General features: G+C 32.8%; 50 protein-coding genes and 1 pseudogene (1 of these 51 running past the window's edge). 25 read left to right on the top strand and 26 right to left on the bottom strand.

What is annotated here, in order from left to right; all coding sequences use genetic code 11:
- On the top strand, positions 1-221 hold the final stretch of the coding sequence (locus ACRBBL_RS06015) for an isocitrate lyase/PEP mutase family protein (RefSeq protein ID WP_431368120.1). It extends 535 nt beyond the left edge of the window; only the last 221 of its 756 coding nucleotides appear in the window; its start codon lies beyond the left edge, outside the window; the stop codon is at positions 219-221.
- Positions 222-1,280, top strand: coding sequence for a bifunctional transcriptional activator/DNA repair enzyme AdaA (locus ACRBBL_RS06010; RefSeq protein WP_431368119.1), 1,059 nt, complete (start codon positions 222-224; stop codon positions 1,278-1,280). It abuts the gene before it with no gap.
- A gap of 211 nt (positions 1,281-1,491) precedes the next feature.
- Here the strand turns inward: ACRBBL_RS06010 and ACRBBL_RS06005 are convergent, their stop codons facing one another.
- On the bottom strand, positions 1,492-2,385 hold the full coding sequence (locus tag ACRBBL_RS06005) for a TraB/GumN family protein (RefSeq protein WP_431368118.1): 894 nt from the start codon (positions 2,383-2,385) through the stop codon (positions 1,492-1,494).
- A 262-nt stretch (positions 2,386-2,647) separates the two neighbouring features.
- On the opposite strand from ACRBBL_RS06005, the gene ACRBBL_RS06000 reads away from it, so the two are divergent.
- The 6 genes and pseudogenes from ACRBBL_RS06000 to ACRBBL_RS05975 form a co-directional block, all read left to right on the top strand.
- A complete protein-coding gene (locus ACRBBL_RS06000) occupies positions 2,648-2,830 on the top strand; it encodes a CAL67264 family membrane protein (protein WP_431368117.1) in 183 nt (60 codons plus the stop codon).
- A gap of 138 nt (positions 2,831-2,968) precedes the next feature.
- Positions 2,969-3,499: an RNA polymerase sigma factor gene (locus tag ACRBBL_RS05995; RefSeq protein WP_431368116.1), complete on the top strand. Its 531-nt coding sequence runs from the start codon at positions 2,969-2,971 to the stop codon at positions 3,497-3,499.
- Entirely contained in the window at positions 3,500-4,312 is an 813-nt protein-coding gene (locus ACRBBL_RS05990; RefSeq protein WP_431368115.1) for an anti-sigma factor, read from the top strand.
- Positions 4,313-4,406: 94 nt separating this feature from the next.
- The gene (locus ACRBBL_RS05985; RefSeq protein ID WP_431368114.1) at positions 4,407-5,252 is read left to right on the top strand and encodes a helix-turn-helix domain-containing protein; all 846 of its coding nucleotides are present in this window, start codon (positions 4,407-4,409) and stop codon (positions 5,250-5,252) included.
- A gap of 84 nt (positions 5,253-5,336) precedes the next feature.
- Positions 5,337-5,981, top strand: a complete 645-nt coding sequence (locus ACRBBL_RS05980) for a class I SAM-dependent methyltransferase (protein WP_431368113.1) — start codon at positions 5,337-5,339, stop codon at positions 5,979-5,981.
- Between the two features lie 53 nt (positions 5,982-6,034).
- A pseudogene (locus ACRBBL_RS05975) lies at positions 6,035-6,151 on the top strand (anti-sigma factor); the annotation flags it as partial.
- A 505-nt stretch (positions 6,152-6,656) separates the two neighbouring features.
- On the opposite strand, the gene ACRBBL_RS05970 reads toward ACRBBL_RS05975, so the two are convergent.
- Positions 6,657-6,821 (bottom strand): hypothetical protein, encoded by a 165-nt coding sequence (locus ACRBBL_RS05970; protein ID WP_431368112.1) that lies wholly within the window; start codon positions 6,819-6,821, stop codon positions 6,657-6,659.
- A gap of 142 nt (positions 6,822-6,963) precedes the next feature.
- Between ACRBBL_RS05970 and ACRBBL_RS05965 the strand changes: the two genes are divergently transcribed.
- Positions 6,964-7,665 carry a hypothetical protein gene (locus ACRBBL_RS05965; RefSeq protein ID WP_431368111.1) on the top strand — a complete coding sequence of 234 codons (702 nt, stop codon included), beginning with the start codon at positions 6,964-6,966 and terminating at the stop codon, positions 7,663-7,665.
- Positions 7,666-7,720: 55 nt separating this feature from the next.
- Here the strand turns inward: ACRBBL_RS05965 and ACRBBL_RS05960 are convergent, their stop codons facing one another.
- The 4 genes from ACRBBL_RS05960 to ACRBBL_RS05945 all read right to left on the bottom strand — a co-directional run bounded on the left by ACRBBL_RS05960 (position 7,721) and on the right by ACRBBL_RS05945 (position 10,909).
- The gene (locus tag ACRBBL_RS05960; RefSeq protein WP_431368110.1) at positions 7,721-7,882 is read right to left on the bottom strand and encodes a hypothetical protein; all 162 of its coding nucleotides are present in this window, start codon (positions 7,880-7,882) and stop codon (positions 7,721-7,723) included.
- 221 nt (positions 7,883-8,103) lie between these two features.
- Positions 8,104-9,399: a tetratricopeptide repeat protein gene (locus ACRBBL_RS05955; protein WP_431368109.1), complete on the bottom strand. Its 1,296-nt coding sequence runs from the start codon at positions 9,397-9,399 to the stop codon at positions 8,104-8,106.
- A 270-nt stretch (positions 9,400-9,669) separates the two neighbouring features.
- Entirely contained in the window at positions 9,670-10,227 is a 558-nt protein-coding gene (locus ACRBBL_RS05950) for a DUF4331 family protein (protein WP_431368108.1), read from the bottom strand.
- 31 nt (positions 10,228-10,258) lie between these two features.
- Positions 10,259-10,909 carry a DUF4331 family protein gene (locus ACRBBL_RS05945; RefSeq protein ID WP_431368107.1) on the bottom strand — a complete coding sequence of 217 codons (651 nt, stop codon included), beginning with the start codon at positions 10,907-10,909 and terminating at the stop codon, positions 10,259-10,261.
- Between the two features lie 315 nt (positions 10,910-11,224).
- Between ACRBBL_RS05945 and ettA the strand changes: the two genes are divergently transcribed.
- Complete coding sequence (gene ettA, locus ACRBBL_RS05940; protein ID WP_431368106.1) at positions 11,225-12,916, top strand: energy-dependent translational throttle protein EttA; 1,692 nt, start codon at positions 11,225-11,227, stop codon at positions 12,914-12,916.
- Positions 12,917-13,145: 229 nt separating this feature from the next.
- Here ettA and ACRBBL_RS05935 read toward each other — a convergent pair whose 3' ends face one another.
- The 4 genes from ACRBBL_RS05935 to ACRBBL_RS05920 form a co-directional block, all read right to left on the bottom strand.
- Positions 13,146-14,783, bottom strand: coding sequence for an SH3 domain-containing protein (locus tag ACRBBL_RS05935; protein ID WP_431368105.1), 1,638 nt, complete (start codon positions 14,781-14,783; stop codon positions 13,146-13,148).
- 424 nt (positions 14,784-15,207) lie between these two features.
- Entirely contained in the window at positions 15,208-15,699 is a 492-nt protein-coding gene (locus ACRBBL_RS05930) for a hypothetical protein (RefSeq protein ID WP_431368104.1), read from the bottom strand.
- Between the two features lie 243 nt (positions 15,700-15,942).
- Positions 15,943-16,482: an aspartyl/asparaginyl beta-hydroxylase domain-containing protein gene (locus ACRBBL_RS05925; protein ID WP_431368103.1), complete on the bottom strand. Its 540-nt coding sequence runs from the start codon at positions 16,480-16,482 to the stop codon at positions 15,943-15,945.
- A gap of 16 nt (positions 16,483-16,498) precedes the next feature.
- Complete coding sequence (locus tag ACRBBL_RS05920; protein ID WP_431368102.1) at positions 16,499-16,912, bottom strand: VOC family protein; 414 nt, start codon at positions 16,910-16,912, stop codon at positions 16,499-16,501.
- Positions 16,913-17,129: 217 nt separating this feature from the next.
- On the opposite strand from ACRBBL_RS05920, the gene ACRBBL_RS05915 reads away from it, so the two are divergent.
- Positions 17,130-19,328 carry a response regulator gene (locus ACRBBL_RS05915; protein WP_431368101.1) on the top strand — a complete coding sequence of 733 codons (2,199 nt, stop codon included), beginning with the start codon at positions 17,130-17,132 and terminating at the stop codon, positions 19,326-19,328.
- Here ACRBBL_RS05915 and ACRBBL_RS05910 read toward each other — a convergent pair.
- The 7 genes from ACRBBL_RS05910 to hutI form a co-directional block, all read right to left on the bottom strand.
- Complete coding sequence (locus tag ACRBBL_RS05910; protein ID WP_431368100.1) at positions 19,321-19,878, bottom strand: VTT domain-containing protein; 558 nt, start codon at positions 19,876-19,878, stop codon at positions 19,321-19,323. The genes ACRBBL_RS05915 and ACRBBL_RS05910 overlap by 8 nt on opposite strands.
- A 235-nt stretch (positions 19,879-20,113) precedes the next feature.
- Positions 20,114-21,061 carry a bifunctional helix-turn-helix transcriptional regulator/GNAT family N-acetyltransferase gene (locus tag ACRBBL_RS05905; RefSeq protein ID WP_431368099.1) on the bottom strand — a complete coding sequence of 316 codons (948 nt, stop codon included), beginning with the start codon at positions 21,059-21,061 and terminating at the stop codon, positions 20,114-20,116.
- A gap of 70 nt (positions 21,062-21,131) precedes the next feature.
- Positions 21,132-22,148, bottom strand: a complete 1,017-nt coding sequence (locus ACRBBL_RS05900) for a formimidoylglutamase (RefSeq protein WP_431368098.1) — start codon at positions 22,146-22,148, stop codon at positions 21,132-21,134.
- 24 nt (positions 22,149-22,172) lie between these two features.
- On the bottom strand, positions 22,173-23,273 hold the full coding sequence (locus ACRBBL_RS05895) for a glycoside hydrolase family 99 protein (RefSeq protein ID WP_431368097.1): 1,101 nt from the start codon (positions 23,271-23,273) through the stop codon (positions 22,173-22,175).
- 269 nt (positions 23,274-23,542) lie between these two features.
- On the bottom strand, positions 23,543-26,899 hold the full coding sequence (locus tag ACRBBL_RS05890; RefSeq protein ID WP_431368096.1) for a COR domain-containing protein: 3,357 nt from the start codon (positions 26,897-26,899) through the stop codon (positions 23,543-23,545).
- Between the two features lie 295 nt (positions 26,900-27,194).
- Positions 27,195-27,755 carry a hypothetical protein gene (locus ACRBBL_RS05885; protein ID WP_431368095.1) on the bottom strand — a complete coding sequence of 187 codons (561 nt, stop codon included), beginning with the start codon at positions 27,753-27,755 and terminating at the stop codon, positions 27,195-27,197.
- Between the two features lie 234 nt (positions 27,756-27,989).
- Positions 27,990-29,225 (bottom strand): imidazolonepropionase, encoded by a 1,236-nt coding sequence (gene hutI, locus ACRBBL_RS05880; protein WP_431368094.1) that lies wholly within the window; start codon positions 29,223-29,225, stop codon positions 27,990-27,992.
- 77 nt (positions 29,226-29,302) lie between these two features.
- Between hutI and ACRBBL_RS05875 the strand changes: the two genes are divergently transcribed.
- Entirely contained in the window at positions 29,303-29,992 is a 690-nt protein-coding gene (locus tag ACRBBL_RS05875; protein WP_431368093.1) for an aspartate/glutamate racemase family protein, read from the top strand.
- Positions 29,993-30,124: 132 nt separating this feature from the next.
- Here ACRBBL_RS05875 and ACRBBL_RS05870 read toward each other — a convergent pair whose 3' ends face one another.
- The 5 genes from ACRBBL_RS05870 to ACRBBL_RS05850 all read right to left on the bottom strand — a co-directional run bounded on the left by ACRBBL_RS05870 (position 30,125) and on the right by ACRBBL_RS05850 (position 36,843).
- Positions 30,125-31,234, bottom strand: a complete 1,110-nt coding sequence (locus ACRBBL_RS05870; RefSeq protein WP_431368092.1) for a T9SS type A sorting domain-containing protein — start codon at positions 31,232-31,234, stop codon at positions 30,125-30,127.
- 86 nt (positions 31,235-31,320) lie between these two features.
- Entirely contained in the window at positions 31,321-32,439 is a 1,119-nt protein-coding gene (locus ACRBBL_RS05865; protein ID WP_431368091.1) for a T9SS type A sorting domain-containing protein, read from the bottom strand.
- An 87-nt stretch (positions 32,440-32,526) separates the two neighbouring features.
- On the bottom strand, positions 32,527-33,654 hold the full coding sequence (locus ACRBBL_RS05860) for a T9SS type A sorting domain-containing protein (protein ID WP_431368090.1): 1,128 nt from the start codon (positions 33,652-33,654) through the stop codon (positions 32,527-32,529).
- Between the two features lie 86 nt (positions 33,655-33,740).
- Complete coding sequence (locus ACRBBL_RS05855; RefSeq protein WP_431368089.1) at positions 33,741-35,606, bottom strand: endonuclease; 1,866 nt, start codon at positions 35,604-35,606, stop codon at positions 33,741-33,743.
- A gap of 31 nt (positions 35,607-35,637) precedes the next feature.
- Positions 35,638-36,843 (bottom strand): RsmB/NOP family class I SAM-dependent RNA methyltransferase, encoded by a 1,206-nt coding sequence (locus ACRBBL_RS05850; RefSeq protein WP_431368088.1) that lies wholly within the window; start codon positions 36,841-36,843, stop codon positions 35,638-35,640.
- 76 nt (positions 36,844-36,919) lie between these two features.
- Between ACRBBL_RS05850 and ACRBBL_RS05845 the strand changes: the two genes are divergently transcribed.
- The 8 genes from ACRBBL_RS05845 (at position 36,920) to ACRBBL_RS05810 (ending at position 42,775) form a co-directional block, all read left to right on the top strand.
- Positions 36,920-37,498, top strand: coding sequence for an RNA polymerase sigma factor (locus ACRBBL_RS05845; protein ID WP_431368087.1), 579 nt, complete (start codon positions 36,920-36,922; stop codon positions 37,496-37,498).
- A gap of 38 nt (positions 37,499-37,536) precedes the next feature.
- Entirely contained in the window at positions 37,537-37,851 is a 315-nt protein-coding gene (locus ACRBBL_RS05840) for a hypothetical protein (RefSeq protein WP_431368086.1), read from the top strand.
- Between the two features lie 14 nt (positions 37,852-37,865).
- A complete protein-coding gene (locus ACRBBL_RS05835) occupies positions 37,866-38,321 on the top strand; it encodes a Spy/CpxP family protein refolding chaperone (protein ID WP_431368085.1) in 456 nt (151 codons plus the stop codon).
- Between the two features lie 48 nt (positions 38,322-38,369).
- On the top strand, positions 38,370-39,311 hold the full coding sequence (locus ACRBBL_RS05830) for a hypothetical protein (protein WP_431368084.1): 942 nt from the start codon (positions 38,370-38,372) through the stop codon (positions 39,309-39,311).
- 111 nt (positions 39,312-39,422) lie between these two features.
- Positions 39,423-40,607: a YHYH protein gene (locus ACRBBL_RS05825; protein ID WP_431368083.1), complete on the top strand. Its 1,185-nt coding sequence runs from the start codon at positions 39,423-39,425 to the stop codon at positions 40,605-40,607.
- Positions 40,608-40,718: 111 nt separating this feature from the next.
- A complete protein-coding gene (locus ACRBBL_RS05820) occupies positions 40,719-41,531 on the top strand; it encodes a YHYH protein (protein ID WP_431368082.1) in 813 nt (270 codons plus the stop codon).
- Positions 41,473-42,126, top strand: coding sequence for a toxin-antitoxin system YwqK family antitoxin (locus ACRBBL_RS05815; RefSeq protein WP_431368081.1), 654 nt, complete (start codon positions 41,473-41,475; stop codon positions 42,124-42,126). The genes ACRBBL_RS05820 and ACRBBL_RS05815 overlap by 59 nt, the downstream gene beginning before the upstream one ends.
- Positions 42,104-42,775 carry an SCO family protein gene (locus ACRBBL_RS05810; protein ID WP_431368080.1) on the top strand — a complete coding sequence of 224 codons (672 nt, stop codon included), beginning with the start codon at positions 42,104-42,106 and terminating at the stop codon, positions 42,773-42,775. Before ACRBBL_RS05815 ends, ACRBBL_RS05810 begins: the two co-directional genes overlap by 23 nt.
- Before the next feature lie 72 nt (positions 42,776-42,847).
- Here the strand turns inward: ACRBBL_RS05810 and ACRBBL_RS05805 are convergent.
- Both ACRBBL_RS05805 and ACRBBL_RS05800 read right to left on the bottom strand, forming a co-directional pair.
- A partial coding sequence (locus ACRBBL_RS05805; protein WP_431368079.1) for a class I SAM-dependent methyltransferase occupies positions 42,848-43,611 on the bottom strand: 764 nt, incomplete at its 3' end.
- Positions 43,612-43,622: 11 nt separating this feature from the next.
- Entirely contained in the window at positions 43,623-46,676 is a 3,054-nt protein-coding gene (locus ACRBBL_RS05800) for a protein O-mannosyl-transferase family (RefSeq protein WP_431368078.1), read from the bottom strand.
- Between the two features lie 213 nt (positions 46,677-46,889).
- Here ACRBBL_RS05800 and ACRBBL_RS05795 point away from each other — a divergent pair, with 213 nt between their 5' ends.
- From ACRBBL_RS05795 to ACRBBL_RS05775, 5 genes are all read left to right on the top strand, one after another.
- On the top strand, positions 46,890-49,664 hold the full coding sequence (locus ACRBBL_RS05795) for a T9SS type A sorting domain-containing protein (RefSeq protein WP_431368077.1): 2,775 nt from the start codon (positions 46,890-46,892) through the stop codon (positions 49,662-49,664).
- 166 nt (positions 49,665-49,830) lie between these two features.
- Entirely contained in the window at positions 49,831-50,844 is a 1,014-nt protein-coding gene (locus tag ACRBBL_RS05790; RefSeq protein WP_431368076.1) for a hypothetical protein, read from the top strand.
- Between the two features lie 2 nt (positions 50,845-50,846).
- Positions 50,847-51,911 carry a WD40/YVTN/BNR-like repeat-containing protein gene (locus ACRBBL_RS05785; RefSeq protein WP_431368075.1) on the top strand — a complete coding sequence of 355 codons (1,065 nt, stop codon included), beginning with the start codon at positions 50,847-50,849 and terminating at the stop codon, positions 51,909-51,911.
- Between the two features lie 70 nt (positions 51,912-51,981).
- Entirely contained in the window at positions 51,982-52,911 is a 930-nt protein-coding gene (locus ACRBBL_RS05780) for a hypothetical protein (RefSeq protein WP_431368074.1), read from the top strand.
- Between the two features lie 87 nt (positions 52,912-52,998).
- Positions 52,999-53,715 (top strand): hypothetical protein, encoded by a 717-nt coding sequence (locus ACRBBL_RS05775; protein ID WP_431368073.1) that lies wholly within the window; start codon positions 52,999-53,001, stop codon positions 53,713-53,715.
- A gap of 386 nt (positions 53,716-54,101) precedes the next feature.
- Here ACRBBL_RS05775 and ACRBBL_RS05770 read toward each other — a convergent pair whose 3' ends face one another.
- Positions 54,102-54,770 carry a T9SS type A sorting domain-containing protein gene (locus tag ACRBBL_RS05770; RefSeq protein WP_431368072.1) on the bottom strand — a complete coding sequence of 223 codons (669 nt, stop codon included), beginning with the start codon at positions 54,768-54,770 and terminating at the stop codon, positions 54,102-54,104.
- A 210-nt stretch (positions 54,771-54,980) separates the two neighbouring features.
- On the bottom strand, positions 54,981-57,671 hold a 2,691-nt coding region (locus ACRBBL_RS05765), incomplete at its 5' end, for a hypothetical protein (protein WP_431368071.1).

The following is a 57,671-nucleotide window of genomic DNA, read 5'->3' as shown; positions in this document are numbered from 1 at the left end:
CTTGCATTGAAAAGGAAAATGATATAAAAACTATTGTCGATTCAACAAATTTGCCCATTAATGTAATGTGTATGCCAAATCTTTCAAATTTTGAAACGTTAGCAAAATTAGGTGTAAAGCGAATAAGTATGGGGAATTTTCTTTTCGACAAGATGTATAGTAACTTTGAAGAAACAGTAAAGAACGTTTTGAGTCAAAACTCTTTTAAATCTATTTTTTAAATGTTGATTACGGATAACAATAAAATCGAAACGTACTATCAAGCACTATTAGACAGAAAACAGAGCTTTGTTGGTATTTTCTTTGTTGGAGTAAAAACGACTTCTATTTTTTGTATTGCAACTTGTAGAGCAAGAAAACCAAAACTAAAGAACGTTGAATTTTATACATCATTTAAAGAAGCTTTGGATAATGGATACAGACCTTGTAAAATTTGTAAACCGACAGAAAATGCCAATCAAGCACCTGAACAAGTTGAGAAAGCGATTCTATTGGTAAAGGAACATCCTAAAGATAAAATAACTGACTTCCAGTTGAGAGAAAAAGGAATTAGTCCGGAAGTAGTGCGGAGATGGTTTAAAAATAATTATGGTATGACTTTTCAAGCATATCAACGAATGTATAGAATAAACAATGCTTTTCAAGAATTAAAACACGGAAAGAATGCGACACATACTGCTTTTGATTCTGGCTATGAATCGTTAAGTGGATTTAATTACACTTTTAAGAAACTAGTAGGTAAATCGCCAAAAAATAGTAAAGACAAAAACATAATCCTCATAAACAGACTCACAACACCTTTAGGTCCCATGTTTGTTTGTGCTACTGATAATGGAGTTTGTTTACTGGAATTTGTTGATAGACAACTGCTTGAAACAGAATTTAAAGACTTACAAAAGTTGTTGAACGCAACTATTATTTTGGGCGAGAATGTACACATTAAACAAGCCAAGAAAGAAATTAACGAATACTTTGAAGGCAGGAGAAAAGTTTTTGATCTAAAACTAGAAACACCAGGAACAGATTTTCAAAATTCTGTATGGAGTTGTATAAAAGAAATTGAATATGGTAAAACGATAACATATCAACAGCAAGCAGAAAAGATAAACAATCCAAAAGCTGTAAGAGCAGTAGCTTCTGCAAATGGTTGTAATCGAATTGCGATCATTATACCTTGTCATAGAGTAATTGGAAAAGATGGAAAAATGACTGGATATAGTGGTGGAATTGAACGAAAGAAGTGGCTTATAGAACACGAACGAAATAATGGCAACTCATAATAATGCACAAAAAGCATAAAAAATCCGCAATATTCATATGAACATTGCGGGTTTTTTATGTTATCTAAAAGTTTCCGCTTCTGCGGGAACAAGTCTAAAAGCGTTCACACTGAGCTTGTCGAAGTGAAGCAATCTAAGAGATTCCTATTTACATGAGAGCGAGTCTAAAAGCAAAGCGGTCTAAGAGATTCCTGCCTCCGCAGGAACGTGTCTAATCAAACACTGGTTCAACCGTATATCCTTGTTTTCTCAATAAATTAATAACACCTTGTTCTCCTGGTAAATGCAGTGCGCCAACACCAATAAAAGCTGGTGCTTCTTTTGCAATTTCTTCAATTAATGGAATCCAGTTTCGGTTACGTTGATCTACCAAACTTTCTTGGAAATCAGCTTCCATGCCTTGTTCAGTCATTACAGTTAATAAACCTTCTAAGTCCTCTGCATTGTAAAATTTGGTCATTTCATCAAAGCTCTTCTTGCTTTCGTCCATTCCGCTTGTTGCCATTTCTACCAATGATTTCAACTGTTCTTCGTACGGAATGTTATCAAAAACTTTCATTTGATCTTCAATCGTTTCCAAGCCAATTACATCTTCTTTTTGCTCTTTAGCAACTTTCATAAACTCAGTTTCGTATGCAGTTCCATTATCACAAATCGCCATTTTTGAAGTCAATGTTGCGGTAATTGCAAACGGTTTCATCGTATTGAACATCTTTAAACTCATTCCGACTTGTTCTTTGAAAAAATCAGATAATTTTTTATAATCTTCATCATTCATTAAGCCTTGAATGGTTTTGCCATCTTCCATAAAAATAAGCTTCATCATATTGGCTTGTAACTTCGGATCGGACATATCAATTTCTAAGACCAAACGATCCGTTTCGGCAAACGCTTTTTTAAGTTTATCAGTATAATTATAATCGCAAGTTAAATGGATAGTTCCGTATAAATAGGAAGGTTTTTCAATACCATTTCCTGAAACTTTCCAAAGTAATGATTTCTCTAATTTTGGAGCTGCAGCACTTTTTGAAGTTGATTTGCTAGTAGTACAACTAATAAATAATGCTAGTACAGATAGTACTAATAGGGACAATTTTTTATTCATGAATGAAATTTAATTTGATGCTAATTTTTGATAAAGATACTAAAAATATGAGCGTGTTATTTGAAACTATACTGAAGCTAATTTGAAATGAACGTATTAATTTTTTGGTTTTAGATTAAAAACTCGATATTTGTAGCTTACTAAAGCACAAAGGATAGAGACATTTGTTGAAGCTCCTCGAAGAGAGCGACTGTCGAAAGCCTGACAGCATAAACACTGAACGGAGTAGAAGTGTGTTGCAGATGTGCCAAAATATCAAACTATGGGAATGAACAAAAACACAGTATTAGGTTGGGCTACGTTGATAATGATACTAGTCGGCATTGGTTTAATTGCTTTAGGAGCTTTTAGATACGACGATGTTGCAGGTTATGGATTTGCCGCTGTTGGTGTAGGATTCTTTGCAATAGCATGGGTTTTTAACGCATTAAAAGGTAGAGTATAACTCAAAAACAACCAATACAATACAAAATAAGGCTTCCAAAATTTGGGAGCTTTTTTTTTGCTGTAAAAATGAAAAATTGTAGCTTTAACTCGCTAAATATTAAGATATTTCTTTCTGTTTATAAAGCAATATGGTTTCATGGAGTTAGAAACACTCATCATTAAATTTCAACAAAAAGACGCGAAAGCCTTTGAATCGTTGTACGAAATGTACAGTGAAAGCATTTTTGGTGTCATTAATACAATTGTTAAAAATGATGATATTGCTACAGAAGTACTGCAAGATGTGTTTATAAAAGCATGGAATAAATCTGATTCGTACACTCCCAAAAAAGGACGTTTTTTTACGTGGCTACTCAATATTGCTAGAAATGCCGCAATAGACAAAGTCCGTTCAAAATCGTACAAAAACACACAGCAAAACCAAGATATTGATTTTTTCGTACATAATATTGAGAGCAATGATAATTTAGATCAAAAAATCAATGCGATAGGTATTAAAAAATATATTGGCAAACTTGCCGAAAAGTGCAAGCAAATTATTGATTTCATTTATTTTAAAGGATACACACAAAAAGAAACAGCAGAAACACTCGAAATCCCATTAGGAACTGTAAAAACTAGAAATAGAAACTGTATTAGCGAACTTAGAAAAATACTAAACGTATAGATGGATAGCAAGGAATACATAGCATCTGGAATATTGGAACTGTATGTAGCAGGCGCGCTTTCTGAAAAAGAAAACGAGGAAGTGCATGCAATGATGCAAAAGTACCCTGAAGTGACACAAGAAGTCCTTTCTATTGAAGCTGCTATTGTAAGTTTGACAGCTGCAACTGCCAAAAAAGATACTACAGCTACTTTTGATGCGATTAAAGATCGATTACAACTTTCGGATAATGCAGTTGATGAAACGCCTGTAATTCCGCTTAAAAAAGGAAATTCTATCTTCCGTTATGCAGGTTGGGCAGCCGCCGTTGTGTTTGCAACTGGTTTGGTGTTTACAATGATGCTGAAAAACAATTTGGAATCTGAGATAGAAGTGGTACGATCGGAGCGAGAAGCCTTGAAAAAACAGATATATCAAGCCAATAGCGATTTAACAGCCGCGAGCGAATTGCTAGATGTGTTGCGAACTAAAGATATCATCTCGGTGTCACTTGGCGGACAAGCCGTTTCACCAGAATCGTATGCAAAAGTATATTGGGATAAAAAAGCGAATAATGTGTACCTAGATTTACAAGGATTGCCAGAACCGCCACCAGGAAAAGTATACCAAATTTGGTCGTTAAAATTAGATCCATTAACACCAACAAGTTTAGGAATTATAGCAGATTTTACGACAGACAACGACAAAGTGTTTGATTTACAAAACACAAACGAATCTGAAGCCTTTGGAATTACTTTAGAACCAGCAGGCGGAAGTGAATCGCCAACAATGGAACAACTGTATACACTTGGAGTTGTGGCTTCGAATCCTTAGTATCACTTTTAGGAAAGACATATTGTACATGGTTATGTTCCAATTACGAAAAATTAACCCAAAAGAAAATCATTGAAAATTAAGGGTAGGCTGTATGACAAATAAAGTTAATCAAATCTTGCTATTTGAAAAACCGTTATTCTCATGGTATAAATTATCTACTCCAATAGAGAGCGGAATGAGTTTACCTTCTGAATCTTGTTTTGCCTATATTATAGAAGGCGAAAATCAGGACTTAACAGGACAGGGTTTTTTAGCTGAAAAAGGAACCGTAATTCTTTCGTTATGTGGAAAAACAGTTGGTAATTTTCTTTCAAAAAAAGAGATAGGAAACTTAAATGCCATTGTAGTGCATTTTGATAGAAATACATTAAAGAAAGTATTCAATAATGAAAAGCCAAAATTTTGGAAAGAGTTAAATCATCCATTAAAAAAGGACACTGTACAACAAGATGCTTCTGCTTTAGTCAGTTCTTATTTTTTGAGTGTCTCTAATTTTTTTCATCACAAAAACGCTCTTAATGAAGATATCCTATCAGTTAAATTAATTGAGATTGTTTTATTGCTTTTGCAAACTCAGGAATCTTCAGATTTGAATTCTATTGCTAGGAGTTTATTTTCAGACAGAGCTTTTTCATTTGAGGAGGTCATTGAAGCTAATTTGTATGAACCTTTAAATCTTAAACGTTTAGCAGCTATGACAAATAATAGTCTAGCTTCTTTTAAAAGAAAGTTTAATAGCATATACAATAACTCTCCTGCGAATTATATACGGCAAAAAAAAATAGAAAGAGGGAAAAAATTACTTACTAATTCTCAAAACTCAATAAGTGAAATTTGTTATATGTGTGGTTTTTCTAATCCTTCTAGTTTTGCAAGAATATTTAAAGCGGAACACAATATTTCGCCATCAAAATATAGATTGAGCCATAAAGCATAATAATTGAGCTTCTTTGTATGGTGTTGATTAGAAATACTTCGCAATTTTGTGGGTGTATTTGATTCAACGAAAAAATTACAAAAAATGAATAAATCGAAAGAGTTTTGGGATAAGGCTTCAAAAAATTATGATAAAACGGAAGAGCGTTTTGAATATATCCATAGAAGGTCAAGAGAAAATACTAAAAAGTATCTCAAGGGTAGCGATATTGTTTTGGATTATGGATGTGGAACAGGCACAACATCTTGTGAATTTGCCAATCAAGTGAAAGAGATTCATGCTGTTGATATATCATCTAAAATGATTGAAATAGCAAAAGAAAAAGCAGCTGTTAGTAAAGTTGAAAATGTAAATTTTGTACAAACAGACATTTTTGATAAACGATATGAAAAAGAATCGTTTGATACAATTCTGGTTTTCAATATGTTGCATACAATACCCAACCCTCAAGATGTTACGCGAAGAATATATGAACTATTAAAACCTGATGGAGTATTTATTTCTGTAACACCTTGCTTACGAGGTAAAATGTCATTTTTAGTTAATATTCAGATTAAGCTTGTCCAAATATTGTGTAAAATTGGAATAATTCCCATTCCTATAAGAAGACTTAAAAGCTCGGATTTAGATGATTTAATGACAAGGGGAAATTTTCAGACTATCGACGCTGAAGAAATATATAAAGGAGCATCTAGTTATTTTATAGTAGTAAAAAAGAAGAATACCTAATAAGAAATGAATGGCGAAGCATAGTAATGGAAACCATTGAACAAGCTAATAATTTACAAAACACAAACGAATCTGAAGCCTTTGGAATTAGATTAGAACCAGCAGGCGGAAGTGAATCGCCAACAATGGAACAACTGTACACACTTGGAGTTGTGGCTTCAAATCCTTAATACATCACTTTTTAGAGACAAAAGAAAAGCGAACCACATTTTGACAAGTGCAATGATATAGTCCGCTTTTGTATTATTTTCTTTTTCACTAGATTATTCTCTTCATTAACAATAGTCTGTTTCACATAAAAAATCGGTATGACATTCCGGAACATCAGAAATATGACAGTCACGTTGTTCTGTATACGGATGGCATACATGCGGCGCCAGCGAATGACAATCTATTACACTCGGAGGGCAGCCCCATGTAAAATTTGGGTCTGTTCCACCGTAAACCTTCTTTCCATTCAATTTAGAAATCGTTAGTTTTTTTAAACGCAGACTTTTAAAATTCGTTTTCATGATTTAAAATTTTTAGTTGGACAATACTTTAAAGTATAAAAACTAATTGTAAATGTTTTACGGGAAAGCCGTAATTGTCAGTTTAACAGCTTGTTAGATTTGTTTTTTTAATAAAAAAGCGAACTTCAATAGTTCGCTTTCAATTAGGTGTTTATGCATTTCTTTAACAAACCCAAGGGCAACTATTAAAGAATGATACACAATAATCATTTCTACATTCGGTGAGTCGATCACTTGCGCCTCGACCACCAATTTTTGTGTCTTTTGTAGCTAAACTTGAAATTGCGTTTTTGTGTAGTACTAACGATTTTAAATTTCTTTTTTTCATGGTATAATTTTTGGTGAAACAATGCATGTAAAGTACTGAAAAGTGTACTGATACTGTTACGTGATCACCGTAAAATAAGGTTCAACTACTTTTTTTAGTGTCACTTTTAACAATCAATCCATAACCAAATTGCATGCATTTGATGAAAAAAATGAATTTTTTATATGTACTCTCTTTTCTATTTCTTTTCATTGGATGTTCTCCAAAGCAAGCTAAAAAGGAAATCAGCAATTCAAAATACTGCGCAAACGAACTCAGTTTGTTGTCAGTTTCAGATTCGCTCAAAAAAATTAAAATAGACTATTCGCTAGAAGAAGAACCATTGCTAAACTCTATTGCTAAAAAAATAGATACAGAATTGTGTTTGAAAACGATACATTTCGGAGTGATTTTAGCGAATGAAGACGTTGCAAATATGTATGTACAGAGAGAATGCGACAAAAACATTGTAAGTTGTTATAATAGAGGTACAGAAACCTATATTTTATTAAATAAAAATGGACATTTATTAATGAAAGATGGAGTTATTACGATAGATTCAGTAAAATATTGGATGCGTAAAAATTTCTCAAGTAAAGATGATGATCATTATAAAAGAGTTTCGATACGATGGGATACAAAAACACCAAAAGACAGTATTGAAAAGACGTTCACAAATGTTATGAATGGATATTTGTTAACCTATGAAGATTTGTCACAACAGCTTTTTTCTAAAAAAGTATGTGATTTAGAAACTTCTCAAGTAAATATTTTAAAAAAGAAATTACCATTTAAACTACGATTACAATTTGGAGAGCAATTCTTGACGCCGCCGCCGCCGCCAATTGATGTTATTGAAGAATAATTATTAATTGAAAGTTTAAAAGCCGCTTCAAGATGTCTAGAAACGGCTTTTGTTTCTATGATGGATAACAACCTTCATGATATGTTATTTTACAAAGAATTTGTCCATTTGGAAGTGGATAAGATGTAAACACAGAACCGCCTTTTGGTGAGCTTGGATCAAAATTTGAAACCTCTGTTTTGTTTAACTGTAATGTTTTAAGACTCTTTTTTTTCATGGTAGTATATTTTTGATTAGACTTAAATATATTGAAAATCAACGGTTTCATTTTACGGTATCACCATAAAATAAAGAAGACACTTCATCACAAAGTGTCTTCTTTCAATAAAAACCAATCACCTAACAAAAGTTAGTTCTTCAATAAATTGTATATGTTTTCATAGAATCTCGATTGCGCTCGATCTGACAAACCTTTATCAATTCAATATTTTATGAGTACTACAATCGTCGTATTTTTTCGGTCATAATTGGACCCACTTCAAAACTACTTTCTAGTAATTCAGCTTTGATCTCCGAAACCGTTTCTGTATTTCCGTTTGCTTTTAATATTTCTGCCACATGATACATTGCGACAGGTTCAGAAGTTTTATCTATGACATGTTTTTCTATAATTTCTTGCGCTTTCGCGGAATTGCCTTGTAGATGATACGTCCAAGCTAATAAATCATACGCCTGTGGTGTAGGACGTAGTTTGACTTCTTGTTGCGCAATTTCCAATGCTTTCTTTGTATCATGTAATTCTTCTGATAGTACAGAAACCGTGTATGAAGTATACATGACACCATATTTTTCATCTTGAATGGCTTTCATAAACGCTTGAATGTTTTGTTCTTTTTCCACATTTTCCCCCATAAATTCAGCAATCTCTGCTTTCAATAAATAATAATCTGGCGCTTTGTGTTGTGACATGATCGTATTTAAAATTCGTAAAGCTTCTTTTGGATTCTTCTCATGCGAAAACACAATCCAAGCAATTCCTTTTTTAGCATACGCATCGTTTGGGTCTAATTTCAAAGCTTTTAAATAATGTGTGTATGCATCTTTAATTCTTCCGGCGTGACCGTAAAAATCAGCCAAATTCGTATACGACCATTGTTTTAAAAAGTTATTGTTTGCGTCTTCAGCTTTTAACATTGCTTTTTCCATCATTTTAATGGCAGCTAGTAGTTTCCCTTCGTGATCGTACCATTTTGACAATCGAATCATCGCATTAAAACTATGTTCATTCTTAAAAATGTTGAGGTACTTTTCGGCTTCCGCTACATTTCCGAGTTCTAAATGCACATCAAATAACATCTTTTGTGTCGCTTGACGATTCTCTCCTAAAACTTCAGCTTTTTTCAACAAAGTCAAGGCTTCTTGAAAACGATGTTGTGAAATATAATTGCGAACCAAACTTCTTATATATCCTGCATTTTGATACTTTGTACGATCATTTAAAAGTTCCAAGTGCGAAGCCGCTTCCATTAAATGAGAGATTTCGCCAGTTGCCTTAAACAGCTGAGAATGTGCACTTGCAACTTTTGCATGATACGGATATTGATTTGGAGTTTTTTCTAGTTTTTCTGACCAAAATTTGTGGATTTCAGTAACAGATTGAATCGTTGTGTTTTCAGCTACATCTAAATATTGATCGTACGACTCGGCAGCTGTAATTTTTTGCGATGACTTAGAAGTGCAGCTCATAATAAGCATGCAAACTCCAAGTATTTGAAAGGCGATTTTGGTGTTCATAATTGTGTTTTTTAATTCAATATTTTAATTCTTTAAAGTAGAGAGCATCTAGCGAGATCGTTCAACTAATAACAGGTTAAATTGCTATATACTAAATGCTCTCAATAGCAAATCAGATTAGTGATACACTACGTTGAGAAGTCTGTAAGACGCGCTCAACGCAGTTAGTAGAGCTAATCCCGCTGTAGAGCGGGATCTAAGCTATTTACTAAATTTAATAAGTATTTATATCGTGCAATTTTTCTTCATGGAAATAAATACTTGTTTACACTACCACGGTGAGGCTAAGTATGGAAATGAGGACAAAAAAGGTTTGTCATTGGCGTCCACATGATCATCAGAAAGATTTGGGTTTTCTGTGAAGTCTTCGCCTCCAAAAATTAATAAAAGCTCTACGGTAATTACATCATCCGCTAGAGCACGACCTGTGAGTACGTTTGTTCCATCGTAAAAAGTAGTAGTTCCATCCAAAGAAACATTTAAAACATCTGTAGCTAACAAACCTGTAAAAGCTGCTGCATCTTGTCCCAACGCGTTTTGATCTCCAGGATTTGCATACGCTGGACTCAATCCTGTTAAGTTGGTTTGAAACATACTTTGAAAAGCCGCATTTTGTTGCGATGGAATGGTTACATTGAAATTGTCTTTACTCGCTTGTGATACAAAAACAGTATTCACCGCAGGTCTTCCCATTTGGTCTTGCTGCGCGAATGTACCTGAGAAATCAGGTGTAGGATCAATTATAATTGTATTATCGTCAGAAGAGCAACTTGCTAAGGTGAATAAGCTTATGATTGCAATTCCGAATATAGATTGTATAGTTTTCATTTTAATAGTTTTATATGTGAATGTTGATTGCTTATTGTTTTCCTTTTGCTTCTGCCCAAACATTGATTGTACCTGAACCGCCAATTTCTGATTTTGGCACTTCTACTACAATTGAAAGTACATTGGAACCTGCAAACGTATCTGTTCCAGGATCGTTAAAACTTGTTGCGTTTCCTGTGATGATTTCACCGTATTGCGCAAAATCCATAAAGAAAGGATCGTCTCTTGGACCTGCAAAGAATTTCATTCCGTTATTCGTTGCTGTAATTGCGTTGCTTCCGTATGGAGTAATATCTACTGACGAAGCTGTTTCAACAGCTTCGATAACGCTGTTCAATCCTGTAGCACTTGGTGCAACTGGTCCGAAGAAATACATTTTTCCATCTCTTGGAATGGCTTGAATTACTAAGTCTTCCACACTATCTCCGGAAGTATCAATATTAATTTCGATCAGTGTATTTTCGTTAAAAGAAGCATTTCCTGTTGCAGCAGGACTCAATAATCCTTGTGTATTTACAACAAAGGCAATACTATTTGTATCTTCTCCTTGAAAGGCGTAGAAATCGGTAATGTCGGCAGTTGTTCCTTGAATTGCTGGCGCATCAATATGATCTGCCGCGATTAAAAAGAAACTTCCCACCAAAACAATACTGATTCCTAAAATGGTTGTTACTCGTTTCATAATTTTTAAGTTTAATTAGATTTTTATTGTATTCTAATTTTATATACGAGCAAAATGGGAAGGCGGTTTTTTAAAAGTGAAGAAAAGTTTGTAAGTGTATATGTTTATAAGTTTAAATGTTTGTTTATCAGTGTTTTTTAAGTGGATATATTTTCTTAAAAAGAAGTTTTTTTTAGGAATGATGAAGTAATTTTTTAATATTAATTGAATCTTTCAACCATTCAATTATTTAATATTTCAATCCTAAAATTATATGTGCGAATGCTACGACAATTATGTATATTTGTGACGAAGTAATAAAATCAACGCATAATTATGTCAGACGATAAGAAAGTTATCTTTTCAATGAATAGGGTTTCTAAAACCTATCAAAGTACAAACAAACAAGTTTTAAAAGATATATACCTAAGTTTTTTCTACGGAGCTAAAATCGGGATTCTCGGTTTAAATGGTTCTGGTAAATCTACTTTACTGAAAATCATTGCAGGCGTAGAGAAAAACTATCAAGGAGACGTTACGTTTTCGCCAGGTTATAAAGTAGGGTATTTAGAACAAGAACCACAACTAGACGAAACAAAAACCGTAATGGAAGTTGTAAAAGAAGGTGTTGCAGAAACTGTAGCAATTCTTGACGAATACAATAAAATTAACGACATGTTTGGTTTGGAAGAAGTATATTCTGATGCAGACAAAATGGACAAGTTGATGGCGCAACAGGCAGATTTGCAAGACAAAATTGATGCTAGTAACGCTTGGGAATTAGATACAAAATTAGAAATTGCCATGGATGCGTTGCGTACGCCAGAGCCAGACAAATTGATTGGTGTACTTTCTGGAGGAGAACGTCGTCGTGTTGCCTTATGTCGTTTGTTATTACAAGAACCAGAAATTTTACTATTAGATGAGCCTACCAACCACTTGGATGCAGAATCTGTACATTGGTTAGAGCATCATTTAGCACAATATAAAGGAACCGTAATTGCGGTGACGCACGATAGATATTTCTTAGATAATGTTGCAGGTTGGATTTTAGAATTGGATAGAGGAGAAGGGATTCCTTGGAAAGGAAACTATTCTTCTTGGTTAGATCAGAAATCGACGCGTATGGCACAAGAAAGCAAAACCGCTTCGAAACGTCAGAAGACATTAGAACGAGAATTGGAATGGGTTCGTCAAGGAGCAAAAGGACGTCAAACAAAGCAAAAAGCACGTTTGAAGAACTATGACAAATTGATGAGTCAAGATCAAAAACAAATGGACGCGAAGTTGGAAATTTACATTCCAAATGGTCCACGTTTAGGAACTAATGTGATTGAAGCTACAGGCGTTTCGAAAGCTTTTGGCGATAAGTTATTATATGAAGATTTAAACTTCAATTTACCACAAGCAGGAATTGTGGGTGTAATTGGTCCGAATGGAGCGGGAAAAACAACCATTTTCAAAATGATTATGGGAGAAGAAGCGCCAGATAAAGGAACGTTTACGGTAGGAGAAACGGCAAAAATCGCGTATGTAGATCAGTCGCACTCTAATATTGATCCGAATAAATCAATTTGGGCAAATTTCTCTGATGAGCAGGAATTAGTGATGATGGGTGGAAAGCAAGTGAATTCTAGAGCGTACTTAAGTCGATTCAACTTTGCTGGAAGCGAGCAAAACAAAAAAGTAGATACACTTTCTGGAGGGGAACGCAACCGATTGCATTTAGCTATGACGCTAAAAGAAGAAGGAAACGTGTTATTACTGGATGAGCCAACAAACGACTTGGATGTAAACACTTTACGAGCGTTGGAAGAAGGTTTGGAGAACTTTGCAGGTTGTGCGGTAGTCATTTCGCATGATAGATGGTTTTTAGATCGTATTTGTACACATATCTTAGCCTTTGAAGGTGACTCGCAAGTCTATTTCTTTGAAGGAAGCTTCTCAGATTATGAAGAAAACAAAAAGAAACGTTTAGGTGGCGACTTGATGCCGAAGCGTATTAAATATAAGAAGTTGATTAGATAACTAATTGATTTTGATAGATAAATGTCATTTCGAGCGCAGTCGAGAAACTTTTGAAGTTATAGAGACATTTCGAAACTTCGTTTTGTATTTTCAATCAAAATATATTTTGATTTAATAATGCTCGATGTGACACAATAGAAAATTAAAACCCTTGCTAATTGCGAGGGTTTTTTATGTTTTGAAATGATCATACATTTAAGGATATTTTTATAGTACTAAAATACAAAAACTAGTGCTTTTCAATATATTCAAATTGAGACCTAGCTTCGTTATACCTCAATTCATGAATGTCCCATTTTTGGTCGTCAGAACTAGCTTCAAGCTTTTGAGCTATATATACTTTATCACCATTAGTTCTTACGGTTATCATGCCATACACTGCAACGTTCCTATCTTTTCTTTTTTCAAGCCTCTTTCTTATCTTTTTCTTTTCTCTTTTACTAGGTTCATTAGCAATATCGTTCTTGAGTTGCGATATTTCTTCGAAATACTTCTCCACATGTGTGAATTCTGCTGTACTTCTACCTATTTCTGTACTAAAAATCAATGGTCTTTCACCTCGTCCATATTTACCAAACGCACCCAGAGCATCGGGTCTAGGATGTGCATAACTGTCATTATCTCCACTTGATATTACTGTTACTATTGAATTCAAACATTTTAAAAATGATTCAGAAAAATGATGACTTCCGTGATGGCATGCTTTAGTAATATCAGATTCAAAATGCCCTCTACCTTTTATGATTATACTTTCTAACTCTGTTTGAAGCTCTAAGAGTTTTTGTTTATTTTTTTTAGAAATAGTAATGCCTTTTGATACTAATTTTGATATTGAATTCTCTAGTTTAGAGACGTCTTTTTCAGTGTTGGTATAATGTTTTAATAAATAATCTTCAGATTGTGTATTTAAATCTCCTCCTAAGAGTACTCTTAATTTATCTATATGGAGTTTTAAGACTATAGAATGTCCATTTTTAGTTTTCCCTTCATCTTTCAGTCGAATAAGACAATCCTTAGATTTATTGAGATGTTTCACTTTTTCTGTAACTGGACCAAGAATTTTTATAGGTATAGATGAATCAGAATTAAATTTATCTAAGTATTTATCTCTTATACTTAAGGTGGTGAATTTTACATCTGGATTGTTTGATATCAAGGCATTTAAGGTTTTTAAATAATCTTTATTAGACGATTTATAACGCTTGATTAGTGTATGCATTTCAGCATTAGTATTAACGGTATCCCATAAAAACTTCTTACTATCTAAGGTTACATATCCTCCTAAATCTTCACTTGAATAGTAATGTAAATTTGGATCTTCGTTAGCTGAATCTTTTGGTCTTTCAAATATTCCATTGTGGAATACTTTTTTATAAGCAAATTTCTTATTCTCAAATAAGTCCTTAAATCCATAATAATGATCCTTATCTGGATGTGAAATAATCACGTAATCAATTATTTTCGGATCTTTTGCCCAATCTGCATCAATTGGAACATCATCTACACCTTTTACTTGCCTGTCTCTAATATTATATCGCCAATTAATAAATCTAGACATATTATCAGTTTTACCAGCATCAATAAGAATAATATCATCATTTGGAGTTACTATGTGGCAACCGTCGCCAATACCGATATCTACAAAATTGATTTCTAGGACACGTTCTTCTTGAATCGTTGTTATAGGAATCCAACCTTCTTTTCCTCTAGAACGAATTTTTGCCCAACCATTATCTGTTTCACCTAAGAACTTCATCCAATCTCCGTAAATTAGATGGTTGAGTCCAGTTGATTTTTTTGAAGGATTTTTACGTAATACAACATCTCTAGTAGAGACAAAGTAACTTTTATTTTGAATAAGGCTCATACATAAATGATTTAATGTTTTTACAGATTATACATTTGAAAAATAAATTATTTATCTTACTTATTTGGGTAAGATAAATATACGAATAAAATGTAACATATTGAAAATATGGTAATTGTGTTTTGAGTAAGCTTTGGTGAGAACTTTCTTTTTATAATGATTTATACTCTTAGCTAGTATGTGAAAATAAACTTGATACGTATAGGTATCTGCCCAATTTATTGTAAGTTGAGCTTATAAAATATAAACTACTTTTGCTATGAAATTTATAATTTCTGCTCATATACTAAAATATAAAAAGCTATTCGGAATTATTCTCGGAATAGCTTTTTATATTTTATTGCTTACTTGTAGTCGCCACTAGCTATAAGCTAGCGGGAGCGGAGGTTTTACAATTTTTTATGATTCAAAAATAGTTCATCAACTAATCTGTAGCATTACCTAAATAAACATCTAACTCACAAAGTATTCTATTTTTCCCTTCTATGATTGTGATATGAGCTTTAGAATTTGAATTATAGGATATACCATATTTAGGAAAATCAATCATTTCTTCATGACCTTCAAACTTAACTGATATTCCTTTTTGAGAAAGATGAATTGGGTACGTCATATGTAGGCTGACTTGATCTTCATTTATGATATGATACCCTATTGGTAACATACCATACATTTTAAAATATTTGTTTTTAGATACCCAAAACTCCAAATCTTCACATTGGTTACTATTTGTAGTGAATGAAATTTTTGGATTATCAGTTATCAGTACTCCTAAATCTTTTGCCTCTTCTTTATTAACAGGAGATACATACTGTAATTTAACAAAACTACTAGTAGGAGATAAGAATATACTAACTAATACATATGCAGTAATTATAAGTATTGGAATGAAGATTATTTTAATTTTCTTCTTCACTTTTTAATCGTTTTAATTTTTATTGTTTACTTGTAATTGCCACTAGCTATAAGCTATTGAGAATAAGGGCATCATAATTTAAGTTTTTTTTGAATAGTATAAGCTACATTTAGACCTTCAGTTGATGCTTCGATAAAAATTCTATTCACTTCTTTCTAATTAAAAAATTCAGAATAATAATAAAACAAAGATTATAATTGCACAATGCGGTTTCCTGTAATTTAGAAAAGAATTCTATTAAATTTAAGCAGAAACTTGTCCAAAAACATCCGTTAACCAATCGTTTACAATACAATCTAAAATGATATGTGCGCGTGGTTGATCACTATTATTTTTAACCTCATGAAAGATATTGAAGTTACAATACCAACATTCGCCTTCTTTCATTTTTACAGGTTCATCATTCAATAATAATTCTACTTTATCATTTGTGTAGACAGGAATATGTAGTCGAACTTTTCCTTGTTCAAAACTATAGCCAGAATCGATATGTTTTTTAATTTTTGCACCAGCATCCAACGTATGAATACGAAATGTTTCTACACGACATTTAAATGTTTCAAATATAGAAAGCATGTATGGACATTTTTTTAATGCATCATTTGGGTGAAAAGTAGGAATTTCGTCAGGTGTGCCAATAGGAATAATAAATTCCTTTAACCATAATGTTTCTAAAGCTACGGAAGGATTGTAAACATCTCTATAGTCAGTTTTAGAAAATTGAGCCAACTCTTCTTTTATAATACTAGCATCAAACTCGAAAGGTAATTTTAGTGCATTCATACTTGAAAGTTATTAATTATTTTGCAAAAACTTCATTTTCATCAGAAAAAGCCTTGAATTCCAATGGATTTCCACTAAAATCAAAAACAAACATTGTTCGTTGTTCTCCTGCTTGACCTGCATAACGCGTTTGTGGTTTTACAACGAATTTTATAGTATTGATTTCAAATTTTTGCTGCAAAGTTTCAAATTGAGAAATGGTAAGTATACAACCAAAATGAGGAATAGGCACACGTACACCATCTACTTTTCCACAATAATCCAATTCAGGAATAGCATCACTTATATGTCCTGATAATTGATGCCCAAAAAAATCGAAATCTATCCAATTTTCGGTAGACCGACCTTCTTTACAACCTAAAATATCAACATAAAACTTACGAGTAGAATTGATATCCTTTATTTTAAAAGCGTAGTGAAAAGCATTCATATCGATTAACTATTTATTCAACTTATGGAGTTGCCGTAAGATACTAATTTTTAAGAGTGTTTCCTTTTATTCAATAGAAAGAAAAGAGAAATGTTTATGACGCTATTTTATATTAAAAACACTTAGGAGCTGCGTCATTAAAAATTAAGAGTTTGAACAAAACACTTACTACATTATTTTTTTGTATTTTGAGGTATTATAAAAAAGCTCAATCTTTTTGAAAAAAATATTCCCTACCATATTAAGCCTATTTTTAAGTTTTTCGCTTTGGAGTCAAGCGGATTTGGAAAAAGAGCAAATCAACGATTCAATTGAAAAATACCTTAATGTTTCTATTGATTATTCTTCAGAATATCAATACAAAGAAGCTATTGAAGCTTGTAAACACGGAATCATTTACGCAAATCAAATTAAGGATTATTTCAACTTGGCAGTGTTTTATAATGAGCTTGGATTGGCGTATGATGGAATTTCAGAATTTTCAAGAGCGAAAATAAACTATCTCAAATCATTGGATTATGCTATAAAAGTTAATGACGATAGGCTTCAAGGTTGGATATACAATAATATAGGAAATGTACATACTGAGGGTTTTAAAAATACAGATTCTGCCGTTTATTATTATAAAAAATCACTGGATTTAGCAAAAAAACTAAAAGATACAGCCGAAATTTTTACACCAATTTTAAATATTGGATGGACATATGTAGATCAAGGTGATTACGATATAGCATATCCATATCTAGTAAAATCTGAAAAAATGATTTTCACAAAATATGGAGACGATTCAGCGAAATCTCAAATTAATTTTTTGTTAGGTCGTTATTATATGTTCAAAGACAAACTAGTTTTGGCTAATAATTATTTTAAAACATCTATTGATTACGCAAAAAAAGAGAATCTGTTAGATGAGTTGACAGATACGTATAAGCAATACTCTATTTTGGCAGACAAGCAAGGCAATTATGAACTTGCGTACGATCGATTACAAACACACCTAAAATACAGAGATTCTTTATTTAATGAGGCTAAAATAAAAGAGAATCAAATAGCATTGGCTAAATTTTCAGTTGATGATTTTAAGCAAGATTTAGAGCGTGTAAAAAAAGAGCAAAAATCGCAAGAAACCATCATGCGTAAGTCACAACAAATTTCTTATATATTGATGATTGCAGGTTTTATCTTGATTTTACTCTTAATTAATATGTTTAAGAATTATAAATTTAGAAACAAGGCTTTAGAAAAGCTTCGCATGAAAAATAGTGAATTGCGAGAAGCAAAAGAAGAAGCTGAAGCACAAGCAAGTCTAAAATCTCAGTTCTTTTCAACGGTAAGTCACGAATTGCGTACACCTTTATATGGCGTAGTTGGTTTGACTTCGTTACTATCAGAAGATTTCCCGAACTTAAAAAAGAATGAAAATTTTAAATCGCTCAAATTTTCGAGTAAGTATTTGTTATCCTTGATTAATAATGTGTTACAAATCAACAAAATTGAATCGCAAGGAGTTAAGTTGGCAAGTATACCATTTAATGTAAAAAATTTGTTAAGCGAAGTTGTAAACTCTTTTAGTTTTGCAGTAAGTCAGAATAAAAATAAAGTACATCAAGTTATTGACCCTAAGATTCCGAAAATCTTATTAGGAGACTCTGTGCGATTGTCACAAATTTTAATGAATCTTATTGGGAATGCTATTAAATTTACTGAAGGAGGAAATATTTGGATTCGATTAGAATCACAAGGAACAGAAGGAAAAACACACACAATTAAGTTTACGATTCAAGATGATGGAATTGGCATTCCGAAAGAAAAACAACAAGCTGTTTTTGATAAGTTTGTACAGTTGCGTCCTATTGAAAAAAACTATCAAGGTACTGGTTTAGGATTATCAATTGTAAAACGATTGTTATTACTTTTTGATAGTGATATAATATTAAAAAGTGAAGAAAATAACGGTACTGAATTTACATTTGCAATAGCATTTGAAGAAAGTAACGAACTTTCTATAAAAGATGTTTCTATACCAATTGAAACCATTAATACGATTGAAAAAAGTATTTTGATTGTAGATGATAATAAAATTAACCGTGTCGTAACAAAGCGAATTTTACAGAATAAAGGATATCAATGTGATGTTGCTGAAGACGGATTGGAAGCATTAGATATTTTAAAAGTCAATACGTACGATCTGATTTTAATGGACATTAATATGCCACGAATTGATGGTATAGAAACAACAAAACGCATAAGGGAAACTAATAAAAAAACACCGATAATAGCATTAACTGCCGTTGAAGAAGATCAAGTAAAAGATCGAATTCAGGAAGCTGGTATGAACGATTTTATTATCAAACCGTACGATTTGGCAGAATTTCATCAAATTGTATTGAAAAATTTATACGTACATATTATATAAAATACGCACTTCCGTAGATATATACACTGCATAAAATCAGCTCTCCAATAAAAAGACTCACTGCAAATACAATTGGATTTATTTTCATCGCGCCAGCTGTATAACAAATCAAATCAGTTGGAACAAACGGGAAAAATGCCCAAAACATAATGAATAATGGTCCATATTTTCCAGAAAGTTTCTCTTTCACCAAATTTGAAGCTTTTGTATTCTTATCAAACAGTTTGGCAAAACCGAGTTTATCTGAAAAGTAATAAACAATCATGGAAGAAATTACAATTCCAATGACCGAAATAATTAATACAAGAAATAAATCATTTGGAAATAAAAATACACCTGCAAAAATAAGCGCTGTACTTGGTAGCATAACGAACCCACGAATTAAATGACACAGCGCAAAAATTGCCCAACCATAGTTTCCATACGACTGAATGCTGTTTACAATATTGTCTCTAGAAAATGTTTCAGGAAAAATAATATTGTAGAGGATAAAACCAATAATGACAACTATCCAAAAGCGCCTAAAAAACGTAATATAACTATCTTTCATTAATTTATAGTTCGATTCTTTTACAAGATGCCAAAGCTACACAATTGTTACGAGAAGATATTATTTTATTTTAAATGTTGAATTTTAAATGGAAAAGCTCGTAATAATATAGTAGAGATTTAAAAATTAACAAACGCCTTTGTGAGACATAGGCGAAGCAATCTGTATCAAAGAAAATTTGGACTTTTATTAGAAATGGACTACCACGTCGCAAATTCCTCGTAGTGACGTAAGATCAGAAAATCAGTTCCATTTTAATATCACTACGTTGGTATGGACTTCCTTCTTCAACAGGAATTTCTTTAAAAGCATACTTTTCGTAAATATAAATTGCATTTTCAAGCTTTCTATTCGAATATAAAATGAACTTTTTAAAGTTTTGTTCTTTTGCAAAATCAATACAATGCTGCATTAACTTTTGACCAATTTTTTTACCTCTAAATTGTGGAGAGACTGCCATTTTGCTCAATTCATATATGCCATCTTCTATTTTTATGAGTGCAACAGTTCCTGCAATTTGAGCTGCATCTTTCGCAAAAAAGATATGTCCGCCTTTATCAATAATATACGTTTTAGCATTGCCCAAGACTTCTTTGTCGTGCGGTTCTACATAAAAAAAAGTTTCTAGCCATTCCATGTTCAAATTATAAAAAGTAGCAGCATATTTTTCGTCAAAAGGAACAATTGTTAATTCTGAAAGCTTCATAGATTTTATGCTTTCTATGACACGTGCACTCATGCTTTTTTCAGAAAAAGCATCTTCTAGTTGACTTAAATGAGCAACTAAACTTTCTGAAGAAAAAGTAGATAAGTTTTCTATAGTTTCATGAATAACATTCCAGATTGGAATCATTTTAATCAATAGTTTTTCACCTTTTAAAGAAAGACAGATATTCTTTTTGCGTTTATCAATTTCGTCACTATCTATTGTAATTAAATCTTTTTTCAATAGTTTGTTTAAAGTCTGTGTAATAGCAGGTTGAGTGACATCTAAAACCTCTTTAATTTCTGTATTTGTGGTTCTTTTTTTTAAGGAAATAATCTTAAAAACAGGAAACAAATACGGATCAAAATCAATTCCGTAGTAATCATATACTTTTTGAGTTTCTTTCATCATCATTTCACTCAAACGATTCAATCTTGAGCCTAAACCAATCTCTCTAAATTCACGTAATGCATCCATTCTATAATTGTTTATATAAGTGCTTATGTAAAAGTAAATAAGATTTGACTATTTTCCAAATGGAAGTGTATTATTTGCGCATAAAATCTGTGATTAAATAACTTAGTAATTTACCAACGAGATACATTTCTTGTGGATCATCTGCATTTGGAGCAGCCTCACACAAATGTAAATAGGCAGCATTTTTTTGTTTTCCGAAGAATGTAGCAAACATACGTGCTTCATTGGCTGTAAACGCACTTGTAGTCATAGCGCTACTTGGTACGTTTTCAATGGAATCGCAGTCAATTTCTACACCAAAAGGACGATTGTCGATAAAGTTTAATGCCGTATGTAATTGAGATGAAAATTCTTGTTCTTGACGAATTTTAATTTCTTCAAAAGTATTGTATCGGATGCGATCTGGATAGCTGTCAATAGTTTTAAAGACTTTTTTGGAAGTGTAGTTTTCATGCAATCCAAACATAAAGTAATTGTTCAAAAAGTTCTTTTTAAACGCATAACTAAAACCGTTTCCACTGTGTCTACCTTCCAGATTTCTAAAATCGGTATGCGCATCAAAATTAACTACATTAATCGCTTTGCTTTTGCCTAAAGCTGTCCCTTTTATATTTCCGTATGCATTATTATGTCCGCCACCAATAATGATTGGCGTTTTTCCAGCACTTACAATTTGAAAAACCAAATACGTAACTTCTTCGTCAATTTTAGCAACTAATTCGCTCAATTTTTCATGATAATCGTACGCACTCGCATACATTTTGTCAGCAGTTTCTAGCAGTTCAGAAAAATCTAAATGCCCTAAAACCAGCAAACGTTTTCCTCTATTAAACGAATTATCTTGTGTGTTTAAGAGCGATTTTAAAGCTGCATTCCAAGCGGTAGTTGCGCCAGCTTTTCCACGATTGGCGCGAATGCCAATATCTTCAGGAATTCCAAAAAGCACATATTTAGCGTCGCTTTGTTGTAATTGAGTGACTAAATCTTCAGCCGATGAAAGTGTATCTACTTTTTCACCAAATTTAGTTTCGCCATTTCGTTTGGAAATCAGTGCGTTGCCATTTGCGCTTGTGTACAGTTGTAGCATGGTTTTTTAATAAATTGCGTAGTGCTAATGTACATATTTATCAATTAGCTCGCGAGTTTTGTTGATGTAAAATAATGAATCTATATTTTTTCCGTAATCTTCGTAGCTGTAATTTTTAATCGTTTTAGAAATTGCAGGTTCAATTTGTGTGCCTTCATGCCATTCATTGAACGAAGTAATGGAAATATATGCGGGATTTGTTTCGGCAGCACTTTTAAACATGCGTTCATAATACGCACCATTTTCGCGACTTTTGGTATTGGCTGCATTCCAAGGTCGTATGCGTGTATCAATATATCCTGGACCAACTGAGGGAATAAAAAGCAACTTGTTTTTTTGTGCAAAATCGGCAAGCGTTTTCCAGTTTTTTGGTGTACTTCCGTAGACAAAACCCTCACTAGCAAAATACGTGTAGAATCCGTCAAAACCACCAGTTGTAAAAAACTCACCTTCATTTTCATGTACCCATAAACCTATGAACGTTGCATCTAAGGCAGTATTTCGAATGCTTATTTCGCCATTTGGTTTCAATAACTTTGCCCATTCAGAAGCTTCTAGTTTATAGGAATCGTACACATAATACAGCGGTTTATTGTCTGCTTTGTATAATGCTGGATGCTTTCCGTATTGCTTGTGAATGTAGTGTAATTGCGCTTTTAACGCTTCCGCAGATTTGTAAAAAGGCTCAATATGAAAAGCGAGTTGAATTCCGTGTGTTGATGCACTCTCCAAATACTTGGGAATCGATTTGTCTTCAAAACCACCTTTTCCCCACCAAGACATGACGCACACGCCAATTCCTGCCTGTTGCATGAGTTTAAAATGTTCGTCAATAATTTTTGGATCGTTGGAACTGTAATTTCCCAACGCAGGATAATAGTTCGCACCAATATCATCGCCACCTTTAAAGCTTCCTGCATTATTCCAAGTAGTGTCTGACCAATGTGGCAGAATATCATGATTCCAATGTGAATACTTTCCATCGTAGTCAGGTGAACCATACCAATTGTAATAAAAGGTATGTACTTTGTTTGAAACGCTGACTTTCTTTTCTAATTTTTCTTTGCAGGAAAAAGTCAAAATGAGCAAAAGACTTAGGAAACAGAGTTGGTTGTTGGTTTTCATGAATCTTTGAAACGTGTTGTTTTCAAATATAGGGTTTTTGGTGAAATTTAATTTTGAGGAGTTCGGTTGTAGGATAGTTTTATTTAGTTTTGAAGTAAAAACTCTTTAAACAACAATTAAGTATCCTATAAATAGGAATTAGTAACTTTGAGAGCAATCGATAAGCCTAGAGAAGTTATTTTTTTATTGAATCTCGACTGCACTCGACTTGATGTTTTTAGTTAAAATGCTGAAAATCATAATTATCTAAAAATGAGACCTTCTATCTTTTAAAAAAATGGATTTAATACTTTTAAATTATATTTTTCAGACATTTCTTTGAACCAATTCTTGACATTATATTCCGATTCTAATTGTACGCCTAAAAGGCTAATTAAAGGAATTCCTAATTTAAGTTTTACATCTGCGTGATCACTTTTTTGTAGGTTATTATAAATAGTTTTAAACTTTTTATCAATCTCAGCATCAAACTTTGTGAAAGCTTCTGTTAATTTTGTTGTAATTTCAGTTGAAATTTCAAATTGTTGTTCTTGATTCATTTCAAAAATAACTTTTTGTAATTCATATTCTAGATTGGGGCTATCAAGTTTTTGATATAGAAATTCAGTGTTCGAATATAATGACTCCATCATTTTTTCTTGGTTTTGTATAATTTGATTCAATTTAGACTCAGCAGATTTATTCAATTCTTCTTTTGAAGAAATTCCATCGAGCAGTTTTTTAATCTTGATTTGTATTACTGTTTTATTTTTAAAAATGTTATAATCTGATTCTCCAAATTGTTCACGTCCAATTAATTCCTCATAATACACAAAACCATAATTATTAGGTAATGGAATTAACATTGCTGGAGGGTTGCTTAGCTTCTTGTTAAAAGAGTCAATTACATAACGGATTACTGACATAAATTCACGCTTCTGCACTTTCTTTCCACTTACTATAATTCGTAATTGATTCTTATATGTTCGCACTAAGGCTTTACATTCTAAATTTTGTAGAATGCAACCTGTGCGCCAATTTGCAGTCATAATTTCGTGCGTTTCTACCATAATGTATGGCATGATGGCTTTTGGTAAATATGCATATTCGTACACAAACTGAATTGTTTCAGTAGCCTCTCTGATAGGAACTGTTAATTTTTTAGGTTCGTTTGTGTCTAACAAGTCAGGAAGTATAAAATGACAATTGTCTCGTAGCATAAAACTCAACTTGAATTGCTGTAAAATATGAATTAAGAAGCGTCTTTCATTAGTAGAATATTCAATTCTCTTGTAATTAGATGGACGATAAACAGTTTCTTTGTCTTCTTCTTCATTAATGATAAAATCAAGTTCATCCATAGCAATCTTCCCTTTTTGATCGCCAGCAAATTTGGAAGTTACAATTTGATAAATTCCATAGGTAATCCAATATGGATCTAATACATAATATTCAGCAAGGTTGATATCTTCAAAATGCAATACAATTCCTAAATCATTTAGGAAGCTAATGGCGCTTTGTCGTTCGAACTTTTTTGTTAAACCATGTTGTTGACAAATTTCAATAAAACGAGCTTCATTCAACTTGTCATTTTGCTTTGTTTCTTCTTGCAATTGTTCTTTGATCGGAATCCAACGTTCATCAATTTCCGTATTAAATAATTCAGATTGTGGAATCAATTCTGCAAGTTTATCTTTTAACTCTTCAATTCCTTGTTCTGTTTTACTAGAAGTTTTGATAAAATATTTAATTTGAGAAAACTCTTGTTGTAAATCGTATTCATTTTCAAACCCAAATCCAGAATTTACATCAATTTTATTACTTATTATAATAATGGAAGAATTTCCACCTGTCGTTTTAATTTTATTTACCCATTTTCGTATTTGTTCCGATACGCTTGTATCTTTTCGTGCGTCTATGACCAATACATATACGCAACGCTTAGTCAAGAAAAATTGGTGAGTGGCATTCATAATTTCTTGTCCCCCAAAATCCCAAAAATGCCCTGTTAGCTCATGAAGTGCTGTTTGCTTTTTAAAAGTTTCGAGTTTTCCAAACTTTAAACTTTCAATATTAATACCATCAGTTTGGACTTCACTTTCGGTAAATGAATTATCTTTTAGTTTACGTAATAAAGATGTTTTCCCAGCTTTTGGATCACCAATTAGGATGACTTTAATTTCATCAAGTTTTACTTTGTTCGCTTCATACCAAGCCAATGTTGCTTCGCGCCCTTGTTCTAGAATTTCTAATGGAGGTGATTGGATTGGATTTCCACTAATATTTAAATCTTTATTTGGAAAAAAATCATTAGATATATTATAGGTTTTTAAGTTATTAAAAAGTGACAGAGGAATTTTTTCAATTTGGTTATTATTAATTCTAAGGTTTTTTAAAGATGTTAATCCACTAATAGGATTTACATCTTTAATTTCATTATGATCTAAATGTAGTATACTAAGATTTTTAAGTTGACTAAGAAAATTGATGTTTTTAATGTTTGAATGGCTCAGAAAAAGTTTTTTTACTTTTTTAATATTACTTAAAAAAGTAAAATCTGAAATATCACTAAAACTGATGTTTAAGCTATACAAGTTTTTTAAGCTTTCTAAGAATTGAAAATTATCAATTTCATTATTCGATATATCTAATTTTTCTATTTTTTTTAGATTTTTTAGAATAGAAACGTTTTTTAGATCATTAAAACTTAAATCTAGTTCCCTAAGTTCTTTAAGTGACTCTAAGAAAGTAATATCTTTAATCATAGAGTGTCCTAAATTTAATTTTTCTAACAGAAATAGCTCGCTTAAAAAATCATAGTTTTTGACTGAGCTCATTTCTAAAGAAATATCTGTTAAGTTTTTCAGTTTACTTAAAGAGCTATAATCATCGATATCTACATTATTTGAAAGGTTTAAAGTTTTCAATTTCTTAAACTCTTTCAAAATATCAACATTTTTGATTTTATTACTATTTAAGTTTAAATGTTTTAAATTAGATAAATTTTTTATGAAATCAATATTACTGATACTACAGTCTTCTAATATTAGTTTTTTTAAATGTATAAGCTCATTTAAAAAACTGGTATTTTCTATACGAACCCATGATATTTCAAGCTCTTCTAACTGAATACAATGTTTTAATGAATTGTAATTTGATACCCTAGAATGTCCAAGTGTTAAACTCTTTAATTTTGTGAAATATTTCAAATTGTTTAAATTCGTATATGTAATACCATCGATATCAAACTGTTTTAAATTAGTTAAGTTTGTTAGATAAGTTATATCATTAATATTATTGAACTTAATATCTAAATCTTCTAGTTTAGTTGAGTTTTTTAAAAAAATAGTATTTCTTAATTTATTATTAGCTAATTTTAATATTTTGAGATATTTAAGTTTAGAAAAAATAGATGGGATAGAATGAATTTTATTATGCTGTCCATTATTGATACTCTTTTTATATTCCTTATTAAGCATATAATGATTACTTAAAATTAGCGTTTCTAAATGCACGCATTCAAATAATTCAATAAGTTTGCTTAAATCAGTCAAGCCACAATTTCCTAAATCTAAAAAAGTGTTTTTTGTAGCTAAATTTTTTTTGATGAGTTTTCGAGCGTAGTCTATGTCGTGTACTTCTTCCATGAATTTGTTTGCTTGGTCAGAATATTAGTAACTGTAATTCAATAAAGTTACATTTTTCTTACTATTTAATGTAGGTTTATTTAAACAAAATGTCTTTGAGCTTGGGTAAGAGAACAGGCATAGATTGAATAACAGGTAATATACTTCAAAGAAAATTCAGAGTTAAACTAGAAACAGACTACCACGTCGCAAACTCCTCGTAGTGACGGTTATGAAACTTCGACAAGCTCAGTGTAACAGAGTCTAAAAGCAAAGCGATTCTAACAGAATCTAAAGATCCAAGCGCGAAGCAAGTCTACATTGAAATTGCCAAAATACATTCCTCCCGAATTTTCCAAATTTCATCAAAAGAGTAGTGAAGTTGTTCGTCTGAAATCCATTGTTTTAGGAAGTTTTGATGCCACTGTACTTTGTAATCCGCAATTTGATGTGGGAGAATATCTTGTTCAGTTAGTAAACTATCTTCGAAAGAAGCTTCGTTTTCAGTTGTTCGGGTGATATCTAATAGGTTTCCGTTGATTTTTAGGTAGGTATGTGCTTCTGGAATGTAATCAAGTTTATAGTTGCTTAAAACACTTCCAACACCTTTGGTATTAACTTCGTTCATTTGGTAGATTCCAATGAATAGTTGCACTGCTTCTTGCTGACTTTCCACAGCGAGTTGCTTTAAGAACGCGTGTTTTGTAGAACAAGTTCCTTTGTGTTCAGGAATGATCAAGCGATACTCACTACGATCTGAAGTTCTTCCGTAAGGCAATTGATTCACGTACGCAATCGCAGCTTTGAAATCTGTAATTTTCTTGTCAATCATCAACCTGGACAAGGAACCGTTCTGCGGAAGCGGGAAATTTAACATGTTTTGTTTAGTTTTTATAAAGCTGAATATTTTTTCAAATTATTCTCGATACAATTTTCTTCATTTTATTGCGAAAATCACTCGAATTGACGTTTAGTAAATTTCAATACGAATTTGCAATTCTAACAGCGAAGCGATCTCAATTCTAATAGCGTTAGCGGTCTAAAAGCAAAGCGAATCTAACAATCTAAGAGGTTCCGCATGTGCGGGAGCAAGTCTAAGAGCGTAGCAAGTCTAAATAACCTTTCCATTGATGATTACCTGTTCAATATTGTTGTCGCCAAACGCATACGGCAATACATGATACGACGGAATTTCTTTGGTAATGATTAAGTTAGCAGCTTTTCCTTTAGTGATACTTCCATGTGTTTCCGAAAGTCCCATTGCATACGCACCATTGATGGTTGCTGCATTGATGGCTTCTTCTGGTGTCATTTTCATTTTGATACATGCTGTGCTCACCACAAAGTTCATATTTCCAGAAGGTGTCGATCCTGGATTGTAATCGGTAGCTAAGGCAACAGGTAAACCAGCATCTAGTAATCTACGCGCTGGCGTGTACGGAATGCTTAAAAAGTACGAACACGAAGGCAAGGCAACTGGCATGGTGTTGCTTCCTTGCAACGCTTTGATATCGTCATCGTTGAGTTCTTCTAAATGATCCACCGAAAGTGCATTGTATTTTACACCAAGCGCAACTCCGCCAAATGCATTGAATTGATTGACGTGAATTTTTGGTATGAGATTGTATTGTTGTGCCGCTTGGAGCAAACGTTCTGTATCTTCAAGTGTAAAATATCCTTTTTCGCAGAAAATATCTACGTATTCGGCTAAGTTTTGTTCGGCTACTTTTGGTAACATTTCATTAATCACCAAATCCATATAACCATCTTGATTTCCTTTGTAGTTTGCAGGAATGGCGTGTGCGCCCAAAAAGGTCGTTTTTATTGGGAAATTATAGGCTTCTTTTAAGCGTTTTGCTACACGTAACATTTTGAGTTCCGCTTCAAGCGTGAGTCCATAACCAGATTTGATTTCAATGGCGCCAGTTCCCATCTGCATTACTTCTTCTAAACGTTTTGCCGATTGTGCAAAGAGTTCATCTTCGGAAGTTTCTTGTAGTTTTTTTGCTGAATTTAGAATTCCGCCACCGCGATTGGCAATTTCTTCATAGCTTAATCCATTGATTCTGTCTACAAATTCTTGCGATCTATTTCCGGCGTAAACGATGTGTGTATGACTGTCGCACCAAGTTGGTAAAACGACTTTATTTGTACAGTCTATGATTGTATCTGCGGAAGCGATTTCAATATCGGCCATTACACCAAAATCGGAAATGACATCATCAACAATATATAGATACGCATTTTCTAGTTTTGGAAGCGTTTTCATGTCAGCTCCAGAAACTTTAGAAATACTGGTTTCACGAACTTGTATTAATTCTTTGATGTTGATGAGTAAGGTTGTCATAAGTTGTAAAATATATTGTTACAAAAGTAGAAGCAAAGCGAATAAATCCCTAATTTTATGCGTATAAATTATTGAGCATGCAAACTATTGGACTTATCGGCGGAATTACGCCACAATCTACCATACTTTATTATCAGACTTTGAATGATTTGGCAATGAAACATAAAGGCGAACCGCATTCGGCAAAATGTATTATTAATTCAGTCGATTTTGGAGAAATTAAAGACTTGCAACACGCTGGTCGTTGGGATTTACTGAATGATTTGATGGCAAAGGCGGGAAAGAATTTAGAAAATGCTGGAGCAGATTGCATTTTAATTTGTGCCAATACCATGCATTTAACGATTGATGCTGTACGAGAAAGTGTTTCCATTCCTGTAATTCATATTGCAGAAGCAACTGCAGAAAAAATTGTAGCAAAAGAATTGAAAACGGTGGCTTTGTTGGGAACAAAATATACCATGGAAATGGACTTTTATAAAGATGTATTGACTTCGTTTGGAATAGCAACATTGATTCCGAATGCAGAAGATAGAGAAGAAGTGAATAGAGTTATTTATGAAGAGTTGCCACAAGGTGTGTTAAAACCAAGTTCGAAACAAGCCTATATTGAGATCATTGAACGTTTGCAACAAGAAGGAGCTGAAGGCGTTATTTTAGGCTGTACAGAAATTCCGTTGTTAATTCAGCAAGAAGATGTTTCAATTCCTGTATTTGATACAACGACGATTCATGCTACCAAAGCGATGGATTTGGCAATAAGTTAATGATGTTTCAATTATGATAAATAGAAAATAGTTATTACTTTTATAAAGAATTACATTATTACTGGCATAATTATGTAATATACAAAAGCTCCAAAAGTTACATTTGGAGCTTTTTTGTTGCTGTTTAGTTACTTATTGACGAATCATTTTGTGAATGCTTACTTTATTGCCTGATTGAATTTTTACGAAATAAATTCCCTGTGTTATGTTCTGAATGTCTAGTTGATTGTTGATGATACGTGCAGAAGTCATCACTGTTTTTCCTGTCATGTCTATAATGGTAGCTGTATCTATTGGTAGATTGTTCTTTGTATCTAAATGTAACAAATTGCCTTTTACAGGATTTGGATATATAATAATGTTTTTGGCTGCAAATTCTGGAACGCTTAAACTATAATATTCTTCACCTAAGTTACCTTCGCAAATATCTAAAACTTCTGGTGTGACAATAAATTGTACCCATGGCGAATGCTGATCTACAAAAATTTGTCTGACGCCCATTTTATTAGGGTCAATATACTGAGTGTCGTCTCCTAAATACCCAAGACGATCAACTAAAACATCATTGAGAAATAAACCCAAAGCATCATTACCATCAAAATTAGTAATGACATCGTTTGTATCTAGAATTAATGATTCTTCATCTGGAAAACAAGGTGTTGTTTGCGAATGTAAAATTCGAATTTTTTTATAACTATTAAGAAAAGTATTAGGTGGAAATGTATAGGTAACATCCCATGTAGAATTTCCATCAAAACTAAGTTTCAAAGTGTATTCTGACATATCGACTACATCATCAGAAGTATTCAAAACTTCAATTCCCTTGTAGTCATTATCGCCATTCATGACTCTTGAAATAAATACAGCATCAGGAATGTATATGGTTCCAGGAGTAGCTTCAACAAAAGAGGCGTAGTGACTAAATGAAGATTCATTTCCCGCAGCATCTCTTGCTAGTATTTTAAATGTATAAATTTCTTCATAGACAATAGGCCCTAAATGGTTTATGTTGACTGAATTTGTAGGGAATGAGGCATTATGATTTACCGTTAATCTGAATACATCATTTACATAAATATCATATTCTACCACAGCTACATTATCTGTAGAAACATTCCAGGATAAAAAATTGATTACATTATCAATTACTAAATTGGTAGGCACAGTCGGCGCTTCTGTATCTTGAGCAAAACAAGAAAGACTCAATAAAAATAGAAAGGTAGTGAGTGTAATTTTTTTCATAGCGTATAAATTTTTTTATTTAAAAGTATAGAAAAAAGCAGCGCGCTTTTAATCAAATACAATCATATTTATAAATTTAAACACCTTTATTGCTTGATTAATTTTTTGTTAACCTTTTGATTTCCAATTTGTAATTGTAGAATGTACATTCCTTGTTGCAATCCTTGAACGTTAATTTCGTTTGAAGGATTCGTTTGGTTTATGACTTGCTTTCCTGTGATATCAAATACACGGACACTAGAAATTTCAACATTATTTTTTGTGTTGATGTATACCGTATTTCCATTTGTTGGGTTAGGATAGATGCTGAATATAGTTTGTGTTTCTTGCTCAACACTCAATACCACATATTCAACAGCACCCATATAATAATTGCATTCGCTTCCTATTCCGGAAGTAATTGTATTTGCATTCCATAAGGATACATCAAAACTTGGGGTTATTAAATTTCCAACGGCACTAAGAGTATATGCAAAATCATCATCCATAATTACAGTTCCATCACCTAATGCACCGAAGGACTGAATTAATATATTGTTTTTAAAAAGTCCAATGACATCATTTCCATCAAAATTGGTAATTATATCATCTGTAACATCGTATTTATCACTACAAAAAGTTCCTGTTGAGCGTCCAATAACAAAAGCACTTCCATAGCTTAGCATTGAATTTGATGGAAAATTATAGGTGTCTTGCCATGTAGGGTTTCCATCTCTACTAACTTTAATTGAATAGTTGTCTAAATTGATATTTCCATTGGTTAAGTTAGAAACTTCAATGATTTTATTATTATTAAGTCCATTAACAATAGCAGATAAGTAGAGATCTACAGGATATTGGTCACTTGCATCAGGATAACGATAAAAACATACAGTATTACTTGGACTTGAAACATTTAAAGCCGCATCTTTTGCAACAACATAAAAACAATAAAATAATCCAAATAAATTTTCAAGTGTAACATCTTGCTGCGATTGGTTTGAAATGTGAGGAACAGTTAGAAGATAGGTGTCATCTACATATACATCATATTCGGTTACAGCTACATTATCGGTTGCATTGTCCCAATAAAGTACATTAGTCCCATTAGAGTTTTGATAAAATACAGCATTCAAATTTGTGGGCGCAGTAGGTGCTTCAGTATCTTGTGCGAAAGATGTAGCACTAATAAAAAGTGAAAGTAGTAAGAGTGTAATTTTTTTCATAGCTGGTTGTTTTTTTACGTAAAGCTATAAAAAATAAGTGATGTTATTTGTAACAATAACATCACTTTTCATAAACTGTCAATACTTTTATTGCTTGATTAATTTTTTGTTAACCTTTTGATTTCCAATTTGTAATTGTAGAATGTACATTCCTTGTTGCAATCCTTGAACGTTAATTTCGTTTGAAGGATTCGTTTGGTTTATGACTTGTTTTCCTGTGATGTCGTAGATACGAATAGAAGAAATTTCAATATTATTTTTTGTGTTGATGTATACCGTATTTCCATTTGTTGGGTTTGGATAGATGCTGAAAGAATTCAATTCTTGTGTTTCAACACTTAATAACACCATATATGGGAAACCAAATAAGCTAGGGCAGCTGCCATTACTTATTTCAATACTCCAAGTATTCACATTAAAAGAAGTGGAAGGTATTGTAGTGAGGTAAGCATCTCTTTTAATGAATTGATCGGTACTCGTATGCGTCGCATTATTCCCTAACTCCCCAATCATATCGTATAAAATGTCATATTTAAATAAACCGATTGCATCGTTTCCATCTATATTGGTTAGGTTAGCGTTGTAATCAATGCCAATTCCGAAGTTAGTAATCATATTTGTACAAATTGAAAAACTAGGATGTGCTATGATAAAACTTTCGTAAGGAGAAACAACTGAATTAGCTGGAAATGTATACACAGCATCCCATGTTGCACTGCCGTCATAGCTTATTTTTACAGAGTAATCTGATAAATCAATAGCACTATTAGTTATATTTGATACTTCAATAGCTTTATTACTTCCTGTATAATTTAAAAACCCAGATAGATAGAGTTCAGGAGGTCCATTTTGATAAATAACATTCACTGTTTTACAAACTTGATTGGATATTGGTGAAGCATTCCCCGCGGCGTCTTTGGCAATAATATTTAGGCAATACGTACCATTGGGATAGTTTGTAAAACTAGCATATTGAATAATATCTGATCCATCATAATCTACAATTCTAGATAACGTACCGTTGATATAAATTTCATACGTAGTCACAGCAACGTTATCTGTTGCGTGTTCCCATTCTACAGATATATTATCTGGTTGCACTGTTGGATTGTCTAAAAATTGAAAGTTTACTGGAGTCGTAGGTGCTTCTGTATCTTGTGAAAAAGCAGTAAACGTACTAAAAATAATAAGTAGTGTTAGTGTAATTTTTTTCATAGCTGGTTTTAATTTAATATAAAACTATAAAAAAAAGCGACACTATTTTAATAAATAATGTCGCTTTTTATAAATTACGAATACTATTATTGCTTAATTAACTTTTTGTTAATTGTCTGATTTCCAATTTTTAATTGTAAGATGTACATTCCTTGTTGCAATCCTTGAACGTTAATTTCGTTTGATGGATTCGTTTGATTGATAACTTGCTTTCCTGTAATATCATAAATACGAACAGAAGAAATTTCAACATTGTTTTTTGTGTTAATGTATACACTATTTCCATTTGTTGGGTTTGGATATACTTGAAAAGCATCAGCTTCAAAAGTTTCAACACTTAAAGTTTGTGTATGCATTCCTAAATTATCACAAGTATTAGAAGCAGATGCATCCCACTCACCAATTGTAAAGATTGTATTTCCAGTATCGATACTCGGTTTTCTAACCAAAGTGGTATTACTAGCGTACGTAGTTCCATCGCCAAGCGTTCCTAAAATATCTATTAATACATCGTTTTTGAACAATCCGATAGCGTCATTTCCGTTGAATCCAGTGATAGCATCATTAGAATCATCAACAACACCTGTACAAACAGCTAAACCAGTATTTCCAATTACATATACATCACCATCAGTAATCATTGCTCCCATAGGGAAAGTATAAGTTGAATTCCAAGTAGCATTTCCGTTAGTACTAATTTTTAGAGTATACACATTTCCAACTTCATTTAAATCGACTGTTGCGCCTGAATAGTTTGCAATTTCTAGAGCTTTGTTAAAAGAACTTCCTTCCATATATTCTGAAATATACAAATTAGAACCATTTCCACCGCCTCCGCCGCCGTTAGCGAGTGTCGTTCCATCAACTCCAGTAGATTGTGCAGAAGTGTTTCCTTGTGCATCTTTTGCCAATACGGTAAACGTATATGTTGTAGAAGCAAGTAAACCACTTACTGTTGCTGTTGTTCCTGCTACAGTTTGATCGAACGTTCCATCTACGAATACATCGTACCCAGTAACACCTATATTATCTGTAGAAGCAGTCCAAGAAACATTTATACTACTACTTGTTTCATTACTCACCATCACATTCATTGGTACGGTTGGATCTTCTGTATCAGTTCCAAAAATTCCCCAACGATCTTCTGCAGGAGTTCCACCCCAAATTTGTGTTGCCAAACGAGGATTATCAATAAATGGATTACGATTTCCTTGTGCAGTTGCGTTAAAAATATCTTCGTGGTATGTATTACGAGCATCTTCAAGTGCAGAAACAGGATCGGCAGCATTCCAATCTAATAACAAATTAATCATGTTTGAATCGATAGCATTTGTAGTTCCATTTGCTACTAAATTCGGTGCACATTGATTTCCATAACGAATGTACATGTACATAACTATTCTAGCTACATCGCCACGCCAGTCTGGTCCGCCTTGAGTAGCATCACCAGGATACCAAAAAGCTCCAACAGTTCCTGAGTTCCCTGAACCAGCAGAAAACAAACGACTTCCGCGTTGTCCATTACGTTGTACATCGGTAGGACGTAAATTGTGTGCATCACTATATGGAGGTCCATTTGTTGTATTAGCATCTAAATCAGGACTAGCCAATGAATTTGGAAATGTATGTTCTCTATTCCAATCTCCTACATTTCCTCCGTTGTCATTAATACCTCTATATAAATCATTTGTAACGTCGCCATCACTTCCATTTTCCCATCCGTACAATAATGTTACATTGCTGGTATTATTTGGATCTATATCAGTAACCATAATAGCATCCCAAATTTCAGAATATGATAATGAATTTGAGTGTGTGTTAATTACTTTTGTTGCCAATGCATCGCGCAATTGTGTTCCTGTCAAAGTAAGATTTACATCATTATAATACGATTGCTGTGCAATAGCAGAAAATGATATCAATCCTATTAAAAAAAGTAGTGTTTTTTTCATTGTAATAATATATTGAAATAAATTTAGGGTTCTATTTTCGTTCTAGCAAGGCCATATAAAAACCATCGAAACCAGATTCAGATGCCAATAGTTTTTTATCTTCTACAAGTGTAAAATCTTCATTAGAAGCTAAGAATTTCTCCACTTGTTCTTGATTTTCAGACGGTAAGATAGAACAAGTAGCATAGACTAATTTTCCACCCGATTTTACCATGCGCGAATAGCGTTGTAAAATGTCCTGTTGTGTATTTTTTACTTTTTCTAAAAATTCAGGTTGAATTTTCCACTTTGCATCAGGGTTTCTACGTAAAACGCCCAATCCAGAGCAAGGAGCATCAATCAATACACGATCGGCTTTGTCATATAATTTTTTAATCACTTTCGTGGAAGTAATCACGCGAGTTTCAATATTGTGCGCACCATTTCGTCGTGCTCTACGTTTTAGTTCACGTAACTTTCCTTCGTAAATATCTAAAGAAATTAAATTTCCTTTATTTTCCATCAAAGCAGCTAAGTGCAACGATTTTCCTCCAGCACCAGCACAGGCATCAACTACTTTCATTCCTGGTTTTACATCTAAAAACTCAGAAACTAATTGCGAATTTGCATCTTGTACTTCAAAGAAACCATTTTTAAATGCTTCGTTTCTAAAAATATTAGCACGCTCTTTTAAACGCAATGCTACGGGATGACCTTTTATTCCCTCCGTTTCATTGTCAAAAGTAGCAAGTAATGCTTGTAATTTTTCTTTTGTAGTTCGTAAGGTATTTGTTCTAAGAATTACGTCGGCCTGTTTGTTTAAAGCATTGATTTCTTTCGTCCAAACATCTTCACCTAACTCTTCAACACCTAATTCATCTAACCAATCAGGAATAGATTCTTTAATTTTTCTGATTTTAGAAAGTTCGTCAAAACGACCTTTTATTCTACGTGTTGGTGTACCAGCTAACTGATTCCAATCGGGTAATTCAATACCTCTTAAAGTTGCCCAAACAGCAAAAATACGCCATAAGTTTTCGCGAGAATAATTCTCTTTAATATCCGCTACTTCTGCGTACAAACGTTTCCAACGAACAATTTCATAGGTAGTTTCGGCAACAAACTTACGATCGCGACTTCCCCAACGGGCGTCACGTTTTAGTAACTTTTCAACTACTTTGTCGGCATAAGCTCCTTCATTAAATATTAAGTTTAATCCGTCAATAACGGAAAAAACTAAATTTCTGTGTAATCGCATCTAATTCAAATTAAAGCGCAAAGGTATTGTTTTATGTTTATATTTTTTACTTTATTTATATAATCAAATAAAATCATTGAGCGAAACTACTTTTATAAAAGATTTACAAGCAGGAAATCGAGCAGCATATAGTCGTCTTTTAGAAGAATATGAGCAGCGCGTTTTTCATACCTGTTTGTCTTTTGTACCTAATAAGGAAGATGCTGAAGATGTAGCACAGGAAGTGTTTGTAGAAGTATTTCGATCGATTCATAAGTTTAAAGGAAATTCGAAATTGTCCACTTGGATTTATAGAATTTCTACGAATAAATCATTGGAGTTTATCCGAAAGAAAAATACCAAAAAACGTTTTGCGTTTATGCAATCTATTTTTGGAAATGAAATACCGCTAGATAAAACATCGTATTTCACAGAAATGAATCATCCAGGGATTTTGTTAGAGAATAAAGAAAAAAGCGAAACTATATTTAGAGCTATTCATCAATTGCCAGAAGCACAACGTATTGTGTTTACCTTGCATAAAATTGATGGTTTAAGTTATAAAGAAGTAGGTGAAATTACAGAGAAAAGTGTTTCATCTGTAGAGTCATTAATGTTTCGCGCTAAGAAGAATTTACAGAAAATATTAGCCAATTTTTATAAAAATGAAAACTAGCGCAAGTTTTTTTAAAAAATGGCATCTAATAAAGAGTTATGCAGACACCAAAAGACATAGAGAAAAATATTGAAGCTACATTTAACGTTCTAGATACGATGAATGAAGTAAAGGTTTCTCCTTTCTTTAAAGATAAAACCATGCAACGGTTATTTTCGGAGAAAAAAGAAACAATTCCAACTGGATTTAGTTGGTTTACACCAAAATTACAATTGGCAACTTTAGTTTGTGTATTGTTAGTCAATGTTTTTGGAATATATCAAATGACCAAAACTGAATATGATACTAACATATCAAATTTTGCTACGATGTATGAACTGGGCGAAGATTCGAAACCTTCATTATTTAATTAAACAAGCAGACGGCGATGAAAAAAAATACTTTATTATACATTTTATTGGTCTTTCTTGTAGTGATGAATGGCTTTTTTATGTTTAAAATCTTTGGAGATAAACCGCCAAAAGGAGGAAACCCAGGAAAGTTTATTGCGAAAGAGCTACAGTTTGATGAAGCACAAATGAAGAGTTTTAGGGAAATGAATGATGCACATCATGAAGCTATGATGAAAGTTTCTCGTGAAATCAAAGGGTTAAAAGATCAATTGTTTGCCGAAATTTCTGAGACAACTACGAATGAAGCCAAAGTAAATGATATTACGCGTCGTATTGGTGAAAAAGAACAAGAAAAGGACTTAAAAACGTTCTATCACTTTAAAGAAGTTCAAAAAATATGTACCGACGAACAACGCACACGTTTTAATATACTAGTGCAAAATGCATTGAAGCGTCACGGTAGACCTGGAATGAGAAAGCCAAGAAAATAAAAAGAATAAAACTAATTTTAATAATCAATAGCTACCAAAACTTAATCAATGAATGAAGAAGAAGCGAAGGATATAATCAAAAAATTTGTTTTAGAAAACTTTGATGATAGATGGAGTACAGTTCCGCTATTTTTTGAAGAATTTCCAGATTTCTTTAAGTTTAGTGTCAACTCTAAAATGTATGTAGCATCTCACGATTTTGGTGACAGTTTTGTAGGTTTGGGAGCTTCCTTTATAAGTAAAAAATACAGAGAAATTGTTCAATATGGTTCTGCAGAATTCAAAACAAAAGAAGACTTTTTAAAAACTGAACACAAATTAAATGTAGTTAGAACGAAATATAAGATTGATCGTGCCGATTATTTTTATAAAGTAGCAATTCAAAGTATAATAGACGAAGAGAAAGCTTTCAAATATATTGATGGAGTTTGGGTATATTCTGGCGGACCAACTTTCAAAGAAATGAAAAGTCAGACTAATTTTGAATTTTCTTCCATCAATTACTTTGGTTTGCTCAATTTGCTTTACTTCAATGTTATAGATCCTTTTTGTGAAATTTTATATGAAAAAAAGATTATAAAAGGACACGATGATAAATGGTTGAGACCTTATTTTTCCTCTAATGCCTATGATTCCAAAGACACACTTTTTCAAAACTACATGTTTACTACTGTAACAAAATGCTATCCAACATTTGAAATTGATAAATGCTACAGTGCACACGTTACAGAGACTTGTGGTGTAGAAAAATTATACCAATATCTACCAATTGCAGGTTTTAGGTTTTATGGAAAAGACGACCAAACAGGCTTCGTTGGCTACTTAGACTATTGTAAAGATAAAATATATCAAAAAATAAGAGACAAGGAACTATCATTTGAATATGTTGAAGGGAAAGATCTATTGTTTTTCTTATTCATAAACTCAAAAACTCCATTTTGTAAAATAATAATGGAAAGAATTCCTGATGAATTAAATAAAGAGCTGTAAGGCAAAATCTACCACTTCAATTAAAGTCTGATTAAAAATAATTTATAACACAGGACAAGTTTTTCTAAAAGAACACATCTAAGTAAAAAAACAAGATGAAATTCTTTTAGTATGCACTATAAAATCACACCTATTTTTCTACTCTTTGCGTTTGTAACATTCGCACAAGAAACAACTACAAATACCTTTTCGGTAACCGATGGGTATGAATGTACCGAAATGGTAAGGTACAAAAGTGAAGTTTCCGTTACAAAACAAGGAAAGTACCGAGTTATCAAATCGAACGCAATTCCACAGCACGCTACAGGAGCTTTTCCAAATGCAGGAAACCCGAATACGATTTCTCCTCAAAGTAAAACTTATAAAGTCGCTTTACGACCAAAACAAAACAAAAAGCTAACCTCTGTATATAGTGAAGGAATGTTAGGACAGGGAAGGCCTGAATACGTTTTTGGTGTTGCTATTAATGGCGTAAAGATGGAACCAACTGCAATGGAATTCTTTGTAAACCCAAACACACGTCAAATGAACATGGCTTGGTCTAAAGAAGCACTAAGTACAAATGTCGATTTAGGAGACGATTGTAACAATGCACATGTGCAACCAACGGGTGAATATCACTATCACGGAACACCTTGGGGAATTATAAAACAAGCAAAAGAAAACAGTATGTCCATAATTGGTTGGGCAGCAGATGGTTTTCCGATTTATTATAAATATGGATATGCTTCTGATGATAGCAATGAATTGATTGAATTGACTTCAAGTTATAAACTACGAAATGGAAATCGTCCTGGCGATGGAATTTCAGCACCAAATGGAAGGTATGATGGAACGTATGTACGCGATTTTGAATATGTAGAAGGACATGGAGATTTGGATGAAGCCAACGGACGTTATGGGAAAACTCCCGAATTCCCTGATGGAACGTACTATTATGTCATCACTGATAGCTTTCCATCCTTACCACGATTTTTTGTAGGAACACCAAACAAAAGTTTTAAAGTTGGTGGCGGAATGCGTGGCGGACCTAACGGTTTTCCTGGAAGAAACGGCGGAAGAAATAATAGAGAACGTCCAAATGTAGCACAGATTATGGAACACATGGATAAAAATGGCGATGGTAAACTTAGCAAAAAAGAAGTCAAAGGTCCATTGCAACGCGATTTTTCAAAAGTAGATGCAAATGACGATGGATTTATCACGAAAGATGAACTTGAAAACGCTCCAAAACCACAAGGGAGACAAGGTGGACAGCGTGGCGGACAACGAGGACAACGTGGAGGACGACAATAACGATACGAATTTAAGTGATTTTGAAAAAAAATATTGAGCACGTTTTGACAAAAAAAAACTAAGAAGTTACGTGCTTCTATTAAGATAAATAATAATTTAATACCTAACAACATGAACAGAAAACCTTTTACAATGCTACTTTTGGTAGTAGTTTCAGTAGTTTTTATAATTGCTTGCGGAAGTGATGATGATGCCACAACCACAACGCCAACTGATGATGGAGGAAGTACCGCTACTTTGCATGATGCTTTTAACGAATTTGATACAGATAATGTCACTATAATGTTGAACGGTACAAACGTTGAAATAGAAACCAATGGAAGACCAAATCATACATCTCCATATTGGTCAAGTACTACAACCAGACCAGGAACACCAGCAGTAGCAGAAAATCATCCATTATTTGTAGCACCAACAGTAACAGCTTATGATGATATGGCACCAGGAAATATTGATGATTTTAACGGATCGTATTCACTAACAGTTTCAGCAAGTCCAACTTTGGCTTCAAATTCTAGTGCCACAGGTTTAGGCGCTATAGGAATTGCGGTTTCTGGAGCTGTAATTTATAATGATCAAGAAGGTCCAAATGTGCCTATTGATAGTGCATTGCCTTCTTTAGATTATACCGCAGCGCATACAGGACCACAAAGTTACCATTATCACTTAGAGCCTAAAGCATGGTCGGATGATGATGAAAAATTGATTGGAATTATTGCTGATGGATTTTTCTTGTATGGACGTAAATGTAATTCAACAGGAACGTATCCTACAGATTTAGATGCTTCAGGTGGACATGAAAGCACTACGCAACATACGACTGAAACAGAATATCACTATCACATACAAAATGAACTTTATTTGAATGCGTATTATATCTTATTTCCAGGAAACTATCAAGGAACAGCAAGCAACATACAGTAGTCTTTTAATTTTTCTTGGGATGCTCCTTTTGTTGGTTTCTTGCCAGCAAAAATCTCAAGGAAAGGAAACTGTTGCCGAAGTAACTTCCCCAAACGCTTCGGTAGTTGTTTCTAAAGATTTGCTTACACTGAAACAAAATATTGGATTGTATTATTTTAAAAATGAATTGTTTACAGGTGTTTTGGAGGATACATACAACAATGGAGTCATAGCAGAGCAAACACTGTACGTAGAAGGAAAACGTAACGGATTACGTCAAAAGTGGTTTCCAAATGGTTTGTTAAGTTTTGAAGCCAACTATGTCAAAGGAAAGCAACACGGAACTTCTAAAACGTGGTGGAAAAATGGAAATTTGCGTTCTATTTCAAATCATACACATGGAGTTGTAAATGGAATTCAAGAACAATGGTATAAAACGGGCGAAAAATTAAAACGACTCATTATTGTTAATGGAAAAGAAGAAGGTTTGCAGCAAGCATGGCGTAAAAATGGAAAATTATATAACAATTATGAAGCAAAAAACGGACGAATTTTTGGTTTAAAACGATCAGGACTGTGTTATGAATTACAAAATGAAATTGTACAGACAAAATAATATATTGCTATTGACAATCAGTTGTTTATTGTTAATTAGTTGCAGTCAAAAGACAGAAGGTAAATTGGGAAGTCGCGTAGCAAGTTTACCATATTATCAAGAAGCATCTTTTACGCCCTATTGGTTTGAAAAAGGAACAACTGCACAAAAGACGTTTCATCAAATTCCTGCGTTTCGTTTCACAAATCAGGAAGGAAAAACAATTACAGAAACTACATTCAAAGATAAAATTTATATCACAGATTTCTTTTTTACGACGTGCCCAGGAATTTGTCCAAAAATGACTGCCAATATGGATATTTTACAGCAAGAATTTAAAGATGACGATGAGGTCTTGCTTTTATCACATTCGGTAACTCCAGAAATGGATTCAGTTCCAGTCTTAAAAGCCTATGCAAAAAATAAAGGAATTGACAGTAAAAAATGGCACTTAGTAACTGGCGAACGCTCTCAAATTTACGACTTAGGTCGAAACTACTATTTTGTAGAAGAAGATTTAGGAGAAACCAAAACCGACGACGATTTTTTACACACGGAAAACTTTGTTTTAATCGATAAGAACAGACAAATTAGAGGAATATACAACGGCTTAAATAAAACGGCTGTTCAACAATTAATTGCGGATATTAAGACACTGCAATTGGAGTAGAGATTGGTTTTATGATTTTTAAAAGCTTCGCAGATAATTTTGTGGAGCTTTTTTTTGCTAAATACTAAAANNGTAAGCGTGCAAAAGAAATCTAGCGTTGCCTCTGAATGTTCAGCTAGAGAATAATCAGCTAACGTAATGCTATTGACTAAATCAGGGTTTTTATTCAGCAATTTTTTTCTATTCATACGATTGGCAATTTCATAAGGAATTTGCAACAACCAAGAAGGAATTTTATGTTCTAACTTAAAAATATCATAGCGTAAAAAGCGTGCTACAGATTTCTTGTTTTTTTCGTAATAAGCAGTTGTTTTTGCATTTCCTTGTATTCCTTGAATTGTATACTGTTCAAAAATATTCTTAAATAAACCTTCCAAATCTTCAAACGTATACTCTTTATAGTGCCAAGGATTTCTAGCAATAGTTTTCAACGCATTTGGTGTAGAAATATAAGCTTTTCCATTTGGTTTTAATACGCGACGAATTTCTTTTAAATATAAGGAGGCATCTTTAATATGTTCAATTACTTGAAAAGAAACTATCACATCAAAACTATTTGATTTTAGTTGTGTTAATGGCGGAATTTTTTCCTGAATAATAGTTGTGTTTGGATATTTATTATTGATTAAATCTGCGGTATATGGCGATTTATCAATTAAAGTCAATTGGGCAGCGTTTTTATACAACAATTCCACTCCATATCCTTCGCCACAACCTATTTCGAGTACATTTCCATGAATATGTGGTGCTACCAAATGATATGCTTTTAGTGTCCGTTGAAACAGCGGATTATCGGATATGATTTTTGAGGAAGTAACTTCGGTTGAAAATAACATACTTAGGGGAATTAATATGGCCAATTTCGTTTTTGCCAAGTTGAAAAAGCGGTATCAAACTCACGAAACATTTGTTCGCTTATCGGAGCATTTTGAATGCCGCTTGGGAATTGTTGCATCATCTGATAATACATGTTTTTTAAGCGATATGCATGACGTAAATTAATGATTGGATATGGCGGATTAAAAGAAACCATCCATTGCAATTCGTCCCAAATATTTTTCATGGCAGTTTTACAAATCTCAGTTCCTTGTTGTGCATTTCCAGCACGGACATACAATCTTCCAATTGCATATGCATATTGCTCGTATGGAATTGTTTTGTTAGGGAAAAGAGTTGTGCATTTATCTAAGACTTCTATAGCTTTTTTAGTTTGTCCTTCTTCCAACAACGCTTGCGCAAGGAAATAATAGTTTTGACGCAAAATTTCACGCGCATAAGTTGTATTTTCATCACGAATAAATCCTGAATCACCATCTAGACCTTCAAACTGTACTTTATTTATGATATACGGATACATCATATCCGTAGCTACAATTTTTGGATTTAATTGCGGATTTTTTCGCTGAATAGGCGCTAAAACATTTACCAAACCATGTTGAATTAAGTAAGGTTCCAAACTAATTTGATGACGTTTTTTTCCATTGCTAACAAAACAAATAGGACGTTCATTGATGTTGTTCATCAAAATATTCATCAAAACAATTTCATTTAATCCATAGAATTTTTTTGCATGGTTCCAAGTAATAGCGGAAGTATAAGAAGCATTTAGTTTTTGAGGATCAAATAGCTTTTTGATGCGTGTTGTATCAATTGGAATTGAAAATGTTGTTGATGGAATATAGTGTCGCATACGACCATTCCAATTAATTCGTGTATCATCTTTCTTTAAAAACTCAAACAAAATAGGCAGTACAGCAGCATCTTTTGTTTCTTCTTGTAGTGGAATTAATTTTTCAACACCACTTACATAGAAATCATGATTGAGATTCAATTTAAGAGGTTTTGAGTCGTAATACACTTTCTTTAAATTGTTAATATGTGTCTCAATATTTAGTTGATCATAATTGATGACACGAATATCTGTACGATAACCTTCTACTTGCTGTAAATACCAAAGTGGAAATGTCATATTATCTCCATTGGTAATTAAAATAGATTGTGGCGGACAAGCATCTAAGTAGGCTTTTCCAAAATTATAAGCAAAATTATCATGTCCGCGTTGGTGATTGTCCCAACCTTTGGCTAAAAGTTGTATTGGAGCAGCTAAAAGTACCAGTGTAGCAACAATACCAATACGTGCCTTTTGATTTTTAACTGCTTGTAATGCTTGTGCTAAGAATATAACAGAAAGTCCAACCCAAAGTGCAAAAATGACAAATGACCCAATAAAAATATAATCGCGTTCACGAATCAAAATACTTGAAGGTACAGGATTCACATAAATAGTAATTCCGATGCCAAACGTTAGAAATAGGAGCAAAGTTGTCCAAAAATAGTGTTTGTGTTTTCGCAAGGCAATAATACCCAAAATACCTAGAATAAATGGTAAAAAGTAATACGCATCATTTCCTTTATGATTTTTATAATGTTCAGGCATCAAAGAAGTATCTCCAACACGACTTTTATCAATAGCATTGATACCGCTTATCCAATTTCCATCTTTAATATAACCTAAACCATGATGATCGTTTTGTCTTCCGATAAAATTCCAGAATAAATAGCGAGCATTCAACCAAACTATTTGATAATTGATAAAAAAGCTAATATTTTCTGTAAAAGTTGGTTTATTAATGGTCACCATTTCTCCTTGTACAGGATAGTTAATAGGTTCTCCAAAAATAGGTGTCCAAGCTTTGTACTTTTCGGCATCACCTTTATCAAACATTCGAGGGAAAAACATGGTGAATTCATCAGAATAATTTACTTCTTTAAATTTACCATCATGTACCATTTCGTATTTCTCTGAATTGGAATTATAAGAGTAAGCAGGTTTTCCATCAATAAAACCTACATCTTTGTCTAAAGGAGCATTAAAAACAGGTCCTTTAAGCAATGGGATTGCGGAAATGCCAAATTGTTCTGCACGGACATATTGTAGCATTTTATTACTATTTTTTAGACTTTCTGCAACTAACGTATTTACTTCAGATCGTTGAATTGACATAAAAAATGAACTCATTCCAATCAAGAAGAAAACAATTCCTAATACTGTATGATGAAGTGTTATTTTTTGTCGCTTTCGCGAGAATAATAATGCAAGACTAAGTAGCATTGAAATCAATATAAGCATGATGATAACTCCACTATTCAAAGACATTTGAAACGAATTTACCAACCAAACATCTAAGGAATTTGCTAGTTTGATACTTCCCTGTACTACAAATCCATAGATAAAAAAGAAAGCAATACAACCAAGTAAAATGGCGATTATAAAACTCTTAATTGTCAGTCCAAACTTTTTGTGTGCAATTAAAATAGAAAGTGGAATAACAATCGCTATCAAAATCAAGTGTACTCCAGTAGAAATTCCTAAAAGAAAGGCAAAAAAGAAAAGTAATTTAACTTCTTTTCTTTTATCTAAAGTTCGTTCCCATAATAATAGTATATGAATCATTCCTGTCATCAAAGCAAATGATAAAGTATAGACTTCTGCTTCGGTAGCAGCAGTCCAAAAACTATCTGAAAAAGCAAGTGTCAATGCAGCTGTAATTCCAGAAAGTAATACAAGTATAGGTTCAAGTTTATTTTTTGTTGCAGAAAGTATGCGTTCTGCAATATTTATAGTGATTCTAAATAGCAGTGTAATTGTCAATGCTCCAAAAAAGGCAGAAATTAAATTAGTAATGAGTGCAGCTTTGGTTGCAGGAAAAAATGACAACACAACTTTACACAAAATAGTGTAAAAAGGTGCGCCTGGTGGGTGCGATGCTTGGAGTGTATAATTACTAGTGATAAATTCAGAACTATCCCAGAAAGCAATGGTGTTTGGAGCTGAAATTGCATAGACTAAAAATACGAATACAAAGAGTATCCAACTACTAATTTTTTTAGTTTTTTGCATGTAGGGTTAGGTTAATTTTCAGTGCAATATAAAAGAATTATTCAATCTAAAAACTACCAATTGTGAATAAAATAGAACAGTTGACACATATTTTGAAGAAACAGGTGTATTTACGGATATATCTTAATAGTTAGTTAATTATATTTGAATATATGTTAAATTTTTATTTAGTATATTTGAAATACCATAAAATAAACTAACAACAATTCTATTATGAGAAAACAATTACCCCTCGTTATTGTGTTCGTAATTAGTCTGTTATGTGTAACAGGCATGCAAGCACAAACGTTAAATGAGACCATGGGGACTGGTTCGGGAGTTTCCATTAGTTCTGGAGACTTTAACACATTCTACGGAGACAGTACAGGTAGTTTCATTACTTCAGGATCTAGAGTAACACTATTTGGTTACAGTGCTGGACGAAGTGTTACAACAAGTGAACTTGTCGCTATTGGATATCTAGCTGGATATTCTAACACTACTGGTTTTGATAACACATTCATGGGTTATGAAGCTGGTCGTTTGACAACCACAGGTGGAGATAACACTTTTATCGGAGCTGAATCTGGAGAAAATAACACGACTGGTTATGATAACACATTCGTCGGTGAAGAGTCTGGAGCAAACAACACAACTGGTTACGAAAACACCTTCATTGGAGAAGATGCAGGTTTTAGTAACACCACTGGTTACAAACAAACATTCGTAGGTAACGAAGTGGGTATTTCATCTGATGTAGGATATAGAAACACTGGTATTGGTAGTGAGTCTATGAGTGACGTTGATGATGGTCACCACAACACGGGAGTTGGAGATTCTGCTGCCATTGATATTGGAGATGGTATTTACAATACAATGGTTGGTGCCGCTGCAGGTGTAGCTACAGAATGGGCAGATTATAACACATTCATTGGAGCACAAGCAGGTTGGGATAACAACCGTACAAATAATACTTCAAATGCAAACCATAATACATACGTAGGTTTTTCTACTGGTTTTTCAAACAGAGAAGGGCAATATAATGTTGGTATGGGATCTTTAGCAGATTTTGATAACACAAATCGTTCTAACGCCGTGTTTTATGGGTACGACATTACTGTAAGTAATAATAATGTTATGGGATTTGGTAACAGAGCATTTATCGATGGACAATATTCAATTTCTTTAGGACACGACCATGATGTTAGAGGACAAAATTCTGTGATGATGGGATATTTAGGAAACATGGGTACGCTAGCTGATTACTCAGTTGGTATTGGTGATCGTGTGAATGTTGCAGAAAATGATGTGGTTGGTATTGGACGTGATGTAGATGTAGACAATCAGTTTGCAATTGCAATAGGTTCTACAACAATAGCACAAAATGATGGAGCCATTGTAATTGGATATACAGCTTCTTCTACTGATCCAAGTGCTTTAAATCCAACAAATAACATTGCTATTGGTAATGCTGCAAACGTACAAGGAACAAACGCTATTGCCATTGGTAATGCCGCAACTGCAGTAAATGACAATACGATGGTACTTGGTGGAAGTACAAATCCATTAAGTGTTGGTATCGGTACAGATACACCAAACGCAAATGCTTCGTTAGACTTAACAGGAACAGCAAAAGGTTTGCATTTAAACCGTATGACTACTGCTCAACGAACTGCATTTGGAAGTTCTTTAGGAGCAACGGATGAAGGTATGGTTGTATATGATACTGAAACAGATAATTCATTCTATTGGGATGGAACACAGTGGAAAGGTATGATGGACACTGATACAGATACACAAGATTTATCATTGGTTACAAATACATTAAGTTTAACAGATGGTGGATCAGTAGATTTATCTCCGTATTTAGACAATACAGATGCGCAAGCAATTTCAGTTGCAACAAACATATTAAGCATTACAGGAGATGCAGGAACAGTAGATTTATCTCCATATTTAGATAATACAGATTCGCAAGCAATTTCAGTTTCTAGTGACGTATTAAGTATTACTGGAGATGCTGGAACGGTAGATTTATCAGGATACTTAGACAATACAGATAGTCAAGAATTATCTGTAGCAGCAAACGTGTTAAGTATTTCTGGTGGTGCAACAACTATAGATTTATCAGGATATTTAGATAATACTGATGAGCAAGATTTATCTTTATCAGGAACAACCTTAAATATTTCTGGCGGAACAGGAGTAGATTTATCTCCATTACAAGATGGAACAGGAACAGATAGTCAAGCAATCTCAGTTTCTTCAGATATTTTAAGTATTACAGGAAGCGCAGGAACAGTTGATTTATCAGGATACTTAGACAACACAGATAGCCAAAACTTATCTTTGTCAGGATCTACCTTAAATATTAGTGGTGGAACTGGAGTCGATTTATCATCTCTTGCAGATGGAACTGGAACTGATTCTCAAGACTTATCATTAGCAGGAACAACTTTAAATATTTCTGGTGGAACTGGAGTTGATTTAGCTCCATTACAAGACGGAACAGGAACTGATGATCAAAACTTAACTTCTGCAACTTTATCAGGAAACACATTAACAGTTGCTATTGAAGGAGGAACTTCAGTAGATGTTGATTTATCTCCAGTATTATCTGCATTAGAAGCAGAAAATACAGCACAACAAGCACAAATTGATGATTTACTAACCAGAGTTGCTGCAATAGAAGTATGTGCATGTGATGGTACATTATCAATTGTTAATCCAGAAAATGCATCGAGAAGTGGCGCAATTTTATATCAAAATATTCCAAATCCGTTTAACGATACATCTTCAATCCGTTATTTCATTCCACAAGAATTAACAGGTGACGCTGCAATCGTTTTTGTAAATACTGCGGGACAAGTAATTTCTACAGTAGATTTACCACAAAAAGGAGATCAAGAATTAGATATCAATACTAGATCATTATCTTCTGGTATGTACTACTACACATTATATGTAGATGGTAAAAAAGTAGATACTAAGAAAATGATTATTGAATAACATACTAAGATTCAATTCTTAAATTCATAAGGAAAAGCTTCGTAGTCTACGAAGCTTTTTCTATTTTTAAGCATTACGGAAATGGTCTTAACAAACAAATACGTATCAATCGATATGATTGTTTGATGAATTCCATCGTACAGAACTAATCACAGAGAAATAACGAATGAAAACAGGAAGTATAGATCTTTTAAATACAGGGTTGATAGTCATATCTTTTCTACTGGCTTATTATTTGCCTTTTGAACTCTTTCTCTTTGCCTATGCTGTATTAGGACCATTACATTACTTAACGGAAATCAATTGGATTCGTGACAAACAATACTTTATAGCAAGCAAACTTTGGATCTATTTAGTCGTTATTGCGGCTTTATTGGTGTCATTTCCGCCGTTAGTGAAAGTGTTTGCAACAGAGGAATTTGCTAGGTCTGAAACAGCTTTGTTTATCATCAATACACTTCCGCCGTATTTTAACGGATGTTTGTTTATTGCTATCATAGCGGCAGTCGCTTTTACTGTATTTAAAAACAAACGACATCAGTATATCGCATTGACAATAGGATTTATTTTAGCAGTATTATTTCACTTTGTTCCTTTATATCATCTTATTGTAGGGATACTACTTCCAACGGTAATTCATGTGTATTTCTTTACCATCATGTTTATGTGGTATGGGAATTTAAAATCGAAAAGTCGTATAGGATACTTTAACATCATACTCATGTTTTTAGTACCTTTTTTAATCGTTTTACTGTCTGTAGATACGTTTGATTATATTTTAGGAATAGAAACGCAAATGATTTATGAGGACAATATATTTTATGTTTTAAATGCCAAACTTTCACAAGTTATAGGTTTAACCGATGGAACTACATTTTCGTTTACGGGCATCATATTTATAAAAATTCAAATCTTTATAGCTTTTGCATACACTTATCACTATCTAAATTGGTTCTCTAAAACATCTGTGATTGGCTGGCATAAAAAGCTTACACAAAAACGATCTATCATCATTATGGCATTGTGGATTGGTTCTGTAGCCTTGTATATGTACAATTATAAAATTGGATTTACCTTACTTTTATTCTTAAGTTTTGTGCATGTTTTTATGGAATTTCCACTGAATGTTATTTCTATAAGAGCTGTTGGTAAATCGTTCATTTCCTCTAAAAAATCTTAACTATGCGTTCTATTATTTCAATCTTTATAGTACTATTACTTTTTTCTTGTGGAACCTCAAAAAAAATAGAAGAGAAAAAAGTAGCACGAAAAGCAATCTCAACTGTGGAAATTGTGCCAATATTCAACGATTCAATTAGTATCAGAGCCATTGCAGTAACACCTACCAACGATTTGGTATACGGAGGAAATAAAACTACAATTGCACAGTACAACGCCAAAACAAAGCAACATACGAATCTGCTCAAAGGAAAAGTTTCAGATTCATTGAACATTAGTTTTCGTGCAGTAGCGCATGTCAATAACACTACGTTTGGAATTAGTATTGTAAATCCTGCGATGCTTTTTAAAATTTCTAAAGATGGAAAAGTAAAACTAGTGTACAAAGAAACACATGAAAAAGTATTTTATGACGCTATAGCGTTTTGGAATGCTAAAGAAGGAATTGCGATGGGCGATCCAACAGATGGTTGCATCAGTATCATTATTACGCGCGATGGCGGAAATACATGGCAGAAAGTTTCGTGTGATAATTTACCAAAAGCAAAAGAAGGAGAAGCTGCCTTTGCCGCGAGCAATACAAACATTGCTATTGTTGGTGATGAAACTTGGATTGCAACAGGAGGAAAGGCAAGTAGAATTCTATATTCTGCCGATAAAGGACAAACTTGGAAAGTGTACGAAACGCCAATTGTACAAGGAATTGAAACTACAGGAATGTATTCTGTTGATTTTTATGATTCGAAAAACGGATTTGCTATTGGTGGCGATTATACCAAAGCAGACGTAAATGAAGCTAACAAAATAAGAACTTCCGATGGAGGAAAAACATGGCAAGTAGTTGCCAAAAATTCAAATCCAGGCTATAGAAGCTGTGTGCAATACGTTCCAAATGGAAATGCAAAAGAATTAGTTGTAGTAGGTTTCAAAGGAATTGATTATTCCAACGACGCAGGAAACACATGGAAACATTTATCTGACAAAAGTTTTTATACCATTAAATTCATTAATGATTCTACAGCGTATGCGGCTGGACAAAATCGCATTGCGAAATTGTTGTTTAGGTAATTAATATTTACGTATAGAAAATAACAGGAATTCCTTTTATATATACGTTGTGATACATTAAAGAAAAATCGTGAATATATTTAAAATATTAGTTTCAATAATATTGATTAGTTCTTCCAATTTGAATGGACAAGAATTAAAAGGTGATTGGTTATTCAATAATCAGGAGGCTTTCATAATTGAAAATAATGGGAAAATTAAAAGCGACATTTTTGATTTTTTTAGTGAATATACAATATCAAATGACACACTAACGATCAAACATATTTATCCTAAATCGGAATGTTCAACTTTGGATGAAAACGGAAAAATTGTCATTATTCCCTGCCCTGACAATTCAATACCTGACTCTGAATACGAAATAATCAAATTCACTTCTGATAGTCTATTTCTTCGCCCAATTAACCGCTCAGCTATTGCTATTTCTGCTAGATTAAAGAACAGGCACTACGAGCAATCAAAAAAGATTGTTACCGATACTAATTACAAACCAGATTATTTTAAAACCATTAAATTGTATAATTCTAAAACTCTTTTTGAGGAAATAAATTGGTCAAGAATAAGAATTTCAAGTAAAAGTAATAGTTGGTTTCAAGAACATTATGAATATCTTGAAATAAATAGCGATGGAACTTTTAAAGCATTTAAGAAAGTGAAACCATTTGAAGGGGGAAAACCAAATAAAGAATATATTTCAAAAGTAATTTTTTACGAAGATATATTGTCTGAAAGTAAACTTAATGAATTGAATTCAAACTTGAACGAAAGTGGTTTTTTCCATTTCAATATTGACAGTATAGGATGGTCATCACATGGCTCTTTAATTAAAATCCAGGTTTTTGATAACAACAAAACTAAAACACATGTTGGATATGGATATCAGTATCCAAAATTTGCATTACCATTAATTAATGGATTATTAAATACTGTTAACGAAGAAGAAACAATTCAATCCAAAACGCAATTTGACATTCCGACCAATTTTATATATAATAAATAAAAAACGACACAACAACAACAACTAGACTGCATTAAAATACGGTTTAGCCAAAACGTTATGCCTAATTAGAAAGAAGACGAGATTTTAATGAGAAAAGAATTAGAATTTTTACAATCGGAACTCAATAAGAGTTATGATGAATTACTTAAAATAGAAAGCAATAAAATAACTATTGAACCTCTTTTTACGTTCGAATCTAATATTGAGTTAAAGCATAAAAATAGGAGTTGTAAAATTTACCCATTTGATAGTGGACAAATTCCAAAATACGTTTTTGAATGGGATGATTGCCCTATTTTTGAAATTTCAAGTACTAACCTTAAAAGACAAGGTGAAATAATAATCAATTGGGTACTAAAAAAATCAATGCCTTCAGTAATGAAGACGCATTTTTCCGAAATAGAACTTGGCGAACTAGCGAAATACTACGAAAAAGGAGAAGGAATCAAAGGTGAGTTCATTGAGAGCTGGAATTTAACAGAAGAAACTCGTAATAAATTATTTTCTATAGAACCTAATCAAGCTGATAAAGATGCAATTAGATTGATCAAAGAAATGAGAAATATCAAACTTGATGAATTATTGAGAATTGGAACACGATTATCTGTTCTTATTTTATCAAGAGCAAGGAGACATATTATAAATGATAATACACCTCATATAGGTATCGTTTTTTTAGGCAATAATCGAATGAAAATATATTCTAATTTGAATGATAAAAAGAAAAGTCTAGAGTGTGAAGTAAAATATGAAGGATATCTTGAGGGAATAATAAAAAAGATATTAAAAGAAAAAATAAAATAGACATAACAATTTGTATAATAAAAGCGCACCAACCAAGGAACATAGCTAACTGAAATGATTGAAAAAACCTATAAGGTGATATTTTGGATTTTTCTATCGGAATCAGTTTTGATTTTGCTAGGAATTAACTTGAATATGATTAGTTATGGTATTGATGTACAAACTCCATTTATGGCTATTGGAATATTTTTAGGACTGGTTATTGGAATGGGATTTAAATTTGCTCTGAAAAATTTCAATTCTAAATTCAGGCAGGTAATAGCAATAATTCTTTCTGTAATAATGCTATTTCTTTGCTTTTATTACATATTAGAGGATAAGTTTAAAATTATAATGTAAAATAATAAAACGCTTGTTAATAATGATAACCGTTGTAAAAACTTCAATCATTCAATAATCATTCGTTTAGTAACACTAGATGTTTCAGACTGTATTCTAATAAGATACATTCCAGAAGCAAGATTACGTAAGTTAATCTCTTTAGTATAAGTAAAATCTTTTAAAGGAATAATTTGTATATGTTTTCCTGTAAGATCAGTAATTGTTAAGTCTATTAAATTTTCTTCACCAGAATAGCTTAAAATAAATATGCTTTGGTTAGGGTTTGGATATATTCTTATGTGACGATTAAGTACATTATTATCTACACTTAACGTGCTACCTCCGATGGTTCCATCTCCGTCTAATGTCACTGAATTTATACAAGAAGGCGCTCCAGGTTGCATTGCATTTTGCCAAGTATCAATATTGGTGGAGTTTGGGTTAGCGGTATTATTGGTATTATAATAGTGTGTCTGTCCAGAAAATTGTATAGCCCATATACCTCCTAAAGTATTCGGATCCCAAAGAACAACTACGGTTGTTGCGCCACCATCTACTGTTGCGGTTGGTAGAAAATATGCAGGTTTACCATTTTGCATCGAATGGTAAGGTAAAATTAATGGATTTGGAGAAAAACAAGTTCCTCCTAGCTCTATGCTTGTTCCAGGTTGTGCTTTGATCCCAAATGGAAACAAGAAGAATCCCAATAAGATTATATAAAGTGCTGATTTCATGATTTGTTGGTTTAGTTATCTTGAACCAAAAGAGAATACCTAATGGTCGTTAGAAACGAAACTATTATTAAATCAATTACACTTTTTATTTTTTTTCTAGAAGTGCCTCTTTTTCTTCTAAAAGGTCTTTTTTAATCTTGACATTCTATGAAATTCACAATACGATATTACCGAACCCTTATCTTCAGGCATTAGTAAAACGAAAAGAACCTACAACTTCTCCAAAACATTTTTTACACGTTTATGTTCTAACATGTATTGCATAAATTCAAATGCAGGAATTGCCATTACACGACTCATTTCGGGTTCAATAATGGTAAATGTTTCTTTTGAACAACCTTTCATTAAATTCCAAATATCGTCATTATTTGCCTTTATTGTAGCTGCAATACTTTCTACACAATCAAGATCTTTTATCTTTTTTCCATAGATAGCGAGTACATCGTCCATGTCAAATTTATGCGGTAAGTAGATGTTTTCAAAAGTGAAATTATTGTGTTTCTTTTCCAAGAAATTTAATTTATCTTTTATATAACCTGGAAACATTTCGGTAGCGGCAACTGAATTTAAAATTGCAGAAAATTCATTGGATTTATTGATGATTCCACCATTGCAATTTGCCATAATAGAATCCATTACAGATTTTACATACGCCGATTTATCATTAATTATATTAATAAAAACAGTCTTTTTATCCTTTGCGGTAGCATCCAATTCATTAATTGCTTCATACAATTTAAAAGCAGACAACAAACCCGAATTTTCGTAAATACCACCATCATTAAATTGCCCTATGCCTTCAATAGTTGCAGCTGGACTAATTAAAGGAAATCGATTTGTAGTAGAAGCTGCATTGTAGAAACTCAGTGTTTCATCATTGCCTAAATCCAAAATATCATCTGCACCTAAATACAAAGCTGTTTTTGCATTGTCGTCTTCTAAAGGAATAGAGACTGCCATTCCTTGTCGCCCTTTAATATTGGTCGTATTACTAATTAGTATAGGAAAGTGTTGATTTCTTTTTTTGTACATATCATACCAAAACTGTCTGTATGAAGTTGACATAAATTCCTTTTTCGTAATATCGTTATTCACGTATTGTGCATACGTGTACATTGCTGCAGTAGAACGATCCATACCAATTAAGTTAATTGGCGCTAGCATGTGCAGAAACCAATCGCGTCCTAAAAGATGCGTTAAATCCATGGACAAAATATTCTCTGTACCAATTTTAGATATAATTGAATCGCGGAATTGTAAATTGTCATTTTCATGTTTAATGGCTGAATAATTTACCAAACCAATTGTTCCTCCAGAAGCACCTGATAAACAAACTGTTTTATCGTACAATGTGTTGTCTTTATCTAAGGCATTCAATACGGTCATTGTCCATGCATTGGCTTTCATTCCGCCTCCATAACAACCTATATAATAGCGAGTTTCAGGTAAATTTTTAATATACTTTCTTAAATTGATTGTATTCGAATCAACAGTTTCTTCAATTGGAGCTAAATCAAATAAATTATTGGCAGTACCTTCATTATGTCTTGATAAAAAATTTAGTACAACCAACACAAGCAAACCAACATACACTGTAAAGCGAAATTTTGATTTATTCTTTTTGGCAAAATCTTCTTCCGACAAATTGTAATACATAAAATGCTTTAAAATGATCACAATAACACCATACAACAAGAAAAAGGCAGATACAATAATAATAATTGCATTCACATGCATGGCAGCGGTTGGAACAATATTAATTGCCAGTAAAAATAACAAGTTGGCAACTCCAAAATAAGAGATCACTTTTAAAAAGATAATATTGTTACTTGCCGCGCCTAAACTCAAGTCACCAATTCTAAGTTTGGATAGTTTTTTATAGAGTTTACTTTGTCCAAAAAAATCATTCTTTTCAAACATTGTAATAACGGCTTGCTTTTTTTCTTCTTGCGAACGTGGATCTTTTTCATCATACATTAACGGGAAACTATTAATGACAGCATCATTTGCTGAATTGAAAAACGAATATTTAAATAAAGTTCTAAACGTTCTGTAATACGTATATGTAATTGCCTGAAATGTGATGCAAACTAAGCTTAAAATTACGGTGATGTAATTGTAAGGATGTGTAGACCATATTAATAAAAAGAACAGGGCTAAATGCGCGACTAAGGTTATAATTAGGAAAATTATGTACGTTGTAATAGGATTGTTGAGTTTTTGTTCTTTGGTTTTTACAACAGACAAATCGATCGCCGAATCGTTAGCTTCATCCAATCCGCTTTTATAATACAAACGCCATTTGTCTTTTTTATTTTTCAACACATATAGCCAAATAATCAAACTGATCAATAACAGCGGTACAAATCCACTCAATTCCGTGCCGAATCCAAAGTTAGTATCTGCCGTATAGGCAACCATATAAAATATTGCGGAATAAAAGAATACACCAATGACACGACGTAAAAAACTCAAATTACTCTCATAAGCAATGCTTTTTGGGTCGCTCTTTGTGTCTTTGTTTTTATACCATATAATTCCGAATATGCTAAAGATTTTAGACATTTTCCAATCTTTATCTTGAAATTTTCTATTGGATTTTGATAGAAAAAAATACGTCGGATAGTGTGAAAGTACAATGCAATATATAGGCGCAAATGCTAAAAGCAATACAAACACAAACCAAAATGGATGGTAATATAAATCTACAATAATCGAATTGAGCTGTGGTGCTTTTGGCAAGGAAAGTCCAATAATGAACAAGAACAATAAACTAATCCATGAAGACGATAGAAATTCTTTGAGCATTACCAATCGATTCTTTAATGAAAAGCGCATCCAAATCAGTAACACAGTAAGGAAGGTAATTCCATAAAAAACAATTTTAATAGTTGCTATGGT

The organism is Kordia sp. (assembly GCF_050633145.1).
Classification (GTDB): domain Bacteria; phylum Bacteroidota; class Bacteroidia; order Flavobacteriales; family Flavobacteriaceae; genus Kordia.
Note: the sequence above shows the minus strand (reverse complement) of the source record. Positions and strands in the feature narration are given on the sequence as shown.

Coding starts and splice junctions, on each gene's coding strand:
- ACRBBL_RS06010 (WP_431368119.1), top strand. CDS start 222: ATGTTGATTACGGATAACAATAAAATCGAAACGTACTATCAAGCACTA.
- ACRBBL_RS06005 (WP_431368118.1), bottom strand. CDS start 2,385: ATGAATAAAAAATTGTCCCTATTAGTACTATCTGTACTAGCATTATTT.
- ACRBBL_RS06000 (WP_431368117.1), top strand. CDS start 2,648: ATGGGAATGAACAAAAACACAGTATTAGGTTGGGCTACGTTGATAATG.
- ACRBBL_RS05995 (WP_431368116.1), top strand. CDS start 2,969: ATGGAGTTAGAAACACTCATCATTAAATTTCAACAAAAAGACGCGAAA.
- ACRBBL_RS05990 (WP_431368115.1), top strand. CDS start 3,500: ATGGATAGCAAGGAATACATAGCATCTGGAATATTGGAACTGTATGTA.
- ACRBBL_RS05985 (WP_431368114.1), top strand. CDS start 4,407: ATGACAAATAAAGTTAATCAAATCTTGCTATTTGAAAAACCGTTATTC.
- ACRBBL_RS05980 (WP_431368113.1), top strand. CDS start 5,337: ATGAATAAATCGAAAGAGTTTTGGGATAAGGCTTCAAAAAATTATGAT.
- ACRBBL_RS05970 (WP_431368112.1), bottom strand. CDS start 6,821: ATGAAAAAAAGAAATTTAAAATCGTTAGTACTACACAAAAACGCAATT.
- ACRBBL_RS05965 (WP_431368111.1), top strand. CDS start 6,964: ATGAAAAAAATGAATTTTTTATATGTACTCTCTTTTCTATTTCTTTTC.
- ACRBBL_RS05960 (WP_431368110.1), bottom strand. CDS start 7,882: ATGAAAAAAAAGAGTCTTAAAACATTACAGTTAAACAAAACAGAGGTT.
- ACRBBL_RS05955 (WP_431368109.1), bottom strand. CDS start 9,399: ATGAACACCAAAATCGCCTTTCAAATACTTGGAGTTTGCATGCTTATT.
- ACRBBL_RS05950 (WP_431368108.1), bottom strand. CDS start 10,227: ATGAAAACTATACAATCTATATTCGGAATTGCAATCATAAGCTTATTC.
- ACRBBL_RS05945 (WP_431368107.1), bottom strand. CDS start 10,909: ATGAAACGAGTAACAACCATTTTAGGAATCAGTATTGTTTTGGTGGGA.
- ettA (WP_431368106.1), top strand. CDS start 11,225: ATGTCAGACGATAAGAAAGTTATCTTTTCAATGAATAGGGTTTCTAAA.
- ACRBBL_RS05935 (WP_431368105.1), bottom strand. CDS start 14,783: ATGAGCCTTATTCAAAATAAAAGTTACTTTGTCTCTACTAGAGATGTT.
- ACRBBL_RS05925 (WP_431368103.1), bottom strand. CDS start 16,482: ATGAATGCACTAAAATTACCTTTCGAGTTTGATGCTAGTATTATAAAA.
- ACRBBL_RS05920 (WP_431368102.1), bottom strand. CDS start 16,912: ATGAATGCTTTTCACTACGCTTTTAAAATAAAGGATATCAATTCTACT.
- ACRBBL_RS05910 (WP_431368100.1), bottom strand. CDS start 19,878: ATGAAAGATAGTTATATTACGTTTTTTAGGCGCTTTTGGATAGTTGTC.
- ACRBBL_RS05905 (WP_431368099.1), bottom strand. CDS start 21,061: ATGGATGCATTACGTGAATTTAGAGAGATTGGTTTAGGCTCAAGATTG.
- ACRBBL_RS05900 (WP_431368098.1), bottom strand. CDS start 22,148: ATGCTACAACTGTACACAAGCGCAAATGGCAACGCACTGATTTCCAAA.
- ACRBBL_RS05895 (WP_431368097.1), bottom strand. CDS start 23,273: ATGAAAACCAACAACCAACTCTGTTTCCTAAGTCTTTTGCTCATTTTG.
- ACRBBL_RS05890 (WP_431368096.1), bottom strand. CDS start 26,899: ATGGAAGAAGTACACGACATAGACTACGCTCGAAAACTCATCAAAAAA.
- ACRBBL_RS05885 (WP_431368095.1), bottom strand. CDS start 27,755: ATGTTAAATTTCCCGCTTCCGCAGAACGGTTCCTTGTCCAGGTTGATG.
- hutI (WP_431368094.1), bottom strand. CDS start 29,225: ATGACAACCTTACTCATCAACATCAAAGAATTAATACAAGTTCGTGAA.
- ACRBBL_RS05875 (WP_431368093.1), top strand. CDS start 29,303: ATGCAAACTATTGGACTTATCGGCGGAATTACGCCACAATCTACCATA.
- ACRBBL_RS05870 (WP_431368092.1), bottom strand. CDS start 31,234: ATGAAAAAAATTACACTCACTACCTTTCTATTTTTATTGAGTCTTTCT.
- ACRBBL_RS05865 (WP_431368091.1), bottom strand. CDS start 32,439: ATGAAAAAAATTACACTCTTACTACTTTCACTTTTTATTAGTGCTACA.
- ACRBBL_RS05860 (WP_431368090.1), bottom strand. CDS start 33,654: ATGAAAAAAATTACACTAACACTACTTATTATTTTTAGTACGTTTACT.
- ACRBBL_RS05855 (WP_431368089.1), bottom strand. CDS start 35,606: ATGAAAAAAACACTACTTTTTTTAATAGGATTGATATCATTTTCTGCT.
- ACRBBL_RS05850 (WP_431368088.1), bottom strand. CDS start 36,843: ATGCGATTACACAGAAATTTAGTTTTTTCCGTTATTGACGGATTAAAC.
- ACRBBL_RS05840 (WP_431368086.1), top strand. CDS start 37,537: ATGCAGACACCAAAAGACATAGAGAAAAATATTGAAGCTACATTTAAC.
- ACRBBL_RS05835 (WP_431368085.1), top strand. CDS start 37,866: ATGAAAAAAAATACTTTATTATACATTTTATTGGTCTTTCTTGTAGTG.
- ACRBBL_RS05830 (WP_431368084.1), top strand. CDS start 38,370: ATGAATGAAGAAGAAGCGAAGGATATAATCAAAAAATTTGTTTTAGAA.
- ACRBBL_RS05825 (WP_431368083.1), top strand. CDS start 39,423: ATGCACTATAAAATCACACCTATTTTTCTACTCTTTGCGTTTGTAACA.
- ACRBBL_RS05820 (WP_431368082.1), top strand. CDS start 40,719: ATGAACAGAAAACCTTTTACAATGCTACTTTTGGTAGTAGTTTCAGTA.
- ACRBBL_RS05815 (WP_431368081.1), top strand. CDS start 41,473: ATGCGTATTATATCTTATTTCCAGGAAACTATCAAGGAACAGCAAGCA.
- ACRBBL_RS05810 (WP_431368080.1), top strand. CDS start 42,104: ATGAAATTGTACAGACAAAATAATATATTGCTATTGACAATCAGTTGT.
- ACRBBL_RS05800 (WP_431368078.1), bottom strand. CDS start 46,676: ATGCAAAAAACTAAAAAAATTAGTAGTTGGATACTCTTTGTATTCGTA.
- ACRBBL_RS05795 (WP_431368077.1), top strand. CDS start 46,890: ATGAGAAAACAATTACCCCTCGTTATTGTGTTCGTAATTAGTCTGTTA.
- ACRBBL_RS05790 (WP_431368076.1), top strand. CDS start 49,831: ATGAAAACAGGAAGTATAGATCTTTTAAATACAGGGTTGATAGTCATA.
- ACRBBL_RS05785 (WP_431368075.1), top strand. CDS start 50,847: ATGCGTTCTATTATTTCAATCTTTATAGTACTATTACTTTTTTCTTGT.
- ACRBBL_RS05775 (WP_431368073.1), top strand. CDS start 52,999: ATGAGAAAAGAATTAGAATTTTTACAATCGGAACTCAATAAGAGTTAT.
- ACRBBL_RS05770 (WP_431368072.1), bottom strand. CDS start 54,770: ATGAAATCAGCACTTTATATAATCTTATTGGGATTCTTCTTGTTTCCA.